We start from the raw sequence: 57,459 nt of genomic DNA, 5'->3' as shown, positions 1-57,459 counted from the left end.
GGTGAAATCTGATAGCCCATACCGCGAGAGCGTTGAAGGGAGGACCTATCGCTTCTGCAGTGCCAAATGCCTGCAGAAGTTTCAAGTTGATCCCCACTCGTACATGGGCCACTCGTCTCATGAAGCACATCAGCATACGAGTCAGTCCCCGATATCGGCACCAGAAGGAGCCGCATATACCTGTCCGATGCATCCTGAGATTCGCCAACCGACCCCTGGCAACTGCCCGATCTGCGGCATGACGCTGGAGCCTGTCATCCCGGAACTGGAAGAGGAGGAGAACCCGGAGCTGAAGGACTTCTCACGGCGGTTCTGGTGGACCCTACCGCTGACCGTCATCGTGACCGTGCTGGCGATGGCTGGCCATTCCTTGCAACTGTTTCATGGCACGACCCAGAACTGGGTTGAGCTGGCTCTGGCGACGCCCGTGACGCTATGGGGTGGCTGGGTGTTCTTCGCCCGCGGCATTGACTCCATCCGGCACCGCAGCCCCAACATGTGGACGCTGATCGGTTTGGGAACGGCTGCTGCCTACTTATACAGTTTGGCCGCTACCTTGGTTCCGCGGTGGTTTCCGGCGGCCTTTGTCCAGGACGGACGTATCGGCGTCTATTTTGAAGCAGCCGCGGTGATTATCTCACTCACGCTGTTGGGCCAAATGCTCGAACTAAAGGCCCGCTCGCAGACGTCCGCAGCTATCAAATCGCTGCTGGGACTGGCGCCAAAGACAGCGCGGCGCATCAGGCCCGATGGAGTAGAAGAGGACATTCCTCTGACTCATGTCCATCAGGGCGATCATCTGCGTGTCCGGCCAGGCGAGAAGGTTCCTGTAGATGGCACTGTGCTGGAGGGTGAGAGCGCAGTCGACGAATCGATGCTCACCGGCGAGCCAGTACCGGTTACCAAGCGGATAGGCGATGCCCTTATCGGTGCCACCCTGAACACCCACGGCAGCCTAGTGATGGAGGCGCAGAAAGTGGGTGCCGAAACTATGCTGTCGCAGATCGTGCAGATGGTGGCCAAGGCCCAGCGCTCCAAGGCCCCCATGCAGCGTATGGCTGATGCGGTGGCAGGGTATTTCGTGGTCGGGGTGATCCTGATCGCGGTCCTTACGTTCTTCGGCTGGGGGCTATTCGGGCCGGAATCAGGCTGGGTATTTGGCCTGATTAATGCGGTGGCGGTGCTAATCATTGCGTGTCCCTGCGCTCTTGGTCTGGCAACCCCGATGTCCGTCATGGTTGCGACTGGCAAGGCCGCTAGCTGCGGTGTGTTGTTCCGCGATGCCAGCGCCATCGAAAATCTATGCAAGATCGACACGCTCATCGTCGACAAGACTGGAACCCTGACCGAGGGGCGTCCCGTATTCCATAGTGCGGAAGGGACAGGCGGTTACGACTCCAATGAAGTGCTGCGCCTGGCTGCTAGTCTCGACCAGGGTAGTGAGCACCCGCTGGCTCATGCCATCGTCGATCATGCGCGTGGTCAAGGCATTGCACTGGTCAAGCCGGCTATTTTCGAGTCTGGCTCGGGCATTGGTGTGCGCGGGCAGGTCGATGCTCATCAACTGCAGCTCGGCAACACCGCGCTGATGGACGAGGCGGGTGTCGATATTACCCCGCTGCGTAATCGCGCCGAACAACTGCGTCTGGAAGGCATCAGCATCATCTATTTGGCCGTTGATGGTCGCCTGGCGGGACTCCTGGCCGTTTCCGATCCGATCAAGCCTACTTCTCAACAGGCTGTCTCCAAGCTTCAAAGCGAAGACGTGAAGGTCATCATGGCCACTGGTGATGGCCTCACCACAGCAAGAGCCGTGGCGAAGCAGCTCGGAATCGAGGAAGTGCATGGTGAGGTCAAACCGCAGGATAAGGAGAATCTAGTCGCCGATTTGCAGGGCTATGGCCGTCGTGTCGCCATGGCGGGTGATGGCATCAACGATGCGCCCGCCCTGGCCAGGTCTGACGTAGGTATCGCCATGGGCACCGGTACCGATGTGGCGATGAACAGTGCCCAAGTGACGCTGGTCAAAGGAGAGCTGATGGGCATCCTGCGAGCGCGCACCCTGTCAGTGGCGACCGTGAAGAACATGAGGCAGAACCTCGCCTTTGCGTTCCTCTACAACGCGATGGGAATCCCGCTAGCGGCGGGGCTGCTTTACCCGCTAACGGGGCATCTTCTGTCGCCCTTGATTGCTGCGCTGGCGATGAGCGTCAGTTCGGCGTCGGTGGTCTTCAATGCTCTGAGGTTGAAATCAACGGACATCGGCTAGTCTCCCAGACCACCGGCCAACGGCTGGGCCTTATTGGGCTGGGGCAGTTGCGTGAATAAAATCACGAAGGTCATCCAGGCGCTGGATCAGAACGCACGGGTAGAAGTGGATCGAGCAGCCGGCAAGGTCACCGTTGAGAGCATAGAAAGTGCCGAATCGATCCGCATTACCGACGGCCTGGAGAAGGACAGCACGCAATGAATAAACACTTCCCACACATGTCGTTTAACATAATATACATTACACGTAACAAAGTATGTCGCTACCAGCCGGACTATCCAGCAGATTTTCCACCAGACGCTTCCCCTCACCATCACCCACAAGCATCACTGAAAACCAATTCACCGCGCACCAATCCCTTGGCGAGCGTCATCACGGCAACCACCAAACTACCAGCGCGTGCGCAACGTCATGCCCATGCTGCGCGGGTCGCCGGTAAGCACTCCGTAATCACCTGCACCAAGCCGAGGGTAAACGGCGGTGATGTAGTTCTCGTCGAACAGATTGCGCGCCCACAGTTCGGCTTCCCAACGCCTGTTGCTGCGGCGCAGTCCAAGACGCAGGTTGGTCAGCCCATAGGATGGCTGGTAGCTGCCCTGGCCACCTTCGAGCGTGCCGTAGTAACCGCTGCGGAATTTGTAGTCCAGGGCGCTGAACAGCTCCAGGCCATGCTCCAGTGGGTAGCGATAGTCGATTCCGGCGTTGGCGTTCCACTCTGGAGCGTTGAACACGCGTTGACCTCCCAAATCGCACGACCACTGCGCGCTGGTTGGCGAGCACGGCGCGTTGGGGAAATCCCGGTAGCGCGCGTCACTCCAGGCGATCCCCAGCCTCAGGTCAACCCGTTCGCTGGCACGTAGCTGCGCGTCCAGTTCGATCCCGCGCAGGCGCACTTTGCCGACATTGATCAGGTTGTCGCGGATCGGCGGCGAGAACTGGTCCGCCGGCGCACGGTTGGTCAATGCCTGGTAGTCGTCGACATCGGCCTGGTACACAGCCAGATCGAGCACGCCTCGTTCGTTCCAGAAGCTGCGCTTGAGGCCCACCTCGACCGAAGTGACCCGCTCCGCATCGAATGTCGATGAGACATTGGGGCCGATTACGTCGAGATTGATGCCACCGGCCTTATAACCGCGTGACCAACTGGCATAGCCGAGCAGGTCATCGGCAAACTGGTAGCTGAACGTCAATTGTCCGGAAAGGTTGCTCTCCTCGATCGCATCACGTCGGTAGTACTCGCCGCCGAGTGCGACGCTGCGCAGCAACGGGCCCGCCAACTGCGAGATCAGGTCAGGGCCCAGTGGCGCCAACCCCGAAACGCTGCGCGACAGCCAGCCCTGTTTGCGCTCGCGGGTGTAACGCAGCCCTGGTGTGATCGCCAAGCGGTCCGTGGCATGCCAGGTGAGTTGACCGAACACAGCGCGGCTGTCGGTGCGTTGCTGACCGTCGAAGTCCTGCTGCGCGCCATCGAGCAATGACGGGGCAATCATTCCGGGCGTAATGCCCAGCCAGTCGATTTCCGGGCGATCCCCCAGAAAATAAGCGGCCGCGTCCTCGCCGAAACGCACGCCCACCTCGCGGTTCAACTTCTGCCGCAAATAATAAAGGCCCACCACGTAGTCGAAGTGTTCGTTGGGCGAATCGGCCAGGCGCAACTCCTGGCTGAATTGATGGTGATCGAGCTTCACGGCGGCGTTTTCGGCCACCGACAGCGGCATACCATCGCCGTCCTGGTCCGCATCATAGGTCCAGTCGCGGTAACCGCTGATGCTGGTCAGCGTGGCGCCACTGTCGAGCAGCCAGTTCAACTCCAGCGTAGTGCCGGTCTGCAGCGTCTTCACCGTGTTCGGTTCGTCTTGCTGCACGCGACGCGCATAAGGATCTATCGGCAGTTGGCGGTAGCTAACGAAGGCGGCTCGATCAATGCTCGTCTGGCTGTAGTTGCTGGCCGCAAAGACATTGCCCTGCTCGTCCTGCCAACCATACTCACCGATCAGTCGCGCGCTGAATGTTTCGCTCGGCGTCCACATCAACTGTCCCCGCAGGCCCTGGCGGTTCTGGTCACCCAGGTGGCTGCCGTCGTAAGTGTTCTCTATGAGCCCGTCGCGCTCTACGTCGTAGCCGGTCAGGCGCCCTGCCAACACCCCATCGATCAGCGCGCCTGAAACCGTGCCGCGATACTGACGCAGGCCATCACTGCCGACCGAGACCTCGCCATTGCCTTGCGGCTCGAAGGTGGGCGCGCGGCTGCTGATGTTGATCGCACCTGCCGTGGTGTTTTTGCCATATAGGGTGCCCTGTGGCCCCCGCAACACCTCGACCCGCTCGATATCGACCAGGTCGACCAGCGACATGCCTTGGCGCCCGAGGTAAACCCCATCGAGAAACACCCCGACACTGCCGTCCAGGCCATCGTTGTAGGAGCTCGAACCGAGTCCGCGAATACCGTAGCTGGCGTAACGCGCACTGGGCACGGCCACCAACAGACTCGGCACGCGCTGCTGCAGGTCCTCGGTACGGTAGATGCCGGCATCGTTCAATTGCTCGCCATTGAGCACGTTCATGGCAATCGGCACGGCCTGCACGCGCTCCTCGCGGTGGCGGGCAGTGACCTTCACCTCGTCGAGTACCAAGACCGAAGGCCGGCCAGCCTCCGCCTGTTCAGCACCAGGATCCTGATCATCGGCCTGGGCCCCACTCAGATAGAACCAACATACAACATGAAGCAGGCATCCATAGCGCACTCGGGGCTCGATCATCCTGGACACAGCAAACCTCTGATAGCGAACTGACATATAGCCGCTGCGAGGCTACATCATTCAGACTATGGAAAAAATCGTAAACGCTCGGGACAATCCAGTCCCAGGGGGCGGTAACAGCCAAGAACTGTTTGCATCGCGCGTTCGAGCTTGTAGGATCCGCGCATTGTGACTGGATGGCCGAGATTCACCAGGGCCAAAAACGACCGTTATCACACTCATTCGTCTACCCTCACAAAGCGCCATGCGGTTGTTCGCGAGTGCCTGGCGCTTCAATATTCCTGCGTTAACGTACCGGAGATTTTCCATGCTCAAGCGTTCCCTGGCATTGGCCGTCGGCTTGACCCTGTCTTTCAGCGCCTTGCTGGCCCAGGCCGCCGACACCCTGAAAGTCAGCGCGATTCCCGATGAAGCCCCTACCGAACTGCTGCGCAAGTTCAAGCCCTTGGGCGCTTATCTGGAACAACAGACCGGCATGAAAGTCGAGTTCATTCCCGTAAGCGACTACCCCGCGGTGGTCGAGGCGCTGGCGACCGACCGCATCGACCTGGCCTGGCTGGGTGGTTTCACGTTCGTGCAAGCACGCTTGAAAACCGGTAATGCGATCCCGCTGGTGCAGCGCGAGCAGGACGCCCAATTCACCAGTAAATTCATCACCGCCGACCCTGCGGTCAAATCCCTCGCCGACCTCAAGGGCAAGACCTTTGCATTCGGTTCAGTGTCTTCCACCTCTGGCAGCCTGATGCCGCGATATTTCATGCTCCAGGACGGCATCAAGCCGGAAAGCTACTTCAGCCGCGTAGGTTACTCGGGCGCCCATGACGCCACCGTCGCCTGGGTCCAGGCCGGCAAAGTGGACGCTGGGGTACTGAACGCCAGCGTCTGGGAAAAACTGGTCGCCGCCGGCAAGGTCGACACCGCCAAGGTCAAGGTGTTTGCCACCACCCCGGCCTACTTCGACTACAACTGGACGGTGCGCGGAACGCTCGATCCGGCGCTGGCAGCCAAAATCAAGGCAGCCTTCCTGGCACTCGACCCGGCAAATCCGAAGGACAAGGAAATCCTCGATCTGCAGGCTGCCAGCCGCTTCATCGAAACCAAGCCTGAGAACTACAAGGGCATCGAGGAAGCCGCACGCGCCGCCGAATTGCTCAAATGACATTACATCTGACCCAGGTCAGCCTTACCCACGCCAACGGTGTCCAGGCGCTACGTGGCGTGGAGCTGCACATCGGTGCCGGCGAACAGGTCGCCATCATCGGTCCGTCCGGTGCGGGTAAATCGAGCCTGCTCAATCTGCTGGGCACGGCCCTGCGACCGGGTCAGGGCGAAATGCAGGTGCTCGGTGAAACGGCCTGGCAGTTATCTGCCCGCCAACGACAGCGCCTGCGCGCGCGCATCGGCTTGATCCACCAAGCGCCGCCCCTGCCACCGCGCCAGCGCGTAATCACTGCGGTGCTGGCCGGCAAACTGGGTCAGTGGGGCATGGGCAAGAGCCTGCTGAACCTGCTGCACCCGCTGGATGTTCCCGGCGCACGGGCGGCATTGGCCAGGCTGGATCTGAGCGACAAGCTGTTCGCGCAATGCCAGCAACTCTCCGGCGGGCAGTTACAACGCGTTGGGATTGCCCGGGTGCTGTATCAGGCGCCCGAGGTGTTGCTGGCCGATGAACCTGTTTCGGCCATGGATCCGGTGCTGGCCGAGCACACCCTTTCAGTGCTCTGTCGCCATGCCCGGGAGCACAACGTCACCCTGGTCGCCAGCCTGCATGCGGTGGACCTGGCCTTGGCGCACTTTTCGCGGATCATCGGCCTGCGTGACGGACAGATCCTGTTCGATCTGCCGACCGATGCCGTCGACCGTGAGCGGCTCGACAAACTCTACGCCAATGAGCAGTTGATGCCCTCGCCCCCACCGCCCTCCCCCTTGAGTGTGCAAATCCCGCGATGCTGACACGCGATACCCGAGACCCCGCCAGCGGCCCTCGCCTACTGCTCTGCCTGTTGGCGCTTGTCCTGCTGTGGCCGGGCATCCACTTCAGCGAGCTGGACCTTGGCGTGCTGGTGACGAGCGACAGTCAAAGCGAGATGGGCCGGTTTGTCTCGGCCTTCTGGCCGCCGGCCCATGGCGAAGCGTTCATTGAGCTGCTATTGCAAGCCACCTTGCAGACCTTGGCCATTGCCACGGCGGGTATGGCTTTGGCATTGCTGTTCGCCGTTCCCGCCAGCCTGCTGGCCAGCCGTGCGCTTTCGCTGTCTGCGGCCTCCCGGGGTGGCCAACCGGGCTATTGGGGGCAACTGCTGCGCTGGCCGGTACGCGGTCTACTGATCTTCCTGCGCAGCGTGCCGGAAATCATCTGGGCCCTGCTCTTCGTCCGCGCCGTCGGTCTGGGTCCGACTGCCGGGGTATTGGCCATCGCCATTACCTACAGCGGCATGTTGGGCAAGGTCTACGCGGAAATCTACGAGTCGGTCGACCAGCGTCCGGCACATGCACTGTTGCAGGCTGGCAGCGGCCGACTGACAGCCTTCTGCTACGGGATCCTGCCCAATGTCGCGGCGGAGCTGCTGTCCTACACGGTGTATCGCTGGGAGTGCGCCATCCGCGCCTCGGTGGTGATGGGCTTCGTCGGTGCCGGTGGCCTGGGCCAACAAATGGACCTGTCGTTGCGCATGTTCGCCGGCGGTGAAGTGGCCAGCATGCTGTTGACGTTCCTCGTCCTGGTCCTGCTGGCCGATCAACTCAGTCGCCTGCTGCGCTGGAGGCTGGCATGAACCGCCTGTTCAACGCGATATTGCTCCTGTGCATCGGTGCAGCCGTCGTCGCCTCGTTCGCCTATCTGGGCATCGACCTCGGCCAGCTTGGCGACAGCGGCAACCTGAACCGGATGGGCGCTTATGCCCAGCGTTTCCTCAGCCCGGACCTGAGCCCGAGCCATCTGAAAGCAATCGGCCACGGTGCCCTGGAAACCATCGCCATGTCCGCCCTTGGCACCCTGCTCGCCGCGGTGTTCGGCCTGGTCCTGGCCCTCCCCGCCGCCGGGCGCTTCGGTTGGCCGATGCAAAGCACCTCGCGCCTGGTACTCAACGCCTTGCGCGCGGTTCCTGAACTGGTGTGGGCGGCGCTGATGGTCTTGGCTGCTGGGCTGGGCCCCAATGCCGGCACCCTGGCATTGGCGCTGCACACCACCGGCGTGCTCGGCCGGCTGTTCGCCGAAGCGCTGGAAAACACCCCACCCGAACCGGCCGAAGCCATTCGCCTGCAAGGCGGCAATGCCGTGTGGGCGTTCTGTTACGGCACCCTGCCCAACCTGATGCCGCAGCTGTTGGCCTACATCCTGTACCGCTGGGAAAACAACATCCGCATGGCCAGCGTGCTGGGCTTCGTCGGCGCCGGCGGATTGGGGCAAATGCTCTATGTCAGCCTCAGCCTGTTCCAGGAGGCGCAGGCCAGCACGGTGATTCTGGCGATGCTGCTGCTGGTCCTCGCGGTCGACTCGCTGAGCAGTTGGAGTCGTCAACGCTGGGTCAAGGCCTGAAAGCTGCCGCGTAGCGGCGAGTTTGGCTCCCTGCGTTCAGATCAGAGCGGCGCCCCTCACTTCCCCACGGGTTGACCGCAACCGCTGCAGCCTGTCAGCGAACTGAAATATCCCCGACTTATTCTGCTGAGGCGCGCATTGCGGCGATGTGCGGGTTGTACGTGCCTGCCCGTTCGGAAGTCATCCAGGGAGTCCGCCATGAAAATAAGTGTATTCGGTAGTGGTTACGTGGGATTGGTGCAAGCGGCGGTGTTGGCCGAGGTGGGCCATGACGTGGTGTGCATGGACATAGACGAACAGAAAGTCGAAAGCCTGCGCCAGGGCCAGGTGAGTATCTTCGAACCCGGTCTGGCCGCGCTGGTCCGTGAGGGGCTGGAGGCCGGACGTCTGCATTTCACCCACGATGAAAAGCTCGCGGTGCAGCACGGTCAGGTGCTGTTCATCGCCGTGGGTACGCCTTCCAGGGAAGATGGCTCGGCCGATTTGAGTCAGGTCCTGGCCGTCGGTGAGGCGGTCGCTCGTTACCGCGAACTACCGGTCCTTGTCGTGGAGAAATCCACTGTACCGGTGGGTACCGGCGACGCCCTGCGGGCGCACATCGACAAATGCCTGCTCAAGGCCGGCCGTTTGTTGCAGTTCGATATCGTGTCCAACCCCGAGTTTCTCAAGGAAGGCTCGGCAGTGGCCGATTGTCGCCGTCCGGATCGCATCGTGATCGGCTGCGAAAGCAATGAAGTGCGCGACACCATGCGCGACTTGTACGCGCCCTTCAATCGCAACCATGACCGGATCCTTTTCATGGACCTGCGCAGCGCCGAGCTGACCAAGTACGCAGCCAACGGCATGCTGGCGACGAAGATCAGCTTCATCAACCAGATCGCGGAGCTGGCGGAACACCTGGGTGCTGACATCGAAGCCGTGCGCCTGGGCATCGGTGCCGACTCGCGCATCGGTTATCACTTCATTTACCCGGGCTGCGGCTACGGTGGCTCGTGTTTTCCCAAGGACATGCGCGCGCTTATCCACACGGCTGAGCAAGCCCACTGCTCCAGCGATCTGTTGCAAGCGGTGGAAACCATCAACCAACGGCAGAAGCACAAGCTGTTCGAACGCATCCAGGCGTTCTACAAAGGCGATTTGCGCGGTAAAACCTTCGCGGTGTGGGGCTTGGCCTTCAAGCCCAACACCGACGACATGCGCGACGCACCGAGTCGTACCCTGCTGGAGGCGTTGTGGGGTGCCGGTGCCAGTGTCCGCGCCTTTGACCCCGAGGCCATGCAGCAGACCCAGCAACTGTATCCCGATGAATCGAAGCTGATGTTGATGGGCACGCCGGAATCGGTTTTGCCGGGGGCCGATGCACTGGTGATCTGCACTGAATGGCAACCGTTCAAGGCGCCGGATTTCGACCTGATCCAGCAACGGCTCAAGGCTGCGGTGATTTTCGATGGCCGCAACCTGTATGACCCGGACCGCATGGCAGACAAGGGCTTTACCTATTTCCCCATAGGGCGCGGGCAATCGTGCAACCTGCCTATCGCTCAGCAAACCTGGTTTCAAGCGTCCAGAAGCGCATGATCTTCTTTACTTCAAAATAAGTGCACTCAAACAGCATTAATATGAATTTGTAAGCAAGGGCCGCGAACGGCACACTGTGCATCGTTCCTCCCCCAACTGTTGGAACACTTAAAGGGCTTTCAGGGATTCTCCCGTAAGCCCCTTTTTTTGTTCGTTTTTTGGATTTTCGCTTGATGCTTTCTCGCTGGTTCCCCGCTGCTATCAATACCCGCCCCACCGAATGGAGCCGGGCCGCCATCGGTATGGCCCTGGGTACGATGTTCAGTGTCTGGCTGTGCGGCCAGGTGTTTGGCCTTGAGGTGGCGCAACACTTGATTGGCCCGCTCGGCGCCTCGGCCGTGCTGTTGTTTGCCGTCTCCTCAGGCGCCCTCGCCCAGCCCTGGTCGATCTTCGGCGGTTACTTGTGCGCCTCGGTCGTGGCATTGCTGGTGGCCCATGTCCTGGGCCGTACCCTGGGGAGCGCCTGTCTGGCGGCCGGCATGGCGCTGGTGTTGATGTGCTGGCTGCGTTGCCTGCACCCTCCGGCGGGCGCCCTGGCGGCGACGATGGTATTGGCCGATCCGTCGATCATCGCCCTGGACTGGCAGGCCGTCGGTGCCGCGATGCTGGCCGGTTCCACCCTGCTCTTGAGTGCATTGGCCTATAACAACCTGACGCGCGTGCGCTACCCCAAACGCGCCAGCGAGCCGACGCCGGTCATTCCCGCCGACCATTCGCCCATCGACCGTCAGGCCATTACGGCTGAGGACTTGAAGCTCGCTCTTGAGCAAATGGAAGCATTCTTTGACGTAACCCCCGAAGATCTCGAGCAATTGATCCACGCCAGCGAACGCAATGCCAGGCGTCGCAGCATCACGGAAGTCCTCTCGGGTCGCGGCTGAGCCTGAGGCTGCTATAAATATGCAGACAGGACCTGCACGTATCCCGGTTGTGCAAGGCAAATTTGCACTGGTACGATCCTGACCGGGTACGCGCGACACAATTCATAAAGAACAATAAAAGCAGGGAGTTAGCGATGACAGCTCAGGTTTCATCACAAGCCTCGGGACCCATCGGAGCCGTGGCTCATGAAGTGCTGGTCGAAGTACGCAACCATATCGGCCACTTGACCCTGAACCGCCCCGCCGGCCTCAATGCCCTGACGCTGGAAATGGTGCGCAGCTTGCAACAACAGCTCGATACCTGGGCTATGGACCCACAGATCCGCGCCGTGGTACTGCGTGGTGCCGGCGAGAAAGCGTTTTGCGCCGGCGGCGATATCCGCTCGCTGTACGACAGCCACAAGCAGGGCGACAACCTGCACCAAGACTTTTTCGTCGAGGAATACGCCCTCGACCTGACGATTCATCACTACCGCAAACCCATCCTCGCCTTGATGGACGGTTTCGTCCTGGGCGGCGGCATGGGCTTGGCGCAAGGTGCCGACCTGCGGGTGGTGACCGAACGCAGCCGCCTGGGCATGCCGGAAGTCGCCATCGGTTATTTCCCCGACGTCGGGGGCAGCTATTTCCTGCCGCGCATTTCTGGCGAACTGGGCATCTACCTGGGAGTCAGTGGCGTACAGATCCGTGCTGCCGACGCGCTGTATTGCGGGCTGGCCGACTGGTATCTGGACAGCGACAAGCTCGATCGGCTCGATGAACGTCTCGACCGCCTGGAATGGCACGACACGCCCCTCAAGGACCTGCAAGGCCTGCTGGCGAAACTCGGCATGCAGCAGTTGCCTGCCCCGCCTCTGGCCGACCTGCGCCCGGCCATCGATCACTTCTTTGCCCTTGCGGACGTGCCCAGCATGGTCGAGCAGTTGCGTCAGGTCACCGTCGCCAACAGCCATGAGTGGGCGCTGAAAACCGCCGACCTGCTGGAGACCCGCTCGCCCCTGGCCATGGCCGTAACCCTGGAAATGCTGCGTCGCGGCCGGCATTTGAGCCTGGAAGACTGTTTTGCCCTGGAACTGCACCTGGACCGTCAATGGTTCGAGCGCGGCGACCTGATCGAAGGCGTGCGCGCCTTGCTCATCGACAAAGACAAGAACCCGCAGTGGAACCCGCCGACCCTGGAGGCGCTGGACAAGCGCCACGTGGCGAGTTTCTTCGACGGCTTCGACGACCACGGGAACTGAACCATGCACGACCTTGAGCTGACCGAAGAGCAAGTAATGATCCGCGACATGGCCCGGGATTTTGCCCGCGGCGAGATCGCCCCTCATGCCCAGGCCTGGGAAAAAGCCGGCTGGATCGACGACGCCCTGGTGGCGAAGATGGGTGAGTTGGGCCTGCTGGGCATGGTGGTGCCCGAGGAATGGGGCGGTACCTACGTCGATTACGTGGCCTATGCCCTCGCGGTGGAAGAAATCTCCGCGGGCGATGGCGCCACCGGGGCGCTGATGAGCATTCACAACTCGGTGGGTTGCGGGCCGGTCCTCAATTTCGGCACCGACGAACAGAAACAGACCTGGCTGGCCGATCTGGCCAGCGGCCAGGCCATTGGCTGCTTCTGCCTCACCGAACCCCAAGCCGGGTCCGAAGCCCACAACCTGCGCACCCGCGCCGAACTGCGGGACGGCCATTGGGTGATCAATGGCGCCAAGCAATTCGTCAGCAACGGTAAGCGGGCGAAACTGGCGATTGTTTTTGCGGTGACGGATCCTGAGCTGGGCAAGAAAGGCATTTCGGCGTTTCTGGTGCCGACCGACACGCCGGGCTTCATCGTCGATCGCACGGAACACAAGATGGGTATCCGCGCTTCGGATACCTGCGCCGTGACCTTGAACAACTGCACCATCCCCGAAGCCAACCTGTTGGGGGCTCGCGGCAAAGGCCTGGCGATTGCCCTCTCCAACCTGGAAGGCGGCCGCATCGGCATCGCGGCGCAGGCCTTGGGCATCGCCCGTGCAGCGTTTGAAGCGGCCTTGGCTTACGCGCGGGACCGGGTGCAGTTCGACAAGCCGATCATCGAGCACCAGAGCATCGCCAACCTGCTGGCCGACATGCACACCCGCCTGAACGCCGCCCGCCTGCTGATCCTCCACGCCGCCCGCCTGCGCAGCGCCGGCAAGCCATGCCTGTCGGAAGCCTCCCAGGCCAAGCTGTTCGCCTCGGAAATAGCCGAAAAAGTCTGCTCCTCGGCCATGCAGATTCATGGCGGGTATGGGTATCTCGAGGATTATCCGGTGGAGCGCTACTACCGCGATGCGCGGATTACCCAGATCTATGAAGGGTCGAGCGAGATACAGCGGATGGTGATTGCCCGGGAGTTAAAGAACTACCTGGTGTGATGGCTGAAAAAGCATCGCGAGCAGGCTCGCTCCCACATGGGATCTTTGGTGTACGCAATCTCTGTGTACACCTCCGAACCCTGTGGGAGCGAGCCTGCTCGCGATGGCGTCAGTCAGGACGCCGCATTACTTGTCCTGAAACTCCGCCGCCCGCTTGGCCACGAACGCCGCCATGCCTTCCTTCTGATCCTGCGTGGCAAATGCCGCATGGAAGACCCGGCGCTCGAAACGCACACCTTCGGACAGGCTGACTTCAAAGGCGCGGTTGACGCTTTCCTTGACCATCATGCTGATAGGCACTGACTTGGAGGCGATCAGAGCGGCGGTTTTCAGCGCGTCGTCGAGCAATTCATCAGCCGGCACGATGCGCGCAACGATGCCGCAACGCTCCGCTTCCACTGCATCGATGAAACGGCCGGTCAGGCACATTTCCATGGCCTTGGCCTTGCCCACTGCGCGAGTCAGCCGCTGGGTGCCGCCCATGCCCGGCAGTACGCCCAGGTTGATCTCCGGCTGACCGAACTTGGCATTGTCACCGGCCAGGATAAAGTCGCACATCAACGCCAGCTCGCAACCACCGCCCAAGGCAAACCCGTTCACCGCCGCGATGATCGGCTTGCGCCGGTTGGCCACGCGGTCGCTGTCGCTGAACAAGTCATCGAGGTAGATCTGCGGGTAGGTCAGCTCGGCCATTTCCTTGATGTCGGCACCGGCGGCAAAGGCTTTTTTCGAGCCGGTCAGCACGATGCAGCCAATCTTTGGATCAGCCTCCAATGCATCCAGCGCCTGGTTCAGCTCGCTGACGATCTGCGCGTTCAAGGCGTTCAACGCCTGGGGACGGTTGAGGGTGATCAGGCCAACGCGGTCCTTGATCTCCAATAAAATCGTTTCGTAGCTCATGCAGGACTCCTGTTCAAAGATTGCGCGAAATGACCATGCGCTGAATGTCGCTGGTGCCTTCGTAGATCTGGCAGACGCGCACGTCGCGGTAGATGCGCTCCAGCGGAAAATCGTTGAGGTAACCGTAACCGCCCAGGGTTTGCAACGCCATGGAGCAGACTTTTTCGGCCATTTCCGAGGCGAACAGCTTGGCCATGGACGCTTGCACCAACGCCGGCTGGCCGTTGTCGCGCAAAGCAGCGGCGTAATGGACCATTTGCCGCGCCACGGCGATCTGGGTGGCCATGTCAGCCAGACGGAACGCCACGGCTTGGTGTTCGATAATCGGCTTGCCGAAACTTTGCCGCTCGCGAGCATAGTCGCGGGCCGCTTCGAACGCCGCGCGGGCCATGCCCACGGACTGCGCCGCGATACCGACCCGTCCGCCTTCCAGGTTCGCCAGGGCGATCTTGTAGCCCTCGCCCTCCTCCCCCAAACGGTTGCCCACCGGAACACGGACATCCTCGAACAGGATCTGGCAGGTGTCGGAGGCGTGCTGGCCCAGTTTGTCTTCGACCCGCGCCACGCTGTAGCCCGGCGAATCGGTGGGCACGATGAACGCACTGATGCCACGCTTGCCGGCGCTCGGATCGGTCACCGCAAACACAATCACCACCCCGGCGTTCTGCCCGGAGGTGATGAACTGCTTGCAACCATTGAGCACGTAGTGATCGCCCTCCAACCGTGCCCGGGTCTTGAGGCTACTGGCGTCCGAACCGGCCTGGGGCTCGGTCAATGCAAAGGCACCGAGCATCGCACCGCTGGCCAGGGGGGTGAGGAATTTGGCCTTCTGTTCATCGCTGCCGAACTTGAGGATCGGCACGCAGCCCACCGAGTTGTGCACGCTCATGATGGTCGAGCACGCCCCATCGCCGGCGGCGATCTCTTCCAGGGCCATGGCATAAGTCAGGTAACCGGTGTCGCAACCGCCCCACTGCTCCGGCACGAGCATGCCGAAGAAACCCAGTTCGGCCATTGCAGCAATGGCTTCCTTAGGGAAGCGGTGCTCGCGGTCCCACTCAGCGGCGAACGGTTTCAAGCGCTCCTGAGCGAACTGCCGGGCCACGTCGCTGATTTGAGTCTGTTCTTCAGTCGGGAGCATGGTGATTCCTTAATACAGGCATTCAACGGCCATGGCCGTGGCTTCGCCGCCACCGATGCAGATGGCCGCGACGCCACGCTTGAGGCCTTTCTGGCGCAGGGCCGAAAGCAGCGTCACCAGGATCCGCGCGCCCGACGCACCGATGGGGTGGCCCAGCGCGCAGGCGCCGCCATGGACGTTGACCTTGTCGTGGGGGATCTCCAGCGCGCCCATGGTCGCCAACGCCACCACTGCGAAAGCCTCGTTGATTTCAAACAGCTCCACGTCGTCGAGCGACCAACCGGTTTTGTCCATCAGTTTCTTCACCGCGCCGATGGGGGCGGTGGGGAACAGGCTCGGCGTGTCGGCAAAAGCGGCGTGGCCGTGAATCACCGCCAACGGCTTCAGGCCTCGCTCCCGGGCCTGGCTCTGGCGCATCAACACCAGCGCTGCGGCACCGTCAGAGATGGAGCTGGCATTGGCTGCAGTGACCGTTCCGCCCTCACGGAACGCCGGTTTGAGCGAGGCGATCTTGTCCAGACGAGCCTTGGGCGGCTGCTCATCGTGGCGCACGGTGACCTGTTCCTTGCCGACCATGACCTGCAACGGCACGATCTCGGCGTCGAAGCTGCCGTCCTTGATCGCCTGTTGGGCTCGGGTGGTGGAAGCGATGGCGAAAGCATCCTGGGCTTCGCGGCTGAAACCATTGGCTTCAGCGCAATCTTCGGCAAAGGTGCCCATCAGGCGGCCCTTGTCGTAGGCATCTTCCAGGCCATCGAGGAACATATGGTCGAGCACCTTGCCGTGGCCCATGCGCAAACCGCTGCGGGCGCGGTCGAGCAGATACGGGGCGTTGGACATGCTTTCCATCCCGCCAGCCACCACCACCTCGGCGCTGCCGGCGATCAGCATGTCATGGGCAAGAATTGCCGCCTCCATGCCCGAACCACACATCTTGTTGAGCGTGGTGCAGCGGGTCGATTTATCGAGCCCGGCCCCCAGTGCGGCCTGGCGCGCCGGAGCCTGGCCCTGGCCTGCCGCGAGCACACAGCCAAACAGCACTTCTTCAACCGCATCAGGGGCAATGCCGGCCCGCTCCACGGCAGCTTTAATGGCGGCGGCTCCCAGTTGCGGAGCGCTGAGGCTTTTCAGTTCACCTTGAAAGCCGCCCATGGGGGTGCGGACGGCGCTGACGATAACAATCGGATCGTTGGACATGACAATTGCTCCTACTTGGCAGCCATACGCAAGGCGCCGTCGAGACGGATCACCTCACCGTTGAGCATGGTGTTTTCAATGATATGCCTGACCAGCGCCGCGTACTCGGCCGGTTTGCCCAGGCGCGGTGGAAAAGGCACGCCGGCGGCCAGGGAGTCGCGGACTTCGGGTGTCATGCCGGCCATCATCGGGGTTTCGAAAATACCCGGGGCGATGGTCATCACACGGATGCCGAAGCGCGCCAGTTCCCGGGCGGCCGGCAGGGTCAGGCTGGCGATAGCGCCTTTGGAGGCCGCGTAGGCTGCCTGGCCGATCTGGCCGTCGAAAGCCGCCACCGAAGCGGTATTGATGATCACGCCACGCTCACCCCCGGCATCGGCCTCGGTTTCACTGATGGCGGCGGCGGCCAGACGCAACAGATTGAAGCTACCGATCAAGTTGACGTTGATCACCTGGCTGAAGCTGGCCAGCGCGTGCGGGCCGTTCTTGCCGAGGATCTTCTCGCCGCGCACGATGCCGGCGCAGTTCACCAGGCCATTGAGGCCACCGAACGCCGCCAAGGTGGCCTTGACCGCCGCGTCTGCCGCCGCTTCGTTGCTGATGTCCGCCACCACGCTCTGGCAGCCCAGCATCTGCGCCTGGGCAGCCACGGCTTCGGCGTTGAGGTCCACCAGCATCACCTTGGCACCGGCCTTGACCAGCATCTCGCCGGTGGCCGCGCCGAGGCCGGACGCGCCGCCGCTGACGAGGAAAATCTTGTTGTCGATCTGCATCATGGTTTCCTTGGATTCAAGCTGAAACGTTAGGCGCCGCGGCCTCTTGAGCCTTGGCGATCTCCTGGTTGCGCAAGATAAAGCGCTGCAACTTGCCGCTTGGGGTTTTCGGCAAGTCGCTGACAAATTCGATTTCACGGGGATAGGCGTGAGCGGCCAAGCGCTTACGCACGTGCTGGCGCAACTCTTCGGCCAGCTCCGGCGCGGCGCGGTATTGGGCGCTGAGCACCACGAAGGCTTTCACCAGTTCGGTGCGTTCGGGATCGGGCTTGCCGACCACCGCAGCCTCGACGACGGCGGGGTGTTCGATCAGTGCGCTTTCCACGTCGAACGGGCCGACGCGATAGCCGGAGGTGGTAATCACGTCGTCGCTGCGGCCGACGAAGCTGATGCTGCCATCGGGGTTGAACTCAACGGTGTCGCCGCTCAGGTAATAATCGCCGACGAAAGCCTTGGTTGGCCCGCCCTCGTAACCGGCGAACCAGCACATCGGTGACTGGCTGCGGTCGACAGCGAGAATGCCCGGCTGGCCCACGCCCAATTCACGGTTATTTTCATCCAGCACCACGATCCGGTGGCCCGGCGAGGCGAAACCAGCCGCGCCCATGTGCACCGGATGCTCCAGCCCGTGGTGATTGCACAGCACCATGCCCAGTTCGGTCTGGCCGTAGTGATCGTGGATCACCACATTCAGGTTGTCGGCAAACCAGCGGATGACCTCCGGGTTCAGCGGCTCTCCGGCGCTGCTGACCGCGCGCAGCGTGCCCTTGATCGAGCGGGCGAACTGATCGCCCCCGGCGATCAACAAACGATAGGCAGTGGGTGAACCGGCGAGGTTGGTGATGCCGTACTTGTTGATGACTCGGCAAGTGCTTTCCAGGGTGAACGGCCCATCGTAGAACGTGATGGGATGCCCCATGGCCAGAGGGCCGGTCACACCGAAGTAGATGCCATAGGCCCAGCCCGGGTCAGCGACGTTCCAGAAGGCGTCTTCGGGACGCAGGTCCACGGCGTCACGCATGTAGCTCTGGAATGCGACGATGGCCTTGAGCGGCACCGACAGCGCCTTGGCCGGCCCAGTGGTGCCGGAGGTAAACATCAACAGGAACGGGTCTTCGCCACTGAGCATCACCGGTTCGCACTGGTTTGCATGGTTCGCCACTTCTGCCCAGAAACTGTAATCGCCACGAACGATGCCCTGGCCTTTTGCGCCGCCGACCGTGACCACTGTGGGGCAACCGGCTACGTCGTTGAGTTTGGGGCGATTGACCGCGTCGGTGACCACAACACGCGCACCGGAGCTGCCCAGACGGTGTTCGATGGCCTTGGGGCCGAACGCGGTGAACAACGGCTGATACACCGCGCCGATGCGCCACGTGGCGAGTACCACGATCAGCAATTCAGCGGTACGTGGCAGCAGGCCGGCCACCTTGTCACCCTTGCCCACGCCTTGGGCCAGGAGGAAATTGGCAAAACGTGCGGCGTTGTCCTGCAGGTCACGGTAAGTCCAGGTCGCGTCGCTGCCGTCGCGACCCTCCCAGAACAAGGCAATGCGCCCCGGCAATGCATGCCGGTCGCAACACTCGACACAGGCGTTCAATGCCTCGAGCGAGCCGTGCAGTGCGGTGTTGACGGTGTGCAGGTAATCGAACTGTGACGTGGCGGACGAGTAATCGCGCATGACCAGAATCCCTCTGTACTTTTTATTGGTTGGGGGAACCGTAAACAGCAGGGAAATACTCGCGCCGAAGGGCTTGGGCGGCAATGGTCAAAGCCATCAAGTTGCTTGACTGGTTTGGCCATGGTTGGGTGATGTGGCGTCTGGGAGGCCGCTATCGCGACAGGCTCGCTCCCACCGGGGCAATGCGAACCTTATGTGGGAGCAAGGCTTGCCCGCGATAGCGCAAGCCCAGTCAACCCACATCCCGGATCAGCCAGGATCGTTGAGAATCAGGCTGCGATAATGCCCCGGATTGGACCCGGACCACTTGCGAAACGCCTTGTAGAAGGAGCTGGCATCGGCAAATCCCAGGCGCGCGGCGATTTCCACGAAGCTGATGGAAGGTTCTGCCAGCCAGTTGATGGCCAACTCCTTGCGCACACTGTCCTTGAGCCCTTGATACGTCTGGCCCTCCTCCGCCAAGCGGCGGCGCAGGGTCGAGGCCGAAACGCACAACTGCTGGGCCAGAGCCTCGGTCTCCGGCCACTGCTCGGGTGGCAATTGGCGCAGGTCGTGTCTGATGCGGCTGGCGAGGCTTTGCGGGTCGCGATATTTGACCAGGATGTTGGCCGGTGCCTGGGCCAGAAAGCGGTTGAGTTCCTCGGTGCTGCGTCGGATGGGCAGGTCCAGGCATTCGGCGGAGAAGATCATCCGGGTGCGGGGCCGGTCAAAGCGCAGGTTCCGGGAGAACATCACACGATAGTCGTCGCAGAAATCCGGTTCCGGGCAACGCAACTCAATGGAAAGAATCGGAATACGCCGCCCGGCCAGCCAACAGGCCACGCCATGAACAATCATCCAGTAGGTGAAATAGGTGAAGGCCCGGCGCGGATCCTGATCGTCCTCCAGCAGGACGATTTCCGCCAGGCTCTGCTGGCGGACCCATTGGGCCGGCAACTGTTCGAACATCAGCGAGAGGAACCCCAGCCCCGCCGTCAGGCCGCTCGCTAGCGTGGGTTGGGCCATGGCGCACTGGCAGAGAAACGCCAGGCTACCCGACTTGAGCTTGCGCGGGTCCATGCCAAAAAACTCGTCATCCAGGCGTCGGGCGAGCAAACGCCAGAGCCGCGCATAAGCATGGGCCGGGACCCGCGCCTGGGAGTCGTCGAGCAACGCAGGGTCTATGCCGACCTTACTCAGAACCTCATCGGTGGCCGCTCCGGGAGCGCAGCTTTGCAGCAACGCCTCACGTACCAACTGGATGGAGATGGTGTCTTTTTCCGACATGGCACGGGTTTTCACAGGATCCGGTAAAGCAGCCGCTCGATCCGCACCCGGCTCACCCGTTTCAGAAACCTGGCGACTGCGGCGGGATAGTCCGGCAGGGTTTCCAGGTCCAGATATCGATCGATGCGCCGGGTGTGTTGGTAAATCTGCTCAAGCTCGGCCTGACGCGGCCCCAGCAGTTCGCCCTTGGGGTCATCCAGCAACAAAGCGTTTTCCAGGTCCAGGCGAAACGCCCGTGGATTGAGGTTATTGCCGGTCAGCAAGGTGTAGCGCTCGTCGATCCACATGCCCTTGAGGTGATAGGTATTGTCACCGTCACGCCACAGGTGCAGGTTCAGTTGGCCGCTGTCGATGTACCGCTGATGCCGCTTGGCGAAGCGGCGCAGGCTGATTTCGTAGAGATAGGGCAGCGCGGCGATGATCTTGAACGGCTCGCTGGGCGGCATGTAGAAGTCGTTGGCGGTTTTGTCGCCGACGATAATGTCGATCCTGACCCCGCGAGCCAGCGCGCGATTGATCTCCCGGGTCACCCCCAGGGGCAGATTGAAATACGGCGTGCAGATGGTCAGTTGCCGGCGGCTGCTGGCAATCAATTCGCCAATTACCCGGCTCAACGGATTGTTCTTGCCCACGCCCAGCAACGGGCTCACCGACAGGCCGCTCTTGTCGAGGTTGCCGGCCTGCGTGTCATACACGGCGTACTTGAGCCGGCTGCGCAGATCGCCGATGTCCTTGCGCAGGCTGCGAGTGCTGGGCAGGTTCGGCAAATCCAGACGATGCACGGCGCTGGAGGCAATCAAGCCATGCTGTATCAGGTGCTGCATCGAGTCGGCCAGTGCCTCGTTGCGCAACAGGTGGTAGCGGTCGTAGCGGTATTTGTCGAACTTGTGCAGATAGACGTTATTGAGGCTGGCGCCGCTGTAAAGCACACAGTCGTCGATCACGAAGCCTTTGAGGTGCAGCACGCCGAACAACTCGCGGGTCTGCACCGGCACGCCGTAGATCGGCACTTCGCTGGCGTGAGTGCGGGTCTGTTCCTGATACCACGCCGAATTGCCCGGCTGCTTCTTGGCGCCGATCAGCCCGCGCTGAGCCCGCAGCCAGTCCACCACCACGACCACGTCCAGTTCCGGACGCTTGGCCTTGGCGGCGTGCAAGGCATCGAGGATTTCCTGCCCGGCCTCGTCCTCTTGCAGGTACAGGGCGACGATGTAGATGCGCTGGGTGGCCTGGGCGATTTGCTCCAGCAGGCAACGGCGGAACTCGGCGGCGCCATCGAGGATGGTCACGGCATCGGCGGTCAGTGCAAAGCTGCGCAGCTTAGGCAGCAAGGGGCGTTTGAAAAGCGACGGCATAGGGCTCGCAAAAGGTCGAATCCGAAGAATGGTTGAGCTTACACCATCGATGGGTTCGGGTCTTCAGGGCGTCATGAAAAAACAACTTGACCAAGGAGAACGATCGTTCTACTGTAGCGACATGAACGAAATCAATAGCAATGAGACCCGAGACATTATTCTCGATGTCGCCGAAAAGTTGATCTATAAAAGTGGCATCGCGGCCACCGGCATGGATCGGCTGGTGAAAACCGCCGGCGTCTCCAGAAAGAGCATTTATCGCTACTTTGCCAACAAGGACGATCTGATCGTGGCCGCACTCCAGCGGCGCGACGAACGCTGGATGCACTGGTTCAGCAGTGAGGTCGACAAGGCCCCTACTCCGCGCGCCCGGCTGCTCAACCTGTTTACCGTGCTCAAAACCTGGTTCGACAGCGAAGGTTTCCGTGGCTGTGCGTTCATCAACACCAGTGGCGAAACCGGCGACCCACAGAACCCGGTCCGCCAGGTCGCCAAACTGCATAAACAGAAGTTGCTCGACTATGTAACCCGGCTATGCACAGAACAAGGCGTCGAGAGCCCGGATGCCTTGGCCCGGCAGTTACTGATCCTGATCGATGGCGCCATTACCGTCGCACTGGTCATGGGCGATCACAGCGCCGCCGACCAGGCCCAAAACATACTGAAGTCCTTATTGGCTGAAACTGAATAACCCGTTCCCGTAAACCGCTGTGCCACTTGCTCGATCACTCACTGGAGATCTGCCATGTCATCCACTGCTGAAGTTCGTCCGCCGCTGCCGCCTTTCACCCGTGAATCGGCCATTGAAAAAGTCCGTCTGGCCGAAGACGGCTGGAACTCCCGCGACCCACAACGGGTGTCCCTGGCCTATACGCTGGACACTCAATGGCGCAACCGTGCCGAATTCGCCCATAACCGCGAAGAGGCCAAGGCCTTCCTGACCCGTAAATGGGCCAAGGAACTGGACTACCGGCTGATCAAAGAACTGTGGGCCTTCACCGGTAACCGTATCGCCGTGCGCTACGCCTACGAATGGCACGACGATTCGGGCAACTGGTTCCGTTCCTACGGCAATGAAAACTGGGAGTTTGACGAGCAAGGGTTGATGTCCAACCGCTACGCCTGCATCAACGACATGCCGATCCAGGAAAGCGAACGCAAATTCCATTGGCCGCTGGGTCGCCGGCCGGATGATCATCCGGGGCTGTCTGACTTGGGGCTGTAGGCGCACAGCATTTGTATAGGCAACAGAAACCTTGTGGGAGCGGGCTTGCTCCCACATTGCTGCTGCGGGCTCGGCCCAGCGCCCGCTCGCAACGGCGCTAGACAAGCGGCCACTCACCAGGGTTGACCGGCATGCCGCCAGGCATCACATTGCCTGGACCGCCGATACACTCAGAGGCGATTTGCTTGTTGCTGACCTGTGGAGCCCATGACCGCGTCGATTCCGATCCGTCCCCCCTGCCCGCCCGGTGTCTGTGACTGCGGGCGTGATGCGTTGCTGCAAACCCCGGGCAGTGACCTGCGCATTCTTTGCTTGAACCGTCAGGAAGAAAAACGCCTGCTCGAACGGCTGGAAAATATCCAGAGCCTGGACGAACTCCAACGGTTGCAGCAGCGTATGTACGAGAACCTCGGAATCCGCCTGAGCGTCGAACCCGGCTACAACGAAGTGCGCACCATGCGCGGCATCGCCATCGAGTTCCAGGAGCAGCCCGGCTTGTGCCGCAAGATTCGCCAGTCGATCCCCACCGCCATTCGACGCGGGTTGGAAAAACGTCCCGAAATCGCCTGGCGCTTGCTGGATGCCCACGACCTGTTCCGTGACGCCTGAGAAACAGCTTCATCCCTGAAGCTGCACATCGGTCTAGAAGTCCACGGTGGCCGAAAGCAGGTAAGTGCGCGGCGTTGCCAGGGTCAAGCCTGCCTCGCTGTCATCCGAGGCGCCGGCTGAACTCCAGTAGCGCTTGTCCGCGACGTTCTCGACATTGGCACGCAGGGTGATGTTCTTCTGGTCCACCTTGAACGCGTAACGCGCGCCCACATCCACACGCTCCCAGGAATCGATTTCCTTGGTGTTGGACTGGTCCAGGTACTGCGAACTGGAGTGGATGGCGCGGCTGGTCAGGGTCAGGCCCTGCACGGTCGGCACATCCCACTCGGCGCCCAGATTGACATTGTATTTGGGCGTGGCCGGCGCCCGATTACCATCAAAGGCGCCATCGGTGGTATCGGTCAACTCGCTGTCGATATACATGACCCCGCCGAGCAAACGCAAACCCTTGAGCGGCTCACCGAACACGCTCAACTCAACCCCGGTGTTCTCGCGTTTGCCGTTCGGGCCGAAGACACGGGTCGTGGCATCGGTGGCGTAGGCAGGCTGCTTGATCCGGAAGACGGCGGCGGTGACGGCGAGCGCACCCGCGTCATATTTGGCTCCCACCTCGACCTGACGACTGATGAACGGCGGGAATATTTCGTCCTCGTTGATCGAGGTCGATGGCGCGATCTTGCCCTGGCTCAAGCCTTCCATGTAGTTGGCATACAACGACAGCTTATCGGTTGCCTTGAACAGGATTCCGCCCGACGGCGACATCTTTTCCTCGTCGTACGCGGTGGCGCCTTTGACGTTATCCGTCCAGTCGTCAACCTTGATCCGCTGCCAGCGGGTGCCGAGGGTCAGCAGCAGTCGATCATCGAAGAAACCCAGAGTGTCGGACAGCGCCACGCCGGTGGAGCGGTTTTCGGTATAGACCTTGCTGTCCTGGCGCGTGGGGTCGCTCGGAGTCGGCGTTTGCACCGGGTCATACAGGTTGCTCGGGGACGAAGCATAACGAGCGCCGCCATTGGTGAAATCCATGTAGAAGTAGCTGGCGGCCAGGTTGATCTCATGGCTCACCGGGCCGGTATGGAACCAGTTGCGCACCCCGGCCGTGGCCGTGCGGACATTTTCATCGCGGGTAAAGTCGCGGGGTTGAACGCTGAAATCGCCAGCGTCGTTGCTAACCGAAACGTTGTGCCGCAGGAAGTCATGATCACTTTTGCGCGCCCCTGCACTGCCGTACAGCATCACGGAATCGTTGACATCGTATTGCGCGTTCACCGCGCCGAAAGTGTCCTTGGTGCGCGCCTTGCTCCAGCGCTGAGCGTAGTTGCGGCGCACATCGCTGGCGTGCGGGACCTGTGCGTTGGCCCCTACCAGCACGCGCTCCTGCGGCGCGTCGGTATCGCGCTCGGTGCGCCCGATATCCGTCGAGAGGCGTAGACGCTCGCCACGAAAATCCAGGCCCAGCACGGCCATGTCACGGTCGACACTCTGGTGATCCCATTCGGTGTCGCCGGACTGCTTCACGCCGTTGAAACGAACGCCGAACTGGTTATCTTCACCAAAACGCCGGGCGACATCCACGGCGCCGCCGAGCTGGTTGTTAGAGGCGTAGCTGCCCGTGAACGAAGTGATAGGTTTGTCGGTGGCCCGCTTGGGCACCACATTGATCCCGCCACCCACGCTGCCACGTGGCGAGACGCCGTTGATGAGCTGGGTCGGGCCCTTGATGATGTCGACGCGGTCGGCCATCTCCATGTCGATCGAATAGGTCGGCAGGATGCCGTAGAGGCCGTTGTAGGCGACATCACTGTTGAACAGGCTGAAACCGCGAATGGTGAACTGCTCGAAACGCCCGCCTGCCGGATTGGTGGCGCGAACCGAAGGATCGCTGGCAATCAGGTCGCCCAGGGTCCGAGCCTGCTGGTTCTTGACCACTTCGCTGGTATAGGTGGTCATGCTGAACGGGGTTTCCATGAAGTCTCGCGACCCGAGCAAGCCTTGCGAGCCGCGGCGCGCGACCTGGCCACCGGCATAAGGCTCGCCCTGCGCCAGGCTCGTGGCCCCCATGATCGAGGTGGGCGCCAGTTGCAAGCTGCTGCCTTCCGGCGCCGGGGTCAGGATGTAAGCCTGCTCGCCCACCGGCTGCAGTTGCAGACCCGAGCCCTGCAACAGCCGGGCAAAGCCCTCCTCCACGGCATACTCCCCCGACAGACCGGGGCTGTTATGCCCGCTCACCAGGGCCGGGTCGACCGACAGGTTGACCCCCGCCAGGCCGGCGAACCTGGTCAGCGCGGCGCTGAGGCTGCCGGCCGGCACCTGATAGCTGCGTCGGGCAGCTTCTTCGGCTTGGCTGGAGGACATGAACAATGGGCTGGCGCTCAGGCTGAGCACGAGGCTCAGGTTCAACAGCGGACGCCAGCCGGCAAGGGCCGGGCGAAAACGCAAAGGTACTACTGCGGACATTGGGGGGAGCTCTCGTTTTTGTTCAGTTGCCTTGAATGACAAGCGAGACAAAAAAAGGGGACAGGCGTCAGACAGTATTTTTGCGCAGCGTCAATGTGACCCAGTATCGGGTGCGCGTTTGCACGTGCAGCGGCAGGCTGGCCGAGAGCAACGCGAGGATTCGATCGGTGTTTTCCAGACGGAAGCTGCCGGTCACCCGCAGCGACTCCAGGGCGGGGTCCCAACGCAAAAAACCTGAGCGATAACGGCCCAGTTCACGGAGAAAATCCCCCAACGGCTGGTTCTGCGCCACAAGTACACCGTCACGCCAACCCAACTGCGCTACGTCGAACGCCCCCACCGGTCCGGCGCCCGAGGCCAAGAGGTTGACCTGCTCGCCTTCCTTCAGTGTCAGCATTGGCCCGCGCAACGGTTGCAGTTGCACCGAACCACTGAGGACCGACACCCGGCAACTGCGCTCATTCAGGCGTACGCAGACCTCGCTACGGCTGACGGAGATCAGGCCGAACGGTGCCTGAATGGCCAATGGCGCAGGCCCCTGGACATTGAGGGCCATCTCCCCTTGCACCAGCACCAGGCGTCGAGCCTTGAGGTCCAGGTCCAGGGCGCTGTCGGTATTCAACTGCAAGGCGCTGCCGTCGGCCAGCGACCAGCGCCGCTGTTCGCCCGTGGCCGTGTGCAGGTCGGCGCGCCAGACCTCCAGCGGCAGCTCTCGCCCCAGCCACCAGGCCGTGGGCACCAAGGCGGCGACGCCGAGCGCACGCTTGAGCACCGCCCGACGGGGCAATGCCGGGCGATCCAGGGTCGCCATACCCAATGAAGGCGGCACCCCGGCGAAACGCTGGCGCAATCGCTGGGCTTTTTGCCAGGCTGCCTCGTGATGGGCGCTGCTGTCGCGCCAGCGTTGCAGCGCAGTGCAATCGAAGTCATCCCCGCCAGACTCCATCATGGCCAGCCAGCGAGCCGCCGCCCGGGCGACTTCGCGAGCTTCAGGCGAAGGGGCCTGGCGCATCAAAAGTCCACCAACAGGCAATGCTCATAAGCCTGAGCCATGTAGCGCTTGATGGTGCGCTCCGACACCTGCATGCGCTCGGCGATTTCACGGTAGCCCAGGCCTTCGAGCTGGCTCCACAAAAAAGCCCGCCGCACCAGAGCCGGCAGGCCATCGAGCAATTCATCCAGGGCTTGCAACGTTTCCAGCAGCAGCCAACGCTGCTCCGGGGACGGTACGCACGCTGGCGGCAAGCTCGCCAAGGCGTCGAGGTAAGCCTGCTCCAGGTTGCGGCGCGCGTAAAAGTTGCTCAACAGACGCTTGCCGACTGTCAGCAGATAAGCGCGGGGTTCGTGCAGATCGGCCAATGGCTGAGCGCTGGACAGTACCCGCAGGAACGTGTCCTGGCGCAGGTCCGCGGCATCCCAGGCATTGCCCATGCGTCGTCTCAACCAGCCTTCCAGCCAGCCACCGTGGTCTCGGTACAGCGCGTGCAAGGAACGCTCCGTTGGCGTAGCTGCATCAGACATGTCAAGAAGCCTTGTGCAAGGAATACATTAAATGAGAGTGATTCTAATTAATGTTCCCGCACGAATCCAACTTCTTTATCGAACCGCTCTGTTAATGACCCTGGCCTATCGTTTTTCGCCAGCCTGCCAAACGGGTGGTTCGCCCCCCAACGCAGCCAGGGACGAACTCATTTGTTCAAACGGCCTCAGTGGCTGGCATGCAGTTGCTTCTGGACTTGCGGCATGGCCGAGGAGTGGTGGTTAAGGATCTTCCACTGACCGTCAATGCGTTCATAGATAAAGGTGTAGCGCGCCTGAACCTCGCGCTTGGAGCCGTCGGCGTTGGTCAGGGCAAAGGTATAGACACCACTGTCCATCGCCGCGTCAGGTCCCAGGTGACGGATTTCCCGGTAGTTGATCTGCCCCACCGGCTTGCCGGCCAGGAAGTGTTCAAAGTAATCCTGAATCAGTGCCGCCGTGTTGCGCACCTGGTTGGATACGGTGGGCTGCAATATCGCATCCGGCGCATACAGGCTGGTTACTGCAGCAGCGTTGCCGGTTTTGAGGGCCGCGTTCCAGCGGTCGAACAATGCGGCGATTTCACGGTCATTCTGATTCTGTGGCTGCTCGGCTACGGTGCGATAAACGTATGGCGTTGTTTCAAGTGCCAGGGCCAAGGGTGTGGTCAGCATGAAAAAAGCGGCAGCGGCGAAGGTTTTCAGTTTCATCGTAACGTTCCTGTGGGTTTCAATGAGCCGACTTTGCCGGGCCTGACGGCCTTCGCCATCGGCCAACCGGTGCCGATTGCCTATGCCGTTCGGCAGATAGGCCCGGTGCTGATGACACGCTCTAATACCGCCACGCCGACCGGTCCCATCCACGCTGGAGCCCTATCATGCAAAGCCCACCCCATGACCCCGGCAGTGCCCTGGCCATCCGAACCCAATATCGCCAGTCGCAAAGTCGTGCCGCACGCCTGCGCCTGCTGTTGGGCACCGGCCATGAACTGACGCAATTGCCCCTGTCGGCGATGCGCCAGCGCGCAGTACAACGAGCGTGCGCATTCATGGCCATGGATCATGGCCTGCTGCTGGAGTGGGCAGCGGACACCACGTTTCGCACCATCGCCAGCCATGGCAGCCAAGAACGGCTCGATCTGCTTGCCAACCTGGCTCAGCCGCCGTCAGCCGAGCCACAATGGCTGGAGTACCCTGGCAGCGCCCTGCCCCAGGTCTTGCGCGTTCCGTTGCGTGGCTCCGACGGTGTGGTGTTCGGGGCTTTATTGCTGGGCAACGGCGTAGCCCTCGGCACGCCGGACAACGAGGATATTGAGTCACTGCAATTGCTGGCGACCCTGCTGGCTGCCCATTTGGAGAACAGTCGTCTGCTCGAAGCGTTGCAGGCCCGCGAACGCACCATGTCCGAGCTGGTCCATCGACTGTTCAGCGCCCAGGAAGACGAACGCAAGCGTGTGGCCTACGACCTGCATGATGGCCTGGCACAGAACCTGGCCGGCCTGCATCAGCGCCTGCAGGGGTTCGCCGGTCGCTGCCCGCCTCTGCCGCCGGCCCTGGCGAACGACTTGCAGGCCATCCTCGATCTCGCCCGGGGTTGTGTCGGCGAAGGCCGGCAGTTGATCGGCGGTCTGCGTCCCCATGCGCTGGATGACTTCGGTCTGTACAAAGCCGTCGACAAGGAAGCCGACCGCCTGCGGGATGCAGGCCTGTCGGTGGACTGGGCCGAGCACAGCGCCGCTCGCCTGCCGGGCAACACCGAAATCGCCTTGTTCCGCATTGCCCAGGAAGGCATCAACAACATTCTCAAGCACGCCCGGGCCAGCCATGTACGCCTGGGATTGATGGTGAGCGACGACCGGGCCTCGCTGCGGGTCGAAGACAATGGCCGTGGTTTTGCTCTGGAACAACCCATCGAGACCAATGGCACCTGCCATCTGGGCCTGGCGGCGATGCAGGAACGTGCCAGCCTGCTGGGCGGCCACCTGAGCTGTTTCAGCCAGCCCGATGGTGGCACCCGTTTGCTGGCCAGCGTCCCCCTACCCACCCACGGAACACACTCATGACGTCCCCTTTACGCCTGCTTTTGGCCGATGATCACGAAGTGACCCGCACCGGTTTTATCAGCATGCTCGCCGGCAGCCCGGGGTTCGAAGTCGTCGGCCAGGCCAGCGACGGCCAGGAAGCCCTCGATCTGTGCGAGCGGCTGCAACCGGACATCGCCATTCTCGACATTCGCATGCCGGTGCTCAATGGTCTGGGGGCGGCGCGTATCCTGCAGCAGCGCCAGCCGGGGATCAAAGTGGTGATCTTCACCATGGACGACAGCCCTGATCACCTTGAAGCCGCCATCGGCGCGGGCGCGGTCGGTTATCTGCTCAAGGATGCCAGCCGCGATGAAGTGCTGGACGCCCTCAAACGGGTCGCCCAGGGCGAAGAGGCCCTGAACAGTTCGGTCAGTGCGCGCCTGCTGCGGCGCATGGCCGAGCGCGGTGCCAGTGGCGCTACCCCGGTCCAGGCCCTGACAGCCCGCGAGCGCCAGGTGTTGGGGCTGGTGGCCGGCGGCTTCAGCAACCGTGAAATCGGCGAAAAACTCGGCATCGCCCCCGGCACCGCCAAGGCCCACGTGGAGCGCGTCATCGGCAAGTTGGGAGCCGCCGATCGAACCCAGGCCGCCGTGCGCGGTGTTGCTCTGGGGTTGGTGGCACAACCCAGCGGGCAATGGCCATGAGATTCCTCGCCGCCCGCCGCTGGGCCAACCTGCCATTGCGGGGCAAGGCATTGGTGGTCATTTCCCTGCCCCTGGTGGTGCTGTTGCTGTCGCTGGTGCTGATCTACATCACCGAACGCCAGACCGCCCGGGCCGAAGAAGACGTGCGCCGGGTGCTGCTGGTCCAGGGCGATATCCAGACGGTGCATACCCTGCTGGCCGAAGCCGCAGCCAGCGTGCGCGGTTACCTGCTGACCCGGCGCGAAGACTTCCTGCCCAGCTACGAACAGGCCACGCCGCTGATCAAGGCCGCGTTGCAACGGTTGGACCACAACATCCGCGACGCCCGGATGCGCGAGCGCCTCAAGACCATCACCCCACTGATCGCAGAAAAACTCGATGGGCTGGATGCCTTGCGCAACGGCAAGGCCGATGACACAGCGGCCATCACGACGATTCTGATCGAAAACAAACACGTCCTGGACGTGCTGCGCGAGCAGATCAACGCGATGCGTATACGTGAGGACGCCCTGCTCGCCGACCGCAGTGCCGCCGCCTCGGCCACGCGCATGCGCCTGTTGTTCGCCACGCTACTGGCGGCGCTGTGCGGGCTGCTTGGCGCCATCGTGGCGGTGCTGTTCCTGTCCAAGGGCATTGTCGCCCGCGTGCAACAGGTCCAAGGCAACGCTCAGCGCCTGGCCTTGGGTCAACCGTTGTTGCCGCAACCGCCGGAGCAGGACGAAATCGGCCAGTTGGGCACCCGTCTGGTAGAGGCCGGGCAGTTGCTTGCCGAACGCGAGCGGGCTCTGCGGGATAACGAAGAACGCTTGCGGCTGATCATCGATGGGGTGAAGGACTACGGCATCTTTGCGCTGGACGCCCAAGGCCATGTCATTACCTGGAACGCCGGCGCCGAACGGATCAAGGGTTACACCGAACAGGAAATCCTCGGCCGGCATTTTTCGTTGTTCTATCTGAGCGAAGAATGCCCGGCGCACCCGGACATGGCGCTGCACGAAGCCGCCCGTGACGGTCATTACATGGAAGAAGGCTGGCGCTGTCGCAAGGACGGCAGCCGCTTCTGGGCCAGTGTGGTCATCACTGCCCAGTACGACAGTACCGGCACCCTGCGCGGGTTTTCCAAGATCACCCGCGACATCACTGACCGCCGCGCCGCCGAGATCGCCCTGCGCACCGCCCGTGAAGAAGCCGAAAGCGCCAGCCGCGCCAAAAGCGAATTTCTTTCGCGCATGAGCCACGAACTGCGCACCCCCCTGAACGCCATACTCGGCTTCGCGCAACTGCTGGACATGGACTCCAGCGCCGGCCAGCGCCCACAGGTCAGTCACATCCTGCGTGCCGGTCAGCATCTGCTGGCATTGATCAACGAGGTGCTGGACATTGCCCGGATCGAGGCCGGTCGTCTGCCGCTGAACATTGAGCCGATTGCCTTGACGACGGTGTTGCATGAAGCCCTGACGCTGGTTTCACCCATGGCGGCCGACGCCGGGATTCAGTTGGCCGAGCTGGCGCCGCTACCCGACAGCAGCGGTGTGCTGGCCGACCGTCAACGCCTGGTGCAGGTGCTGCTCAATCTGTTGTCCAACGCCATCAAGTACAACCGGCCCGGCGGTGAAGTGCGCATTGAAGTGACCGCCCAGGGGCCGCGAGTCAGCATTGCCGTCAGCGACACCGGGCATGGCATTGCCCCTGAGCAGCTTGACCGGTTGTTCAAGCCGTTCGAGCGCCTGGGTGCCGATCCACAGGTCGAGGGCACCGGTCTTGGGCTGTCCTTGAGCAAGAGCCTGCTGGAAATGATGCAAGGCAGCCTGCAGGTCCACAGCGAGCCGGGGCAAGGTTGTTGTTTTACCCTGCAATTGCCCGGTGCCCGGGTGGAACACGCCCGCTTGCCCCCCATCGTCGCGCTGAAGGCACCGCGTCCGTCAGTCGAATATCACGGCAAGATACTGTGCATCGAAGACAACCTGTCGAGCCTGGCGCTGATCGAGACCCTGATGCAGCGACGTCCGGGTATTCAACTGCTGTCGAGCATGCAAGGCCAGTTGGGCCTGGACTTGGCTCGCCAGCACGCCCCGCAGTTGATCCTGCTGGACGTGACCCTGCCGGACCTGACAGGCCTGGAGGTGCTGCGCCGCTTGCGGCAATCGGCGGCTACGGCGTCCACACCGGTACTGATGATCACCGCCGATGCCAGCGACCTGACCCACCGTGCCCTGCACGAAGCCGGGGCCACAGCGATCCTGACCAAACCCATTCATATCCAGGCCTTTCTCGGCCACCTTGAACGCTATTTACCGGAGCCCGCATGAATCGCGATTTGCGCATCCTGATCGTTGACGATCAGCGCCCCAACCTGGACCTGATGGAGCAGTTGCTGGCTCGCGAAGGGCTGCACAACGTACTGAGCAGCACCGAGCCTTTGCGCACCCTCGACCTGTTCAACAGTTTTGAGCCTGACCTGGTGATCCTGGACCTGCACATGCCGGCATTCGATGGCTTCGCCGTGCTGGAGCAGCTCAACCGGCGCATCCCGGCAAACGACTACCTGCCGATCCTGGTGCTGACCGCCGACGCCACCCGCGACACCCGCCTGCGCGCCCTGGCGCTGGGCGCCCGGGACTTCATCAGCAAACCCCTGGATGCGCTGGAAACCATGCTGCGCATCTGGAATCTGCTGGAAACACGGGCGCTCTATAAGGCGTTGCGCGAGCTGGTTCCATCGCAGCAGATCGAACTGTTGCGCCAGCACCGGCAGGCCGCCGGCGCGGTTTAGTCCGATTAAGCCGGCCGCAACAGGCTCGGGTTCTATTCGATGCGGTAGTGAAAGGTATTGCGCACCGCCGGCACTGTCACGGCCTGGCCGTCGACGATCCGCGGCTGATAACGGAAGGTCTGGGCCGCAGTCAGCGAGGGTCGGATGAACAACGGGTGGCAGCCGTCCAACACCTTGGGGTTGTCGATTCGCCCGTCCGGCTTGACGCTGTACTCCACCGTGCAATCGCCTTCCAACCCTTTGTCCAAAGCCCGTTGCGGATAATCCGGAGCCTCTTTGCTCAGGGGTTGATAGTGGCGACTGTCGGCGGCGGCCAGGCGCGCCTGTTCGGCTTGGCGTTGCCGGGCGAGCGCCTGGGCCTGTTGAGCCGCTTGGCGCTGTCGTTCGGCGGCCTGTTGCTCGGCTTCCTGCTGACGTCGCTGGTTCTCCTGACGCTCGCGCTGCTGCTGGGCCTGTTGCTCGGCCTGCTGCTCGCGCTTTTGCTCCTCGACCCGTTTGCGCGCCAGGGTTGCCTGCTCCAGTTTCTGCGCTTGGAGCCTTGGATCAACCGCAGGTTTGCTCGGCGCCGGGCGTGGCGCTTGCACGGGAGCCGGCGTGGCTTCGACCGGTTCTGGGGCGACCTCTGCCACGGCGGTCGGCGCAGGCGCTTCAGGCACCGGCAGCGGTGGCAACATCACCAATTGCGTGCGCAGCACCCGGGGCGCTTCGACGGTCGGTTTCTCTACGGTCCAGCCCAGCACCAGCAATGCCGCGACAACCGCGTGCAAGGCCACGGCGAGTCCCGCTGCCAGGCTGTTCCTCCAGAAACCACTGCCGGACACCGTGGGTAAACCCAAGGATGGACTGTGCATGATCATCGCCGTCATCGGGGTGCCTCGGTCACCAGGCCAAGGTTGCTCACTCCGCCCTGCTGCAAGGCGGCCATGGCGGCCACGACACGACCGTAGTCGGCGTGGTCGTCGGCACGGATATACACCTGGGTATCGCTGCGCTCGGCGACAACCTGGGCCACTTTGGCGCGCATCTGATCCAGGTCCACGGCGCTGTCGGTCTGGCTTTGGGTGTCCAGTTCAGCACCCAGGTTCCAGTAGTAACCGCCCTCGGCCTTAACAGACAGGGTCAGGATCTGTTGGCGGCTATCGTTGGCCAATGCCTGGCTGGCGACCTTGGGCAGCTCGATTTTCACGCCTTGGGTCAGCATGGGTGCCGTGACCATGAAGATCACCAGCAGCACCAGCATCACATCGATGTAAGGCACCACGTTCATTTCGGCCTTGGGCCCGTGCTTGCGTTGCGGCTTGACTAGCATCTGCCCTCTCCTCTCAAGCGGCCGCGGCCAGGTTCACCGGGGCGCCGTGCAGCTTGCGATGCAGGCGTGCCTGCAACTCGTTGCCAAACGCGTAGTAGCGTGTCAGCAAGGTCTGGCCGCGGGCGGAGAAGCGGTTGTAGGCGATCACCGCGGGAATCGCCGCGAACAAGCCGATGGCGGTGGCGATCAACGCCTCGGCGATGCCCGGCGCCACGGTGGAGAGGCTGGCCTGTTGCACCTGGGACAACCCCAGGAAGGCATTCATGATCCCCCAGACCGTGCCGAACAAACCGATGTAAGGGCTGACCGAACCGACCGTGGCGAGAAACTGCAAGCCTTTCTCCAACTGCACCTCCTGCTCGCTGATTGCCACTTGCAGCGAACGCTCCACCCCTTCAAGCACCACCTGTGGGCTGCCGGAGGGTACGTTGAGCTGGGTGAAAGCCTGGAAGCCGGCGTGAAAGATCGGCTCCACGCCGCCCTCTTCCTCGCGCACCTGGGCGGTCTCGCGCAACAGCGCTGGCAAATCACTGGTGCTGCGAAAACGCTGCATGAAACCCTTGAACTGGCGCTCGGTGCGGCGCAACACGGCGCTGCGCTGGATGATCAGGTACCAGCTCAGCAGCGAGGCCAGCAGCAGTGTGAGCATGACGGCCTTGACCAGAAGACTCGCATCGCTGATCAGGCCCCAGATTGTCATATGTTCCAGCGTGGCTTGCATGGGTAGAGCTCCTGTCTGGCTGCTATTCGATGAAATGTTCATGACCGGTTGATGACAGCGCCGCCCAAGGCAGGCGCAAGGCTTTCGCGACTTCGTTCCAGGGCACGAACTTGAAGTTCTGGGTCTGCTCGGGCATCCGTTTGCGGCCGTCCTGGACCACCAGCATGCCGTCGCTCCAGGGACCGCCAAGGTTGGCCGAAGTGACTTCCAGGCCATCGGTTTCCGAGGCGCCGTCGATGCCCGCCGCGCCGTTCAGGCCGACACGGAACGCACCGCGCACGGCATAAGGCGGTTCGGCATCAAGTAGCACATAGCTGTCGTTGCCCTGGCTTGAGATCACCAGGTAATCGTGGCCGGCGCCTTGGTACAGGGCGATGCCCTCGACGTCGGCATGCAACTGAGGTCCAACCTTGATCACGTTGTCCAATGTCGCCGGTCGGTCGGCCCGGGCATCCACCGCCCAGACTCCGACGTCTTCTTCACCGAGAAACAGCCGCTGGCGCCGGTCATCGGCGACGCAACCTTCAGGCTGGCTGTCGACGCTGAACTGGCGCACCAACTCACCTTTCACCACACCGTCCGGAGCGCTGAGGCGGTACTGCAAATAGCGCCCGTCCTTGCCATTGGCGAAGGCATACAGTTCGCCCTCAACCGGCTGGAACAGGCAGATGCCGTAGATTTCCTTGAGTGGCGTAGGGATCTCGCCGGCCTCGCTCAACTCACCGCTGGCACGGTCAATGCGGAACAGGCTGAGGCTGTTGCGATCGCGGTTGCTGGCGACTGCCAGATCGACGGTTTGCGTACCCAACTTGAAGTTGCCGCGCACATCGACGTTGTTGAGGCGGCCCACCGCCAGCTCCTGCAGCAGCTTGCCGTGCAGGTCATACGTCAGCAGGCCTTGCTTCTTGTTGGTGCCCAGCACCCGGCTCAAGGCAGGTGTGGTGGGATGAACCCAGATCGCCGGATCATCCGCCGCGTCGCCCTGGCGCGCCACCGGCTCGCTCTGGCCAATGGCAGCCACTGTAGGCAGCACCGGCGGCAGGGACAAAGGGGTGGGTTGCCAATTGATTTGGCCCTGATACAGGCGTGCGCTGTCATCGTCGCGCAACAACAGTTCAAGGCCGTTTTTCGTCGCCCGTACCGCCAGATTTTCCGGCTCGTTCAGGCCCGGCAGCGCCAGACGGGCTGTCGAGGTCCAGCCCTGGCCGTCTTGCTGATACAGATGCAGCTGTCGCGCTTGTGGGTCCAGGCCCAGCAACCCGCCTGGTAACGCCGCCAGGTCCCCAGCGGCCTGCTGGATGTCACCGAACGGCGTGCGCATCGCCACGGGTACACGCACGGCATCGGCCTCGGAGGATGCCGGGTAGGCCCACCAGCCGACTTGTTCCTCGTTGACGAACAGTTGATTGGCGCTGTCTTGCACCTGACAGGTCTGGGCATCGGGCGGCAGTGGCAAGCCGCGTACGCGCTGTGCACTGGCGCTCAGGTGCTCGCCGTTGCCCACCAGCCATTGCTCCCCCTTGCCTTCTTCACCCACCAGAAACACAAACAGGTTGCTCGCTTCATCGCGGTACAGGCACAGCCCATTCACCGGGAAATCTCGCGCAGGAAGGTACAGCGGCGTCCCCCACTGACGTTTATCCGGATCGAGGCTGACCAACAGTGCTTGCTGACGAGTGCTGTCGAGGCTGGCCACCAGAACGTTCGCCCCGAGGGCACGGCTGTCGAGACCTTCGAAGGAGCCCTCCAGGCGTGACAGTTCGCGGCCTTGGGCATCCAGCAACAGCAAGCCTTCACGGGCGCTGGCCAGTCGTTCGCTGGTCCAATGGCCGGGCACGAATCCCAGGGCATTGATCGAGCGTTCCTGTGCCTGAGGCCAGGGTTGCAGCTTCAGGGTTGGGGAAGCCGCCAACGCTGGAACGCTTGCCAGGCTGATGAGCATTGCCAACAGGTACTGCTTGGGTAAAAACAAAGCTGTGTTCAACGGAAAAATCCTTGTCATTGAGCCGGGTTCAAACGGGTCTTTTGTCCACCTGCAGGGCGAGGGGATTTTTCCCCTCGCCCTGACGGATCGGCGTCGCGATCTAGAAATGGGTGAAGGTCAGCCCCAGCTTGTAGGTCGGGCCGTATTCTTCGTATTGACCGTTGTAGGCGCGGTGGCCGGTGTAGACGAAATACGACTCGTCGGTGAGGTTCTGGGCTTCCAGGCTCACTTGCAGGTTTTTGGTCAGGGAGTAGCGGGCGCTGAAGTCGACAAAGGTCTGGGCGTCAACGTGCAGGTCATGGTCGCGGTCGCTGATGGACGCCAGCTCATACAGGTAGGCCGACTTGTAATTGGCCGACAGGCGCAAGCTCAGCTTGTCGTTTTCCCAGCCCAGCATCAGGTTACCCACGGTGTCCGACTGGTTCGGCAGGTCGATGCTGCGCTTGCGTTGTGTTCCGCTGGCCTGATCGAACCCTTCGATCTCGGCGTCCGAGCGACTGAAGGTGGTGTTGGCCCCCAGAAGCAATCCATTCCAGGGGGCTGGCAGCAAGTCGAATTTTTGTGAGTAGGCCAGTTCCAGGCCATAGAGCTTGGCGCTGTCACCATTGGCAAAGCTATGGGCTTCGGAGAAGTCGGCCCAGGCACCCGTGCCCGCCACGTCGGTGTTGTAGACGAAGTTCTTGATGTCTTTGTAGAACACGAAAGCCGACACAGTGCCGGCCCGGCCCATGAAATGTTCAATGCCCAGGTCCAGGTTGCTCGACTCCAGGGGTTTGAGGTCCGGGTTGCCGAAGGTCGCCTCGTCATCGTCAATGACAAAACCCGGGGCCAGTTGCCCGAAGGTCGGGCGCACCACGGACTTGGTCCAGGCCGCACGCACCTGGGTGTTCTTGTCCAACTGGTAACGCGCGTGCAGGCCCGGCAGCCAGTGGTGATATTTGCGCCGGGTTTGGGTGTCGGTGAATACGCCGTCGGTAACGCCGCTGCCTTTGGCTTCGAACTCCGTGCCTTCATAACGCATGCCGGCGATCAAGCGCCAATCGTCGATGTCCACGGTGTTCATCAGGTAAGCGGCGTTGATGTCTTCGCTCATCTGGAAGTCATTGACCCGCGACTCTTGCGCATCAAAGAAGGCGTCGCGATCCAGACCACCCAACAATTGTTCGATGGCTCCGGCACTGATGCCTGGACCGTAACGGCCGAGACTGTAATCCACGTTGCCCTTCTGGAATTGTCCGAGGTTCAACTGCTCGTCGGTGAACCCCAGATCGTCGAAATCCTCATAGACCCAGGCGTCGAGGTCGTTGTCCTTGTCGCGGCGGCTGACTTTGCCGCCGAATTTGACCTGGGAGGCGTAGCCACTGACGTCATAGTCTCTGGCCAGGTCCAGGCGCAGGTTTTTCTCGGTGTCGGTGGTGTTCTGCTGTTCCCAGTCCACCTTGTCCAGGCTGAAGTTGTCCGGATCATAGAACCCCGAACCAATGATCGGCCGCGGCTTGTCGTTGCCGTAGAAGCCCCCCTCGAAACTGTCGATGCCTTCGAATGTGGCACCGGCGATATGACCGGGGCTGTCCTCGCTGGACTTGCTGTAGCCGCCCTGGCCGCTGAGAGTCCAGAGACCGAACATGCGCTCCCCGCCCAGTACATAGGACTGGATCTCCTGGGTTTCTTCGCGCTGCTTGATCTTGCGCTCGCCTTCTGCGGCACCCAGCTCACCGGCCGCTTGCGGATCTTCGAAAGCCAGGCTGGCGGCATTGCGGGTTTCGCTGTCTTTGTAACGACTGTAAAGCGTGCGCAGGTAGTAGCTGCTCAGATCATCAGGCTTGTAGTCGAAGTTCAGCCCGCCGCCGGCGCGCTCCCGACGGATGTCATAGTCGCGTTGTTCGAACTCTTCCAGTCGTGAGCCTTGCTCGAAATCCCAGGCGCCGCCGGTTTCAACGTTGTCCGAGCCAAAATCGCGCTTCTGCCAGCTCAGCGCTGCTGCAACGCCGAAGTTATCGATGCCGTCGCCCAGGCTGAAACGGTCGCTGATAGCGCCAGAGAATTTCGGACTCGTCTGGCCGGTATTCTTGTCGTAGCTGGCTTCGCTGCTGCCGGTGTAGAACAAGCCCTTGTGGTCGAACGCCGAGAGGCTTTTCACGTCGACCGTGCCGCCCAGGGAGTTGGCGTCCATGTCCGGCGTCAGGGTCTTGATCACCGACAGCGACTGCACCAGCTCCGCGGGCAGCACGTCCAGGGCAACGGCCCGGCGCTCGCTTTCCGGTGCCGGTACCAGCGTGCCGTTGATGGTCACGCTGTTGAGGTCTGGCCCCAGGCCCCGCACGCTGACAAAACGACCTTCGCCCTGGTCACGTTCGACGCTGATGCCCGGCAGGCGCTGCACGGCTTCGGCGACGTTTTCATCCGGCAACTGCGCCACGCCGTCGGCATGCACCACGCTCTTGATGCTATCGGCGCTGCGCTGCTCCTTCAGGGCCTGATCGATGCTGGCCGCCTGACCAACCACTTGGACGTGTTCAGTGGTCGTCTGCTCGGCAGCGCTCAGCCGTTCACTGGCAATGGCCATCGCCAACGCGGTGAACGTAAAACCGACGAGCCCGGCAGTGCTTGTGCGGTGATGCATGGTGATCTCCCCCAGGAATCCGAAAATCCGCCAGGCAACGGCCCGGCAACTGGGAGGGCACGCTAGGGGTGGGGGGTGACGGTTCTGTGACAGCGTTTGCCCGCAGGGCCTAAAACACACTGATGTGAGGGGGTTGGCGGACCAGAATGAGCTGAAATGACCTGTTTCCGAGCCGCACAGGCCTTCAGCAGCCGATCACTTTTTGCGAAACGTCGCTCCACACCGCTGTGGGAGCAAAGCTTGCTCGCGATGCAGGCGCCTCGATCCCCTGAAAAACCGCGTCGTCTTCGTCGCGAGCAAGCTTTGCTCCCACAAAATCCCCTCGCCACAATGAGATAAGGGCGATCTCATGAATAAAAATCCGGACAACCAATGAGCTGATTCGACCTCCCCCACCCATTCACCCACCGTCACCGCACTGTCACATCCATCTGCTGTGCTGAGCCGCATTCCGCTTCTGGCAAAGGATTCCGGCCATGTTCTCCGTGCTGCGCCCGCACCGCCTCAAACTCACCCTGCTTCTGCTGGCGGCCAACCTCGGGCTGATGCTCCACCTGGCCAACGGTGAGCTCAAACCGCTGAGTGAGTGGGTCTGGCTGGATATCCTTGGCGAAGGCGGCTCGGCCTTGCTGGCGCTGGTCTGGCTCGGCCTGGTGCTCAAGAGTCGCCCGGCCGGTCGGGTGACCAACTACCTCGTATGGGGCCTGGGTTGCATCTTTTTTTCCTGGTGGATCGACAGCCTCGACGAGTTCATCCGTTTGCCCGACAGCATCACCTGGGACCACTGGCTGGAGTCCGGGCCGATGCCGGTGGGCATGATTCTGCTGACCCTCGGCATCTATCACTGGCACCGGGAACAACTGGCGATCAACGGACAAATGGAGAAGCGTGAACGGTTGTTCCGCGAGCACCGCCTGTTCGACAAACTCACGCCGCTGGGAGGCGCGGACTTTTTCAGACATGAACTGACGAGCAGCCTGGAGGACAGCCGACGCCGCCAGCAGCCCTTGTCATTGCTGGCCCTGGACCTGGACAACTTCACCGCCATCAATCAGCGCTTCGGTCACGGCGAGGGTGATGCGGTGCTGCAAGCCGTCAGCCAGTTGCTGGTGCTGAACCTGCGCCGTCAGGATCTGCTTTGTCGCCTGGCCGGTGATCGCTTTGTGGTCCTGCTGCCCGACACAGGCGAGAGCCAGGCCCGGTATCTGGCCGCAGAACTGGCCCACGCGGTTGGCAGCCTGGCCCACAAGACCCGGCAACACGGCGAGCGCTTGCAACTGGCCGCCAGCACCGCCGTGGTGATGGCATTTGACGAGTCGCCGGAGGCCTTGCTCAAACGCCTCAACCTGACGCTGGCCCGATCCCGTTCCACGTTGAAAAGCGCCTGAGGCCGGCCCATGACCCTCAAGACCTGCTGGTATGAAACCGACAGCCGCTTCATTCCGGGGCACTATCAGCCTGCCGCGCTGATCGATCTGGCACTGTCGCGTGACATCGACAGCCACCGCCTGCTGCGTGGCACAGGGCTGTTCCACGACGATATCCTCGCTGGCCAGAGCCGCATCAGCCCGCAACAGTTTCTTGGCCTGATCGACAACAGCCGACGCCTGCTCGATGCCAGTGACAGCAGTTTCCTGTTTGGCCAGCGGCTGCTGCCGGGACATTACGGGCCAGCCAGCCATGCGCTACGCCACGCGCAGAATCTGCATCAGGCCCTGGAAACCCTGATTGACCAGCAAGCACTGCTCAGCCCCCTGGCCGCGCCGCGCCTGTTGTTGGACGAGCACTACGCCTACATCCATTGGCTGGACAGTTGCGGTGCGGATGAACAATGGCGCTTCATACTGGAAGCCAGCATGACTTCGATGGTTGCCATGAGTGCATGGCTGAGCGGCGAACGCCTGCCCTGGCAATGCAGCTTTCGCCATGAGGAGCCGCGTTACGTCGAACAGTACTGGGTGCACCTGGGTGAACAGACGCAATTCAATCGGCCGCTGGACCTGATGCGCCTGCCTCGCCACTGTCTGGCCCAGCCCTGGCCCAACGTGTCGGCCACCGCCGGCCAGGTGGCGCGGATCGAAGCCCGAGACCAACTCGATCAACTGGGTTTCGCGGCAAGCTTTCTGGACTGCGTCTACGACTACCTGCACAGCCATGTGCAGCAGACGCCCAGCCTGGAACAGATCGCCCAGGCTTTCGCCATGAGCCCGGCGACGCTCAAGCGCAAGCTGCACAAGCACCATACCGGGTTCCAGCAACAGGTGGACCGGGTGCACACCCATGTGGCGTTGTACTTGTACCAGGTCAAGGGGTTCAGCAACGAGGAAGTGGCGCAGTACCTGAACTTCAACGACACGGCGAATTTTCGCCGCTCGTTCAAGCGCTGGACCGGCAGTACGCCGAATCTGATCCGGCAGTTGCTGATGTTGGGGTGAGGAAATTTAGCGAAACTTCGCACCATTGTGGGAGCAAGGTTTGCTCCCACAGATAAATTCCCTGTGGGTTCAGTGCCCGCGAATGTAATGCTCCAGTTGCCGGATCAAATCCGCCTGCTCGACAATCGCCTCCTTCACCAGATCGCCAATGGACAACAACCCCATCAACTGGCCGTTATCCAGCACCGGCAAGTGCCGCAGGTGGCTATCGGTCATGACTTCCATGCAGCGGTCGATGCTCTGCTGGCTATCGGCGGTGACCACGGGAGCACTCATGACGGTGCGTACCGAAGTGCCCACCGAGGAGCGTCCTTGCAACACCAGCTTGCGCGCATAGTCGCGCTCGCTGAACACGCCAACCACCTGACCGTGTTCGATCACCGGCAACGCGCCGACGTTTTTCTCGGCCATGATCTGCAGCGCTTCGAGCACGGTCTGCTCCGGCGCGATGCTGTGAACCTGCTGGTTCTGCACACTCTTGAGTCTTACCAGTTGAGCGGCTGTTTTCATTGTTGATTCCCAACTTCAGTTAAAGGCAAGCCAATGCACTTAAATTGCCTGATTCATTGTGGCGCCCCGGTCAGAGGCGGATCAGTCTTCGCCAATCTCCACCACATCACCATTCAGGCGCACCGGCCACACCCGCAGACGCTGCTCCGGGTATTCCAGGCAATGGCCGTCTTCCAGGCGGAAATGCTGTTTGTAGAGGGGCGATGCGATCACCAGTTCACCCTTGATGCTGCCCAACAGCCCCCGACCGATCACGTTCGCCCCGGACTTGGGGTCGCGGTTGTCGATGGCGTACAGCGGTTTGTCCTGCTGTTCGGGCAGGTACAACAGCGCCACCTGGCTGCCGTCGTGCCAGGCGACCACGCCGGAGTTGGGCACCAGATCCTCGCGGCTGCACAGGGCACGCCATTGCACGGGACTTTGGGCCGCGTTGCGGGTGGGGATACGAACGACGTTTGACTGGCTCATCAGAGCACCTCCTCGGTAACGGGAATCAGGTGAAGCTCGTGGGCGTGAACCGGCCGGCGCTGGCCGCGTTCCCTGACGAAATGAACATCCGGATCACCGCGACCGTCGTTGACGAAGGTGCGGAAGCGCTTGAGCTTGTCCGGGTCTTTGAGGGCGTTGGCCCACTCGCATTCATAACGATCGACCACCAGTTGCATCTGGGCTTCGAGTTCGGCCCCCAGGCCCAGGCTGTCTTCGATGATGACGTCCTTGAGGTAGTCCAGGCCGCCTTCCAGGCTTTCGCGCCAGACCGACGTGCGCTGCAACTTGTCGGCGGTGCGGATGTAGAACATCAGGAAGCGGTCGATGTAGCGGATCAGGGTCGCGTCATCCAGGTCGGTGGCGAACAGCTCGGCGTGACGCGGGCGCATGCCGCCGTTACCGGCCACGTAAAGGTTCCAGCCCTTCTCGGTGGCGATCACGCCGACGTCCTTGCTCTGGGCTTCGGCGCACTCGCGGGTGCAACCGGACACCGCGAACTTGAGCTTGTGGGGCGAGCGCAAACCCTTGTAGCGATCTTCAATGGTCAGGGCCATTTGCACGCTGTCCTGCACGCCGTAGCGGCACCAGGTGCTGCCCACGCAGGACTTCACCGTGCGGGTCGACTTGCCGTAGGCGTGCCCGGTTTCGAAACCCGCTTCGATCAGTTCGGCCCAGATATCCGGCAACTGGTGCAACTGGGCGCCGAACAGGTCGATGCGCTGGCCGCCGGTGATCTTGGTGTAGAGGTCGTATTTTTTGGCGACCACGCCGATGGCGATCAGCTTGTCGGCAGTGATTTCGCCCCCGGCGATGCGTGGCACCACCGAATAGGTGCCGTTTTTCTGCATGTTGGCCATGAAGGTGTCGTTGGTGTCCTGCAACGGCACCAGGGACGGGTCCATGATCGGCTGGTTCCAGCACGACGCCAGGATCGAGCCCACTGCCGGTTTGCACAAGTCGCAACCGGTGTGCCCGCGGCCGTGCTTGGCCAGTAGCTCGTCGAAGCTGATGATGCCTTCAACCCGCACCAAGGCATAAAGCTCCTGGCGGGTATAGGCGAAGTGTTCGCACAGGCTCTTATCGACACTGACGCCGCGAGCAATCAGTTCGTGCTCGAACACCTGCTTGACCAGGGCGGCGCAACCCCCGCAACCGGTGCCAGCCTTGGTATCGCATTTCAGTTGCCCAAGGTCGGTGCAGCCGCTGTCGATGGCCGCACAGATCGAGCCTTTGGTGACGTTGTGACACGAGCAGATGGTCGCCGCCGCAGGCAGTGCTGCCGGGCCCAACGTGGGTGCACCTTCGGAACTCGGCAGGATCAGGCCGGCAGCCTCCTTGGGCAACGCGATGCCGTTCTGCATGTATTGCAGCAGGGTGTCGTAGTAGCTGTTGTCGCCCACCAGGACCGCGCCGATCACTCGTTTGCCATCGGCGTCCACGACCAGTCGCCGGTAGCTGGCGCTGGTTTGATCGATGAACTGGAAGCTGCGCGACCCCGGTGTATTGCCGTGGGCGTCGCCGATGGAACCTACGTCCACCCCCAGCAACTTGAGCTTGGTGGACATGTCCGCGCCAGTGAACGGCTCGGCGCTTTCACCGCACAAGCGAGCCGCGACGTTGCGGGCCATCTGGTAACCCGGAGCGACCAGGCCGAAGATGCTGCCGTTCCAGGCTGCGCATTCGCCGATGGCGTAGATGTCCGGGTCACTGCTCAGGCATTGGTCATCGATCACCACGCCACCGCGCGGGCCGATCTGCAGAGCGCACTGGCGAGCGAGGGCATCCTGGGCGCGAATGCCGGCAGAAAATACGATCAGGTCGGTTTCCAGGAAATCGTCATCGCCGAAATTCATCCGATAACGGTACTGCTCACCGGCGCTGATGGACTGAGTGCCCTTGGACAGATGCACGCCGACGCCCAGTTTCTCGATGCGCGCCTTGAGGGCCAGACCGCCCTGCTCATCCAGTTGTACCGGCATCAATCGCGGGGCGAATTCCACCACATGGGCTTCCAGGCCGAGGGTCTTGAGGGCATTGGCCGCTTCCAGGCCCAGCAGACCACCACCGACCACCACACCCCGGCGGGCGTTGCTTGCGGCGGCACGAATGGCGTCCAGGTCTTGCAGGGTGCGATAGACCAGGCAGGAATCGCCTTCGGCGCCCTGGATCGGTGGCACGAACGGGTAAGAGCCGGTAGCGAGCACCAGTTTGTCGTAGCTGATGCGAGCCTGGGCAGTGACCACCTGGCGCGCCTCGCGATCAATTTCCAGCACCGGCACGCCCAGGTGCAGCGTGACGCCAGGGGTCTGGTACAACGAGGCTTGCCCAAGCGCCAGGGACTCGGCGTCACGGCCAGAGAAATACTCCGACAGATGCACGCGATCATAGGCGCGCATCGGTTCTTCGCTGAACACATGCAGGTGGTAATGATTGAGGGCACCGCGCTCGATCAGTTGCTCGACGCAGTGATGGCCGACCATGCCATTGCCGATCACGATCAGTGTTTGCAGCTTGTTCAGGGAAGCAACGTTGGAATTCATAAAAGCACCCGACAAAAGCCCATCACGGTTTTGAAAGCAAAAAAAAAGACGCCTGAAACCTTGCGGTTCCAGGCGTCTTTGCCTGTTCTGTGCGGTATCGATCCGGCGACTGCGCCCCGATCTACCGTTATCCCCGGCCTGCTGGCTCTCGATCTTCGTTGACCGACGGGGTTGCCCACTTGAATGTATTTACAGTGGGCCTGAACAGCCTCTTGCAGCGAGCGTGCCAAGCCTTTGACTGGCCCCTTGATTCATACACCCAGCGCTGCTTGCAACCCTCGAAATGCCCTGTGGGAGCGGGCTTGCCCGCGAAAAAGCCTGCCCGGCCACCTTATGCAAGCAGGCGCCCGTCAGAAGCTTTCCATGCGCGGACAATTGCCTTGCCATGGTGCGATTCACCGCCTGTAGCTTCATAAAAGTGCAGTGACTGGGCTGACGCCATCGCGAGCAGGCTCGCTCCCACAAGGGGGCTCGGGCCATTGTGGGAGTGAGCCTGCTCGCGATGGGGAAGGTTCAGGTTGCGCCGATGCGGGCGGCTCTATCCACCATCGCCACGATGGTCACAAAGAGCTCTTGCTTGGCCTCGTCGGCGCTGACTTCCCCGGTGGCAGCGGCATTGGACAGGGCTTCTGCCGCGCCCAGCATCGCCCGCAGACTCGCCTGGGTGATGGCCCGTGTACCGGCGAACGGTTCCAGGACGGTTCGGCATTTGTCCAGGAAAATCGCCTCATATTCGCGCTTGATGCGCTCCAGTTCTGGCGAACTGGTCAGCGCCGCGATCACCCCCGGGATCTCCCGGCCTTGCAGCAGGACGCATTCGACAAACGAAGCAGCAATCACCTCCGCGCGGCTTTGCAGTGTCGGTTCGCTCGCTTCCAGGGCGGCGTCCATGAGCGCCGTCTGACGGGCATCGAAATCCTGATAGAGCGCCGCCAGCAGCCCGGACCGAGTGGTGAAGTGGTCATACACGATGGGTTTGGTTACCCCCGCCTGTTCCGCGAGGCGGGCCAGGGTCAGCGCTTCGCTGCCCTCCTCTCGCACCAGCCGCCAGGCGACATCCAACAGCTGCCGTTGCCGATCCTCGCGAGACAAGCGTCGACGGGGAGCAGCAGAAGATCGCGAATTTTCATCAAGGCTTGACATGCTAACTTTACCAACCGTAACTTACTAAAGGTAACTTAACCAAGCATACCTGCTTGATACCGGTCATTGCCATGAGGAGTTTTGCCATGCACGCACTCATCGTTGTCGCTCATCACGATCCCCATTCCCTTACCCACGGCCTCGCGAAAAAAATCGCCCAAGGCCTGAGCCAAGCCAATCCCGTCGATACGTTCGAGATCGCCGACCTGGCCGCCGAAGGCTTCGATCCGCGGTTCAGTTTCGCCGATCACGCGGTACACCACCGCGAGGCCTCACCGCCCATGGACGTTGTGGCCGAACAAGCCAGAATCGACCGCGCAGATACGCTGGTGCTGGTGTATCCCATTTACTGGTGGTCGATGCCAGCATTGCTCAAAGGGTGGATCGACCGGGTGTTTTCCAACGGCTGGGCGTTCGATTTCAGCCTCGATAAACCCTTTATCAAAAAACTGCAGCGTTTGCAGGTGCATCTGGTGGCCCTCGGCGGGGCTGATGAGGGTACGTTCCTGCGCCACGGCTATGGCCAGGCGATGACCGCGCAAATCGACCACGGCATCTTTGATTACTGCGGCGCCCGGGTGGTCAGTTCCCAACGTTTGCTCGACTCGGAAACCCTCGAACCGGCGCTTCACCTGGCCACTGCCTATGACCTTGGCCGGCGGCTGTTCCCGCAGTGCGAGAAGACTGCACAGGTTCAAGCCAGCAGCGAGTGCGCCTGACCGCCATCAGAGCACGCTGCCCTTGGCGGCAGCGAGGACCTGATCACGCTTGTAGATATCCGGGATGTACACCGCCTGCCCCTGGCTGTCGGCTTGCACTGTCCAGTAGCCCAACAGAATCGGCACCGGCCTGGCCAGCCTGAACTCATGAGTCAGCCCGCTGGCCAGCAGCGTGTCGGTGCGCAGACGTTCAGCCGGGCTCACCAACCAGTCGCGCAACTGCATGGCCTGTTCGACTCGCACACACCCCGAACTGAACGCCCGCGGTTCCTTGCTGAACAGTGACTGGCTGGGCGTGTCATGCAGGTACACGGAAAACGGATTGGGGAAGCGGATCGCCATTTTACCCAGTGGGTTTTGCGGACCGGGGTCCTGGCGCAGCATGAGGCCGCCGGGGTGCTCCCAATCGATGTCCTGGGCCAGTAACGGCAAGCCATCGCGATCGATCACCCTCAGGTTGTGTCGACTCAAGAACTCTGGGTCGCGACGAATCTCAGGCAGTTTGTCTTCACGCATGATAGTCGGGGGGATGGTCCAGGTCGGGTTAAGTGTCAGTCGTGTCACTCGGGACTTGAGCAATGGGGTTTCCCGGTCCGCGCGGCCCACTTGGGTGCGGGTTTGCCAGACCGCTGCGCCGTCCTGGTAGACCGTCAACCGGGCCGCCGCCACATTGACCAATACGCTGTCCGGCTCCAGGTCCCGGGCCAGCCAGCGCATGCGCTCCAGATTGACGCGCAACTGCTCGCGCCGCATGAACGGGCTGATGTTCAGCTCCGTCACCGTCCATGGCCCCACTACCCCATCGGCTTGCAGCGAATGGTGAAGCTGGAAGCTTTTCATCGCCGCCACCAGGTCGGGGTTGTAGTGATCGTCGATGATCACGGGGGGTGCGCTGAAATAGCCTTCGCTGAACAATCGCTGGGCCAGGGCCGGTACGCGGGCGTCCCGCTTGTCCGGGTGCAACAACGGGCCGCCGGGCACCGGTTGCCATTCGGGCAAGGGCTGTTGCCGTTGCCGGGCGTAAAGTTCACGCAAGTTGCGATACAGCGCCAGGCTCGGCCGGGCCTGCTCAAAGGCCTCGTCCAAGTCGTGCAGGCCCGACCCGGCAATGGCCAACACCTCGGCCTGACGATCCTGTGGCAGCGGGTCGGCCTTCCACACCGGCTCCAGGCGGTCCTGAGGCAGGTATCCGAAACGCAGCTCATACAGCGCTTGCAAGTAGCGCTGACTGATGGCGATGTCTACACAATGGGGGGTTTGGGCAGTTCTTTCTGCGGGCAAGCTGTAGCGTGCCGGGTCCAGTCCGTCGTCGGCCAGTTGCTGCAACTGTGCCTGCAACGCCATCCGCCGCTCATCGTCCGACCAGACGTCCTGGCCTGCGTTTTGCTCGTAGAACGCCTGCAAACTCATCATCGTCGGAAAGTCGACGCCTGCGGCCAGCTCGGGACAGTTGACCGACAGCTGGGCCAAGGTGGTTTGCACCAATGCCGGATCGCTTTGCTCGGCTGTTGCGACCAATGGCGCAGTGAGCAATAAAAGGCTCAGGTAACATGCGGACTTTTTGAACAACTGCTTTACTCCAATCCATGGCCGTCCCGTTGACGGTCAACTTTGCGACAGGTACGACCCGCCATCATGCAAACAAACCAAATCGGACGGGATGCCGCAAACAAACACCACCGTGGGAATTTTCCATCTTCAGCAAGCCTCTTGCGCCGACTCTGCCTGGTCATCACCGGCCTTGGCGTGATGTGCAGCCCGGCGCTGGCCGACAAAGGAAATTCTCAGCCGCTTTACAACAGCCTCACCCACGCGGCGCCGGAACTCAATCCCCAAGCGCTCAAAAGTGCCTTGAGCGCCATGCAATGCGCTGTCGCCAACGGCGCTCGCCCAGCCCGCCACCTGGCGGTCATCGACTACTCGCAACCTTCCACGGCCCGTCGCCTGTGGATCTTCGACCTGCGCCAGAAGAAGCTGGTATTGCGCGATCTGGTGGCCCACGGGCAAAAATCCGGGGAAAACTTCGCCACCCAGTTCTCCAATCGCCTGGGCAGTTTCCAGTCGAGCCTGGGACTGTTTCGCACTCAGGAAAGTTATCAGGGCGCCCATGGATACTCGTTGCGCATGGACGGTCTGGAGCCGGGCTTCAATGACCTGGCCCGCGACCGCGCGATCGTGATCCACGCCGCCGATTATGTGAACCCGCTGTGGAGCGTGCGTCAGGGGCGCATCGGCCGCAGCCTGGGCTGCCCTGCCGTCCGCCCGCAGGTGGCGCGCAAGGTGATCGACAAACTTAAAGACGGGCAATTCATGTTTTCCTGGTACCCGGACCCGAGCTGGCTCAAGCGTTCGGCCTACCTCAACTGCCAGCCGCAACAGGTTGCGAGCATTTTGGCTACTAGCGGCAGTTAGGTAGCACCTTTGTGGCGAGGGGATTTATCCCCGCTGGGCTGCGAAGCAGCCCCAATGCAGCAGACTCCATCTTCCTGGCACACCGAGTTGGCAGGCAGGGCTGCTTTGCAGCCAGCGGGGATAAATCCCCTCGCCACAGATTGCACCTGCTGAAAGGCTGGTTAAAATGCCGGCCTTTCGCATTGCTGGCCTTGTCCGATGAACCCTGAAGCCCTTCAAACCCTGCAGACCCATTTACTGACGGCCCTGACCTCGGTGCCGGAAGAAACCCGGCGCCTGTTCCATGGCCGCGGTCGCTGCTGGCCGGGGTTGGAGCAGATCACCGTCGACTGGCTACAAGGGGTGATGCTGGTTTCGTTGTTCAAGCAGCCTGAGCCGACGCAGTTGGACGATCTGATGTCCATGCTGCTCGCCCTCACCGTTACCCCGGCCTGGCAACAGAGCAAGGCCCATACGCTGGCCGTCCAACACCGTTACCTTCCCGACAGCCTTACCCAGTGGCTGGTGGGTGAGGCTCTGGACGAATGGACCTTGGTCGAAGGCGGCTTGCGCTATCGGATCGACCTGGGCAAGAAGCAGAACAACGGTCTTTTCCTCGACATGCGCTACGGCCGCGACTGGGTTCGCGCCAACGCCAGCGGCAAGCGAGTGTTGAATCTGTTCGCCTACACCTGCGGTTTTTCCGTGGCAGCCATCGCCGGCGGTGCACAGCATGTGGTCAACCTGGACATGTCGCGCGCGGCCTTGAGTCGTGGCCGCGACAACCATCGCCTGAACGGCCATGACCTGAGCCAGGTGAGTTTTCTTGGCCACGACTTGTTCAAGTCATGGGGCAAGGTGATCAACAGCGGCCCTTATGACCTGGTCATCATCGATCCCCCCACCTTTCAGAAAGGCAGCTTCCTGCTGACCAAGGACTATCAGCGAGTCCTACGGCGCTTGCCGGAACTGTTGTGCGCCACTGGCACGGTCCTGGCCTGCAGCAACGACCCGGCCACCGGCCCGGACTTCCTCATCGACGGCGTCACCCGCGAAGCGCCTGGCCTGAAGTTCGTGGAACGCCTGGCCAATCCCCCGGAGTTTCCCGACGCGGATATGGAGTGCGGCTTGAAGGCATTGGTGTTCACCCGCGACGATGGCTGCGCCGTGTAACGATGCCTGATGCGCCCCTTTGCAAGGGCGCTGTGGCGAGGGGATTTACGCCCTCGCCACAGCTTCGCGGCAGGTGTGCCGGCACAGGTTATTGCGGTCGCAGCGACCACCAAGGGGTGACCAGGCCAGTGGTTATCCGATGCACCATGGCCTCGACTTCCCGGCTCTTGACCGAACGGTAGATCGCCATGGTGCGCCGCAACTGGTCTTCGGTGAGCGTCACCGGCTCGCCTGCGGCCCAGTTCACATCCGCTACGGCCTCGAGCCTCACCCGATACCACATCGTCCCGGTGGGCTGGGTGATTGACTCCAGGGCGCTGGGCAGGTCGGCGTCCGGTTGCGCCAGGTTATCCAGCAATACCTGCGGCCAATGGGAGGGATCCACCGGCTCGCTGAAGGCATCCACCAGGTTTTCCTCCACCGTGTCCCAGATGGCCAGGCCGTCGAGCCAATCGCGAGACATCAACCCCAGATACGGGCGCCAGGCCAGTTCCCCTACGCGGGGCGTTTGATCATTGCTGTTGAATGTGTCCTGTGCGTCACTGAGCCAGTTGATGAAACCCTCACGGGTCATCGCGGCCCGGCGTTGCACAAGCTCGGGATATCGGCCGCTTAACACCTGGCCCCAATAGTCATAATGGTTGGTCAGAAACCTCGCAAAGTGTATGCCCTGGGGTTCGAGGCGAGCACGCTGAACCGAACCGAACATGAGGAAATGCAGCTCCAGCTCGGCAACGTCTGGTGTTTGCCTGTCCAGAACCCGTGCTTGCAAGCGGGTACGCAGTTGGGCCAATTGCTGGTCGAAATCTGCGATACGGCCCGACAGCTCGGTATAAAGGTCGGGGTAGCCAGTGTAGTACTGCAGGATACCGGCAGCCCTCTGACGATCTCCCAGGGCCAGGCCGCCTGGTTGATCGGCGTCTGCGTCACGGATGGCGCCGCAGAACCAATCGATGAAGCGGCGCCCTCCGGCATCGTCGCGAGCCACTTCCAATGCACTCTTGAGGTCGGGGAAGTCACGGAGCCAGTCATCGACGGTGTAGCGAAAGGCCTCGGGGTCCAATGCGCGAAGGGCGCGGATCTGGGCGCTGGGCAGTGGATTATCTTCGAGCCAGAGCCCAAGGGTGTTCGTCTTCGGCATGTTGCCAAGGGCAGGAATCAGATCATCCTGGATGTTGCTGATGCGATTGCCCTTGAGGTCGAGGAAGATCGGATCGGATGAAGGCCTGGCCAACAGCGCCAGGGCCAATGCCGGTACCCGATCGAGCCCCGCGTTGGCCAGTTCCAGCTCCTTGAGGTGCGCAAGCTCCGGCAGATCGGGTAATTCCCGACAGTTGTTACCGCTCAAGCGCAGGTCCTCCAGGGCCGTGGCGGCACGCAAGAATGCACTGCCCTGTTCATCCAGGCGAAGGCCACAACGAACCAGGTCCAGCGCTTGCAATCCTGGTAAAGCGGTGATGGCCTCCAGCTCCTGGGGGGTGAAATGCAAGTTGTCGGACCAGACGAGTTCACGCAGGGACGGCAACTCAGCCAGGCGGCCGATGGCCGCGACCATATTGGCACTGGCCACGGGGTCCGAGCCACTGCTCACCTCGGACAGCTGCAGCTCTCGCAAACCAGTAGCACGGTCGGCGCCGATCAAGGGGGCAAAGGTGTCCGCATTCATATTGAGCGGATTTCTGCCCAATGACAGCTCCTCCAGAGAGCGAAACTCACCCGCCGCTACCGGCACGGCGGTGAGCTCATTGCCATGCAGGCGCAGCGTATCGATATTGGGAAACAACCTCAGGAAATTCGAAGGGTCTTCGCTCAGCCCCAGATGAGCCAACGTCAGCTCTTCAATATGCTCGAAACGTGCGCTGATGGGAGGAAGCCGGCCGATGTTCAACCCCGACAGACGTAGAGTCAGCTCGCTATCCTCCCTGAGCGGATCGGGCTCACGGCGCCAGGCGCGACGGATCTCCTGCGCCACCTCCCTGCGCATGGCGATGGTATCTGCACGGGTATATTCGCTCTCGACGGGGTGATGAACCCCCTCATGGACCTCCCACTGACGCAGGCCTTCGTCCAGCGTTGCCCAATCGTTGCTCAACCGGGTCACCAGGGTGTCCAGGCTGATGCCTTCGCGCCTGGCCTGATCGGCCAGGCTACGCTGAAGCCTGGCCAGCGATTCCCCGGCATAGTAGGGAAACAGGCGTTCAAGACGCCCTTCCACACGGTGGCGCCAGCCCTGCAAAGGAAGTTTCCCGCGCCCACTGAGCGGATAACCCAGGCGTCCGTTCTGCCATTGCAGGGCAGCTGCGTCGTTGCCCGTGCGTTTGAGCGACAGGTACGTACGCAGCCTCTGGCGATCGCCAAGGGCTTGCTCCATCAGCACCTTGCGAAGGGTGGTCGACGCCCAGATGTTCAAGCCGAGCGCGTTGCGGGCCTCATCCGGCATCGCTCTGAGCAGCGCCTCTTCGAGGCTCGAATCCCCAGCCAGCTCATTTCCCCTTTCGTCGAAGGGATGGTATTTCCCGCCGTCCTGGCGGATGACTTTCAAGGGGCCGTTCTCTCCCACCTCGAGCGGAGCCAACAACTTGTCCGACAACAGCCGCAGGTGCAACCGGCCTTGCAGTTGCGGCGCATTGCCAAGTAGGCCCATGACAATGCGGTCCCGGTCCGCGCTGCTTTCACCCCGCTCAAGATCGCGCAAGGCTCGAGTCAGGCGCAGCTCAGTCAGGGCTTCTACGCATTGTTTACCCAGGCGTCCCGTCACCCGGCCTGCTTGCAGCCGCACCCGGTCCTGGCCCTGAGACTGCCGGGCAAGCTCGTTGGCGATGGATTCAGGCAGCCCGGAAAAAGCCCGAACTATCGGAGCGGCCAACGGATCGAGCCGGGTGGACGAGGCCATGCCAGCAGTCACCTGCGTAACATTGCGCTCAAGATAATCGGCCCAGCGGCTGGCCAACAACCGACTGCTTTCCACCGGGCGCAGGCCGATAGAACTCTGCCCCAGCAGCACGCGCTGTTCGTCCGCGCGAAGGCCGGCCAGGATACGCTCCGCCCAGGCATGATGCTCCAGGTCCGCTTTGTCCAGATCGAGAAAACGCGTGGTGGCCCTGTCGCCCACGGAGTGAACCTGCTCGCCATCGTGCAAGCGCAGCGTCATGTCCGCAGGCCAACCGGGCAAATCCACAAGGGTTTGCGTGACTTGAATGTGCGCGCTCCCGGGTGCTTCACCCGCGCGCAAGCGTCCAACGGTCTGCTGCACCCATTGCCAGTTGCGTGCCTCAGCGAGGGCATCGGCGAATATGGCCGGCATTGGCTGCCCGCCTACTTGCAGGTAGCGCAGATGCGCCTCGCTGATACCGACCTGCTGCTGTACGGCCAGGAGCATAGCGTCGTCCAGCTCGGCGGGCGTCTCGGCAAAGTTGCGCAGCAACTCCAGATTGCTTCGCTGCAAGGGATTGCGGTGTGCCCATTGCCAGCCGCGCGCGCGGCTCCACTCCAGAGGCGGGGTCACGCCTCGGTGACCGGCAGGCAGGCGCAGCCCCAGGGCCTCGCCGGTGCCTTGCACCTCGAAATAACGACCATCGATCCGCACCCATGCCTCGTCTGGCGTACGCCAGACACCCCAGGCGTCCTGCTCGGCCTCCACAGGCGGCAAGCGCCGCGCCTGGAAGGGCGTGACATCGCCATTCCACAGCCGCGTCGTGCCGTCATGCACGGGCATGGGTTCAACGGCCCCGCCGATGAAACCCAGATAGGCACCTTGGGCGACCCCGAACAGCACGTTGAAGATGTGATTGATGCCTTCTTGCGCGTGACCTTCGTTGAGCGCCTGGATACCTTCAAAGAACTCATACACCAGGCGCACCCCGCCCACCGCCGCCGCAGCCATACCCATGGGAGCGCAGAACGGAATGAAGCTGACAGCCAGCATCAGTGAACGCTCGGCAAGGCCTTCCCAATACTCCAGGCGTGCCAGCAATGCCTGCCAGTCCTGGTCCCGGGTCGAGATCATCAGCGCCGAGGCATTGCTCAGGGTATGGGTGCGCCATTCGTGATAGCGATCATTCCAGTGATCCTCGCGAACATCGCTAAGGGTCCAGGGGACGTGGGGAACAGGCACGCGAATGCGCCGGGGATTACCCTCCTCGCCAAGCTCGCCTTCACGCCAACCCACAATACGCGCGTGGATTTCCTGGAAAAGGTTGAGGTTGTCTTTTATCTCCCACTCCACTTGGTCATGCAGGGCCTCACCTAAGCGGGCCTGCAAGCGTACCGGCAGGTAACGCATCAGGCTCTGGCGGTAACTGCGTTTGCGCACCAGTTCGGTCAGCTTTGCGGCCATGGCCTGCAGGCTGGGAAATTGCCTGATCGGGGCCACTACGTCATAGGGCAGGTGCAAGACGACCGGGCGAACGCCTTTTGCGTCCCCTTTCAGCCCCCAATACACCCGTGCGCCGAACAACGGCGCAGACAGCACCTCCAGGCCCTTGACCTCACACGCCAGGGAAGCCACCGGACGATCTTCGAGGCGCACCCCGACATAGGCCAACAGTCGCTCGCCAGTCTCGTCCAGGCGTCCATCCAGCTTCGCCTCGTACGCGTCATAGGCGAGCAGACTGCGCGCGTAGGCCATATAGGCGTCAGCCACGACAGGAACCTCGTCGCCGATAGGCGGCAGGCGTTGCCTGAGCAGACGCTGGTAGACACCGCCCACATCCAGCTGCCGACAGACTCGGGCAAAACTGGCAGGGGTCGTGGGCAATGCCGTGGTGTCTGACGGCGCGCCCCAACGGTAAAACTCTCCAGGCTTGCCCTTGATGAAAAGCTCGCCGGTTTTATCGAAAGAACTGCCGGTGGCCGCATCAGCAGGAGGAAAGTTGCGCATGGTGGCCTCCACCACCGACAGAGAGGGGCCGAAGTGCTCGCGCCTGACCCTTGCCCGCCGTACTGCGTCGCAAACACTGCCGCGGCCATTGATCGGGCGCCAGGCCTGCATGGGTGGCTGAGCCTGTAGCAAATCGAGTGTGAAGGGTTCCGGCGCTGGCAGGTCGATAAGCAGTGCGTTCAGCGCATCGCTGTCGCGCTGCAATTGCTGGGCAAGGACCTTGAAACGCTCTTGGCGGTGGCGCGAAGCTTGTTTCAACCAGGCCGGTAGCCTGGCCTGGATGAAATCGATATGGGAATCGACAGTGGACATGATGGACCTCCTTCCTTGGGGTCGATTAAGCATCTGAAATTTTGAAATACGCTAAGCCGGGGCGTGGGCGATCCTCTCCAAAATGAGCTTGTTTTTAAACCGCCCAACCGTTGCAAGGGGTTGCAGGTTCCATGGCCAGTCGCTGACAGGTCTGCATCAAATGCTTGCGCCTGATCAGGATCACACCACCAACGTCAACCACGCCGACATCAGCAACAACACCGCCATGATCCGATTGAACCGCTCCATGGCCACGGTGGATCGGCAGAATCTGGCGGCGCCGAGGCCCAGATACGCCCAGGCGGTCATGCATGGGATCGAAATCGCGAAGAACGCCAGGGACAGCCAGAGCACCCGCACGGTGCGGTCGGCCTCGGTGCCGGCGAAGACGCTGACCACCGCCAATGCCATCATCCAGGTCTTGGGATTGACCAACTGCAAACCGGCCGCCCCCGCCAAGCCAAGACGCGGACCCTCAATGGGTCGTTCAGGGTCGATGGCCTGGACTGGCGTGCTGAATATTTGCCAGGCCATCCAGCTCAGCCAGGCAATTCCGGCCCATGACAGCAAAGTCTGGAGCGTTGCATGACGGGCCAGCACATCGCCCAATCCAGTGCCCACCAACAACACCAACAAGGCTGCGGCGGCGCAGGCGCCGAGGATGATTGGCAAGGTGGTCGCCAGGCCAAAGCGCGAGCTGTGGCTCAGCACCAGGATATTGGTCGGGCCCGGGGTGATGGAGGCAACAAAGGCGAACAAGGCGAACGGCAGCAACTGGTCCATGGAGCAACATCTCGGTGAATGATCGTAGCCTGATCATTCCCCACCCAACCGCGCTCAGTCTGGAACGTTTGAGCAACGCTTGCGATAGTCCGCCGGGCTCAGGCGATAGGCGCGCTGGAACCAGCGACCCAAATGACTCTGGTCGGCAAAACCGAGTATCGCCGCCACCGCCACCGCGCTTTCGCCACGGGCCAGCAAGCGCCGGGCCCGGGCCAGGCGTAACTGGATCAGATAGGCATGGGGGGCGAGACCGAACGCGGCCTTGAACGCCCGGGTCAGGCGAAAACGGTCCACCCCGGTGACCCGTGCCAGGTCATCCAGCCCGATGTCTTCACTCAGATGACTGTGCAGATAATCACGGGCCTGCTGCGCCACCAATGGCAGGCGCGGATCGGGATTGATCCG

47 protein-coding genes (1 of these 47 only partly in view) are annotated in these 57,459 nt (G+C 62.0%); 22 read left to right on the top strand and 25 right to left on the bottom strand.

Going from position 1 to position 57,459, the window contains the following annotated elements:
- Together GSM73_RS12355 and GSM73_RS12350 are read left to right on the top strand one after the other, a co-directional pair.
- A protein-coding gene (locus tag GSM73_RS12355; protein WP_160892701.1) for a heavy metal translocating P-type ATPase crosses the window boundary here: on the top strand, window positions 1–2,269 show its 3' portion. Its footprint begins 89 nt before the window's first position; 2,269 of the gene's 2,358 nt are visible here — the last part of the coding sequence; its start codon lies beyond the left edge, outside the window; it ends in the stop codon at window positions 2,267–2,269.
- A gap of 33 nt (window positions 2,270–2,302) precedes the next feature.
- Entirely contained in the window at window positions 2,303–2,470 is a 168-nt protein-coding gene (locus GSM73_RS12350) for a heavy-metal-associated domain-containing protein (RefSeq protein ID WP_076384701.1), read from the top strand.
- Window positions 2,471–2,658: 188 nt separating this feature from the next.
- Here GSM73_RS12350 and GSM73_RS12345 read toward each other — a convergent pair whose 3' ends face one another.
- On the bottom strand, window positions 2,659–4,902 hold the full coding sequence (locus GSM73_RS12345) for a TonB-dependent receptor (RefSeq protein ID WP_256676882.1): 2,244 nt from the start codon (window positions 4,900–4,902) through the stop codon (window positions 2,659–2,661).
- Window positions 4,903–5,335: 433 nt separating this feature from the next.
- Here GSM73_RS12345 and GSM73_RS12340 point away from each other — a divergent pair, with 433 nt between their 5' ends.
- The 8 genes from GSM73_RS12340 (at window position 5,336) to GSM73_RS12305 (ending at window position 13,421) form a co-directional block, all read left to right on the top strand.
- Window positions 5,336–6,187: a putative selenate ABC transporter substrate-binding protein gene (locus GSM73_RS12340; protein WP_107322490.1), complete on the top strand. Its 852-nt coding sequence runs from the start codon at window positions 5,336–5,338 to the stop codon at window positions 6,185–6,187.
- Window positions 6,184–6,981, top strand: coding sequence for a phosphonate ABC transporter ATP-binding protein (locus GSM73_RS12335; RefSeq protein WP_160892697.1), 798 nt, complete (start codon window positions 6,184–6,186; stop codon window positions 6,979–6,981). The genes GSM73_RS12340 and GSM73_RS12335 overlap by 4 nt, the downstream gene beginning before the upstream one ends.
- The gene (locus GSM73_RS12330; protein ID WP_160892695.1) at window positions 6,975–7,802 is read left to right on the top strand and encodes an ABC transporter permease; all 828 of its coding nucleotides are present in this window, start codon (window positions 6,975–6,977) and stop codon (window positions 7,800–7,802) included. The genes GSM73_RS12335 and GSM73_RS12330 overlap by 7 nt, the downstream gene beginning before the upstream one ends.
- Complete coding sequence (gene phnE, locus GSM73_RS12325; RefSeq protein ID WP_076384900.1) at window positions 7,799–8,566, top strand: phosphonate ABC transporter, permease protein PhnE; 768 nt, start codon at window positions 7,799–7,801, stop codon at window positions 8,564–8,566. Before GSM73_RS12330 ends, phnE begins: the two co-directional genes overlap by 4 nt.
- Before the next feature lie 198 nt (window positions 8,567–8,764).
- Window positions 8,765–10,144, top strand: a complete 1,380-nt coding sequence (locus tag GSM73_RS12320) for a UDP-glucose/GDP-mannose dehydrogenase family protein (protein ID WP_160892693.1) — start codon at window positions 8,765–8,767, stop codon at window positions 10,142–10,144.
- A 173-nt stretch (window positions 10,145–10,317) separates the two neighbouring features.
- Window positions 10,318–11,025: an HPP family protein gene (locus tag GSM73_RS12315; protein ID WP_076384904.1), complete on the top strand. Its 708-nt coding sequence runs from the start codon at window positions 10,318–10,320 to the stop codon at window positions 11,023–11,025.
- Window positions 11,026–11,159: 134 nt separating this feature from the next.
- The gene (locus GSM73_RS12310) at window positions 11,160–12,266 is read left to right on the top strand and encodes an enoyl-CoA hydratase/isomerase family protein (protein WP_160892691.1); all 1,107 of its coding nucleotides are present in this window, start codon (window positions 11,160–11,162) and stop codon (window positions 12,264–12,266) included.
- Window positions 12,267–12,269: 3 nt separating this feature from the next.
- Complete coding sequence (locus GSM73_RS12305) at window positions 12,270–13,421, top strand: acyl-CoA dehydrogenase family protein (protein WP_160892689.1); 1,152 nt, start codon at window positions 12,270–12,272, stop codon at window positions 13,419–13,421.
- A gap of 126 nt (window positions 13,422–13,547) precedes the next feature.
- Here GSM73_RS12305 and GSM73_RS12300 read toward each other — a convergent pair whose 3' ends face one another.
- The 7 genes from GSM73_RS12300 to pssA all read right to left on the bottom strand — a co-directional run bounded on the left by GSM73_RS12300 (window position 13,548) and on the right by pssA (window position 21,734).
- A complete protein-coding gene (locus GSM73_RS12300; protein ID WP_047226494.1) occupies window positions 13,548–14,321 on the bottom strand; it encodes an enoyl-CoA hydratase in 774 nt (257 codons plus the stop codon).
- Between the two features lie 13 nt (window positions 14,322–14,334).
- Window positions 14,335–15,462 (bottom strand): acyl-CoA dehydrogenase, encoded by a 1,128-nt coding sequence (locus GSM73_RS12295; RefSeq protein ID WP_047226495.1) that lies wholly within the window; start codon window positions 15,460–15,462, stop codon window positions 14,335–14,337.
- Between the two features lie 9 nt (window positions 15,463–15,471).
- Complete coding sequence (locus GSM73_RS12290; protein WP_160892687.1) at window positions 15,472–16,659, bottom strand: acetyl-CoA C-acyltransferase; 1,188 nt, start codon at window positions 16,657–16,659, stop codon at window positions 15,472–15,474.
- Between the two features lie 11 nt (window positions 16,660–16,670).
- Window positions 16,671–17,432, bottom strand: coding sequence for an SDR family NAD(P)-dependent oxidoreductase (locus tag GSM73_RS12285; RefSeq protein ID WP_160892683.1), 762 nt, complete (start codon window positions 17,430–17,432; stop codon window positions 16,671–16,673).
- A 16-nt stretch (window positions 17,433–17,448) separates the two neighbouring features.
- Entirely contained in the window at window positions 17,449–19,113 is a 1,665-nt protein-coding gene (locus GSM73_RS12280) for an AMP-binding protein (protein WP_160892681.1), read from the bottom strand.
- A 249-nt stretch (window positions 19,114–19,362) separates the two neighbouring features.
- Window positions 19,363–20,379 carry an AraC family transcriptional regulator gene (locus GSM73_RS12275; protein WP_160892810.1) on the bottom strand — a complete coding sequence of 339 codons (1,017 nt, stop codon included), beginning with the start codon at window positions 20,377–20,379 and terminating at the stop codon, window positions 19,363–19,365.
- Window positions 20,380–20,390: 11 nt separating this feature from the next.
- On the bottom strand, window positions 20,391–21,734 hold the full coding sequence (gene pssA, locus GSM73_RS12270; RefSeq protein WP_160892679.1) for a CDP-diacylglycerol--serine O-phosphatidyltransferase: 1,344 nt from the start codon (window positions 21,732–21,734) through the stop codon (window positions 20,391–20,393).
- Window positions 21,735–21,855: 121 nt separating this feature from the next.
- Between pssA and GSM73_RS12265 the strand changes: the two genes are divergently transcribed.
- The 3 genes from GSM73_RS12265 to GSM73_RS12255 all read left to right on the top strand — a co-directional run bounded on the left by GSM73_RS12265 (window position 21,856) and on the right by GSM73_RS12255 (window position 23,568).
- Window positions 21,856–22,425, top strand: coding sequence for a TetR/AcrR family transcriptional regulator (locus GSM73_RS12265; RefSeq protein WP_160892677.1), 570 nt, complete (start codon window positions 21,856–21,858; stop codon window positions 22,423–22,425).
- A gap of 54 nt (window positions 22,426–22,479) precedes the next feature.
- The gene (locus tag GSM73_RS12260; protein ID WP_047226502.1) at window positions 22,480–22,959 is read left to right on the top strand and encodes a nuclear transport factor 2 family protein; all 480 of its coding nucleotides are present in this window, start codon (window positions 22,480–22,482) and stop codon (window positions 22,957–22,959) included.
- Window positions 22,960–23,166: 207 nt separating this feature from the next.
- Entirely contained in the window at window positions 23,167–23,568 is a 402-nt protein-coding gene (locus GSM73_RS12255) for a hypothetical protein (protein ID WP_047226503.1), read from the top strand.
- 33 nt (window positions 23,569–23,601) lie between these two features.
- Here GSM73_RS12255 and GSM73_RS12250 read toward each other — a convergent pair whose 3' ends face one another.
- From GSM73_RS12250 to GSM73_RS12235, 4 genes are all read right to left on the bottom strand, one after another.
- Window positions 23,602–26,025 (bottom strand): TonB-dependent receptor, encoded by a 2,424-nt coding sequence (locus GSM73_RS12250; protein ID WP_107322497.1) that lies wholly within the window; start codon window positions 26,023–26,025, stop codon window positions 23,602–23,604.
- Between the two features lie 67 nt (window positions 26,026–26,092).
- Window positions 26,093–27,037, bottom strand: a complete 945-nt coding sequence (locus GSM73_RS12245) for a FecR domain-containing protein (RefSeq protein ID WP_160892675.1) — start codon at window positions 27,035–27,037, stop codon at window positions 26,093–26,095.
- Window positions 27,037–27,546 carry a sigma-70 family RNA polymerase sigma factor gene (locus tag GSM73_RS12240; protein ID WP_047226506.1) on the bottom strand — a complete coding sequence of 170 codons (510 nt, stop codon included), beginning with the start codon at window positions 27,544–27,546 and terminating at the stop codon, window positions 27,037–27,039. Before GSM73_RS12240 ends, GSM73_RS12245 begins: the two co-directional genes overlap by 1 nt.
- 185 nt (window positions 27,547–27,731) lie before the next feature.
- Complete coding sequence (locus tag GSM73_RS12235) at window positions 27,732–28,253, bottom strand: SgcJ/EcaC family oxidoreductase (protein WP_047226507.1); 522 nt, start codon at window positions 28,251–28,253, stop codon at window positions 27,732–27,734.
- Window positions 28,254–28,420: 167 nt separating this feature from the next.
- On the opposite strand from GSM73_RS12235, the gene GSM73_RS12230 reads away from it, so the two are divergent.
- The 4 genes from GSM73_RS12230 to GSM73_RS12215 are packed head-to-tail and all read left to right on the top strand — an operon-like array spanning window position 28,421 to window position 33,043.
- Entirely contained in the window at window positions 28,421–29,605 is a 1,185-nt protein-coding gene (locus GSM73_RS12230; RefSeq protein ID WP_047226508.1) for a sensor histidine kinase, read from the top strand.
- Entirely contained in the window at window positions 29,602–30,270 is a 669-nt protein-coding gene (locus GSM73_RS12225) for a response regulator transcription factor (RefSeq protein WP_047226509.1), read from the top strand. The genes GSM73_RS12230 and GSM73_RS12225 overlap by 4 nt, the downstream gene beginning before the upstream one ends.
- Window positions 30,267–32,579, top strand: a complete 2,313-nt coding sequence (locus tag GSM73_RS12220; protein ID WP_076384926.1) for an ATP-binding protein — start codon at window positions 30,267–30,269, stop codon at window positions 32,577–32,579. The genes GSM73_RS12225 and GSM73_RS12220 overlap by 4 nt, the downstream gene beginning before the upstream one ends.
- Window positions 32,576–33,043, top strand: coding sequence for a response regulator (locus tag GSM73_RS12215; protein WP_160892673.1), 468 nt, complete (start codon window positions 32,576–32,578; stop codon window positions 33,041–33,043). The genes GSM73_RS12220 and GSM73_RS12215 overlap by 4 nt, the downstream gene beginning before the upstream one ends.
- A 32-nt stretch (window positions 33,044–33,075) precedes the next feature.
- Here GSM73_RS12215 and GSM73_RS12210 read toward each other — a convergent pair whose 3' ends face one another.
- The 5 genes from GSM73_RS12210 to GSM73_RS12190 all read right to left on the bottom strand — a co-directional run bounded on the left by GSM73_RS12210 (window position 33,076) and on the right by GSM73_RS12190 (window position 39,680).
- Entirely contained in the window at window positions 33,076–33,909 is an 834-nt protein-coding gene (locus GSM73_RS12210) for an energy transducer TonB (RefSeq protein WP_047226512.1), read from the bottom strand.
- Window positions 33,906–34,352 carry a protein TolR gene (tolR, locus tag GSM73_RS12205; RefSeq protein ID WP_047226513.1) on the bottom strand — a complete coding sequence of 149 codons (447 nt, stop codon included), beginning with the start codon at window positions 34,350–34,352 and terminating at the stop codon, window positions 33,906–33,908. The genes GSM73_RS12210 and tolR overlap by 4 nt, the downstream gene beginning before the upstream one ends.
- Before the next feature lie 13 nt (window positions 34,353–34,365).
- Window positions 34,366–35,073, bottom strand: coding sequence for a protein TolQ (tolQ, locus tag GSM73_RS12200; protein ID WP_047226514.1), 708 nt, complete (start codon window positions 35,071–35,073; stop codon window positions 34,366–34,368).
- Window positions 35,074–35,095: 22 nt separating this feature from the next.
- Window positions 35,096–37,015 carry a phytase gene (locus GSM73_RS12195; protein ID WP_256676891.1) on the bottom strand — a complete coding sequence of 640 codons (1,920 nt, stop codon included), beginning with the start codon at window positions 37,013–37,015 and terminating at the stop codon, window positions 35,096–35,098.
- Window positions 37,016–37,157: 142 nt separating this feature from the next.
- Window positions 37,158–39,680, bottom strand: a complete 2,523-nt coding sequence (locus GSM73_RS12190; protein WP_160892669.1) for a TonB-dependent receptor — start codon at window positions 39,678–39,680, stop codon at window positions 37,158–37,160.
- Between the two features lie 476 nt (window positions 39,681–40,156).
- Here GSM73_RS12190 and GSM73_RS12185 point away from each other — a divergent pair, with 476 nt between their 5' ends.
- Both GSM73_RS12185 and GSM73_RS12180 read left to right on the top strand, forming a co-directional pair.
- Complete coding sequence (locus tag GSM73_RS12185) at window positions 40,157–41,068, top strand: GGDEF domain-containing protein (RefSeq protein ID WP_160892667.1); 912 nt, start codon at window positions 40,157–40,159, stop codon at window positions 41,066–41,068.
- Window positions 41,069–41,077: 9 nt separating this feature from the next.
- A complete protein-coding gene (locus tag GSM73_RS12180; protein ID WP_047226519.1) occupies window positions 41,078–42,115 on the top strand; it encodes an AraC family transcriptional regulator in 1,038 nt (345 codons plus the stop codon).
- A gap of 69 nt (window positions 42,116–42,184) precedes the next feature.
- Here the strand turns inward: GSM73_RS12180 and GSM73_RS12175 are convergent, their stop codons facing one another.
- From GSM73_RS12175 to GSM73_RS12160, 4 genes are all read right to left on the bottom strand, one after another.
- Complete coding sequence (locus GSM73_RS12175; RefSeq protein WP_047226520.1) at window positions 42,185–42,625, bottom strand: CBS domain-containing protein; 441 nt, start codon at window positions 42,623–42,625, stop codon at window positions 42,185–42,187.
- An 81-nt stretch (window positions 42,626–42,706) separates the two neighbouring features.
- Window positions 42,707–43,093 (bottom strand): nitrite reductase small subunit NirD, encoded by a 387-nt coding sequence (gene nirD / locus GSM73_RS12170; protein ID WP_160892665.1) that lies wholly within the window; start codon window positions 43,091–43,093, stop codon window positions 42,707–42,709.
- Entirely contained in the window at window positions 43,093–45,654 is a 2,562-nt protein-coding gene (gene nirB, locus GSM73_RS12165; RefSeq protein ID WP_160892663.1) for a nitrite reductase large subunit NirB, read from the bottom strand. The genes nirD and nirB overlap by 1 nt, the downstream gene beginning before the upstream one ends.
- Before the next feature lie 513 nt (window positions 45,655–46,167).
- Entirely contained in the window at window positions 46,168–46,797 is a 630-nt protein-coding gene (locus GSM73_RS12160) for a TetR/AcrR family transcriptional regulator (RefSeq protein ID WP_160892661.1), read from the bottom strand.
- Window positions 46,798–46,883: 86 nt separating this feature from the next.
- Here GSM73_RS12160 and GSM73_RS12155 point away from each other — a divergent pair, with 86 nt between their 5' ends.
- Window positions 46,884–47,516 (top strand): NAD(P)H-dependent oxidoreductase, encoded by a 633-nt coding sequence (locus GSM73_RS12155; protein WP_160892659.1) that lies wholly within the window; start codon window positions 46,884–46,886, stop codon window positions 47,514–47,516.
- Between the two features lie 6 nt (window positions 47,517–47,522).
- Here GSM73_RS12155 and GSM73_RS12150 read toward each other — a convergent pair whose 3' ends face one another.
- Window positions 47,523–49,085, bottom strand: a complete 1,563-nt coding sequence (locus tag GSM73_RS12150) for a murein L,D-transpeptidase (protein ID WP_160892657.1) — start codon at window positions 49,083–49,085, stop codon at window positions 47,523–47,525.
- A 180-nt stretch (window positions 49,086–49,265) separates the two neighbouring features.
- Here GSM73_RS12150 and GSM73_RS12145 point away from each other — a divergent pair, with 180 nt between their 5' ends.
- Window positions 49,266–49,928 carry a murein L,D-transpeptidase catalytic domain family protein gene (locus GSM73_RS12145; protein WP_047226636.1) on the top strand — a complete coding sequence of 221 codons (663 nt, stop codon included), beginning with the start codon at window positions 49,266–49,268 and terminating at the stop codon, window positions 49,926–49,928.
- Window positions 49,929–50,126: 198 nt separating this feature from the next.
- A complete protein-coding gene (locus tag GSM73_RS12140) occupies window positions 50,127–51,080 on the top strand; it encodes a class I SAM-dependent methyltransferase (RefSeq protein WP_139050345.1) in 954 nt (317 codons plus the stop codon).
- Window positions 51,081–51,168: 88 nt separating this feature from the next.
- On the opposite strand, the gene GSM73_RS12135 is transcribed toward GSM73_RS12140, so the two are convergent.
- The 3 genes from GSM73_RS12135 to GSM73_RS27250 form a co-directional block, all read right to left on the bottom strand.
- A complete protein-coding gene (locus GSM73_RS12135; protein ID WP_160892655.1) occupies window positions 51,169–56,271 on the bottom strand; it encodes a dermonecrotic toxin domain-containing protein in 5,103 nt (1,700 codons plus the stop codon).
- Window positions 56,272–56,451: 180 nt separating this feature from the next.
- Entirely contained in the window at window positions 56,452–57,054 is a 603-nt protein-coding gene (locus GSM73_RS12130; RefSeq protein ID WP_160892653.1) for a LysE family translocator, read from the bottom strand.
- Window positions 57,055–57,108: 54 nt separating this feature from the next.
- A partial coding sequence (locus GSM73_RS27250) for a helix-turn-helix domain-containing protein (protein WP_256676870.1) occupies window positions 57,109–57,459 on the bottom strand: 351 nt, incomplete at its 5' end.

This window comes from Pseudomonas sp. PICF6, from assembly GCF_009831705.1.
In the GTDB taxonomy this organism is placed as follows: domain Bacteria; phylum Pseudomonadota; class Gammaproteobacteria; order Pseudomonadales; family Pseudomonadaceae; genus Aquipseudomonas; species Aquipseudomonas rhizophila.
The sequence above is the reverse complement of the archived record's forward strand: the minus strand, read 5'-3'. Positions and strand labels throughout refer to the sequence as shown.

What these genes read in the sequence shown, in the direction of transcription:
- GSM73_RS12190 (WP_160892669.1), bottom strand. Translation starts at nt 39,680, where the DNA reads ATGCATCACCGCACAAGCACTGCCGGGCTCGTCGGTTTTACGTTCACC.
- GSM73_RS12250 (WP_107322497.1), bottom strand. Translation starts at nt 26,025, where the DNA reads ATGTCCGCAGTAGTACCTTTGCGTTTTCGCCCGGCCCTTGCCGGCTGG.
- GSM73_RS12275 (WP_160892810.1), bottom strand. Translation starts at nt 20,379, where the DNA reads ATGTCGGAAAAAGACACCATCTCCATCCAGTTGGTACGTGAGGCGTTG.
- GSM73_RS12235 (WP_047226507.1), bottom strand. Translation starts at nt 28,253, where the DNA reads ATGAAACTGAAAACCTTCGCCGCTGCCGCTTTTTTCATGCTGACCACA.
- GSM73_RS12315 (WP_076384904.1), top strand. Translation starts at nt 10,318, where the DNA reads ATGCTTTCTCGCTGGTTCCCCGCTGCTATCAATACCCGCCCCACCGAA.
- GSM73_RS12300 (WP_047226494.1), bottom strand. Translation starts at nt 14,321, where the DNA reads ATGAGCTACGAAACGATTTTATTGGAGATCAAGGACCGCGTTGGCCTG.
- GSM73_RS12305 (WP_160892689.1), top strand. Translation starts at nt 12,270, where the DNA reads ATGCACGACCTTGAGCTGACCGAAGAGCAAGTAATGATCCGCGACATG.
- GSM73_RS12195 (WP_256676891.1), bottom strand. Translation starts at nt 37,015, where the DNA reads ATGCTCATCAGCCTGGCAAGCGTTCCAGCGTTGGCGGCTTCCCCAACC.
- GSM73_RS12340 (WP_107322490.1), top strand. Translation starts at nt 5,336, where the DNA reads ATGCTCAAGCGTTCCCTGGCATTGGCCGTCGGCTTGACCCTGTCTTTC.
- GSM73_RS12335 (WP_160892697.1), top strand. Translation starts at nt 6,184, where the DNA reads ATGACATTACATCTGACCCAGGTCAGCCTTACCCACGCCAACGGTGTC.
- nirB (WP_160892663.1), bottom strand. Translation starts at nt 45,654, where the DNA reads ATGAATTCCAACGTTGCTTCCCTGAACAAGCTGCAAACACTGATCGTG.
- tolQ (WP_047226514.1), bottom strand. Translation starts at nt 35,073, where the DNA reads ATGCAAGCCACGCTGGAACATATGACAATCTGGGGCCTGATCAGCGAT.
- phnE (WP_076384900.1), top strand. Translation starts at nt 7,799, where the DNA reads ATGAACCGCCTGTTCAACGCGATATTGCTCCTGTGCATCGGTGCAGCC.
- GSM73_RS12135 (WP_160892655.1), bottom strand. Translation starts at nt 56,271, where the DNA reads ATGTCCACTGTCGATTCCCATATCGATTTCATCCAGGCCAGGCTACCG.
- GSM73_RS12225 (WP_047226509.1), top strand. Translation starts at nt 29,602, where the DNA reads ATGACGTCCCCTTTACGCCTGCTTTTGGCCGATGATCACGAAGTGACC.
- GSM73_RS12320 (WP_160892693.1), top strand. Translation starts at nt 8,765, where the DNA reads ATGAAAATAAGTGTATTCGGTAGTGGTTACGTGGGATTGGTGCAAGCG.
- GSM73_RS12185 (WP_160892667.1), top strand. Translation starts at nt 40,157, where the DNA reads ATGTTCTCCGTGCTGCGCCCGCACCGCCTCAAACTCACCCTGCTTCTG.
- GSM73_RS12260 (WP_047226502.1), top strand. Translation starts at nt 22,480, where the DNA reads ATGTCATCCACTGCTGAAGTTCGTCCGCCGCTGCCGCCTTTCACCCGT.
- GSM73_RS12210 (WP_047226512.1), bottom strand. Translation starts at nt 33,909, where the DNA reads ATGACGGCGATGATCATGCACAGTCCATCCTTGGGTTTACCCACGGTG.
- GSM73_RS12280 (WP_160892681.1), bottom strand. Translation starts at nt 19,113, where the DNA reads ATGCGCGATTACTCGTCCGCCACGTCACAGTTCGATTACCTGCACACC.
- GSM73_RS12130 (WP_160892653.1), bottom strand. Translation starts at nt 57,054, where the DNA reads ATGGACCAGTTGCTGCCGTTCGCCTTGTTCGCCTTTGTTGCCTCCATC.
- GSM73_RS12155 (WP_160892659.1), top strand. Translation starts at nt 46,884, where the DNA reads ATGCACGCACTCATCGTTGTCGCTCATCACGATCCCCATTCCCTTACC.
- tolR (WP_047226513.1), bottom strand. Translation starts at nt 34,352, where the DNA reads ATGCTAGTCAAGCCGCAACGCAAGCACGGGCCCAAGGCCGAAATGAAC.
- GSM73_RS12245 (WP_160892675.1), bottom strand. Translation starts at nt 27,037, where the DNA reads ATGCGCCAGGCCCCTTCGCCTGAAGCTCGCGAAGTCGCCCGGGCGGCG.
- GSM73_RS12220 (WP_076384926.1), top strand. Translation starts at nt 30,267, where the DNA reads ATGAGATTCCTCGCCGCCCGCCGCTGGGCCAACCTGCCATTGCGGGGC.
- GSM73_RS12255 (WP_047226503.1), top strand. Translation starts at nt 23,167, where the DNA reads ATGACCGCGTCGATTCCGATCCGTCCCCCCTGCCCGCCCGGTGTCTGT.
- GSM73_RS12145 (WP_047226636.1), top strand. Translation starts at nt 49,266, where the DNA reads ATGTGCAGCCCGGCGCTGGCCGACAAAGGAAATTCTCAGCCGCTTTAC.
- GSM73_RS12330 (WP_160892695.1), top strand. Translation starts at nt 6,975, where the DNA reads ATGCTGACACGCGATACCCGAGACCCCGCCAGCGGCCCTCGCCTACTG.
- GSM73_RS12230 (WP_047226508.1), top strand. Translation starts at nt 28,421, where the DNA reads ATGCAAAGCCCACCCCATGACCCCGGCAGTGCCCTGGCCATCCGAACC.
- GSM73_RS12290 (WP_160892687.1), bottom strand. Translation starts at nt 16,659, where the DNA reads ATGTCCAACGATCCGATTGTTATCGTCAGCGCCGTCCGCACCCCCATG.
- GSM73_RS12160 (WP_160892661.1), bottom strand. Translation starts at nt 46,797, where the DNA reads ATGTCAAGCCTTGATGAAAATTCGCGATCTTCTGCTGCTCCCCGTCGA.
- GSM73_RS12295 (WP_047226495.1), bottom strand. Translation starts at nt 15,462, where the DNA reads ATGCTCCCGACTGAAGAACAGACTCAAATCAGCGACGTGGCCCGGCAG.
- pssA (WP_160892679.1), bottom strand. Translation starts at nt 21,734, where the DNA reads ATGCCGTCGCTTTTCAAACGCCCCTTGCTGCCTAAGCTGCGCAGCTTT.
- GSM73_RS12310 (WP_160892691.1), top strand. Translation starts at nt 11,160, where the DNA reads ATGACAGCTCAGGTTTCATCACAAGCCTCGGGACCCATCGGAGCCGTG.
- GSM73_RS12265 (WP_160892677.1), top strand. Translation starts at nt 21,856, where the DNA reads ATGAACGAAATCAATAGCAATGAGACCCGAGACATTATTCTCGATGTC.
- GSM73_RS12180 (WP_047226519.1), top strand. Translation starts at nt 41,078, where the DNA reads ATGACCCTCAAGACCTGCTGGTATGAAACCGACAGCCGCTTCATTCCG.
- GSM73_RS12240 (WP_047226506.1), bottom strand. Translation starts at nt 27,546, where the DNA reads ATGTCTGATGCAGCTACGCCAACGGAGCGTTCCTTGCACGCGCTGTAC.
- GSM73_RS12140 (WP_139050345.1), top strand. Translation starts at nt 50,127, where the DNA reads ATGAACCCTGAAGCCCTTCAAACCCTGCAGACCCATTTACTGACGGCC.
- GSM73_RS12285 (WP_160892683.1), bottom strand. Translation starts at nt 17,432, where the DNA reads ATGCAGATCGACAACAAGATTTTCCTCGTCAGCGGCGGCGCGTCCGGC.
- GSM73_RS12215 (WP_160892673.1), top strand. Translation starts at nt 32,576, where the DNA reads ATGAATCGCGATTTGCGCATCCTGATCGTTGACGATCAGCGCCCCAAC.
- nirD (WP_160892665.1), bottom strand. Translation starts at nt 43,093, where the DNA reads ATGAGCCAGTCAAACGTCGTTCGTATCCCCACCCGCAACGCGGCCCAA.
- GSM73_RS12175 (WP_047226520.1), bottom strand. Translation starts at nt 42,625, where the DNA reads ATGAAAACAGCCGCTCAACTGGTAAGACTCAAGAGTGTGCAGAACCAG.